We start from the raw sequence: 57,671 nt of genomic DNA, 5'->3' as shown, positions 1-57,671 counted from the left end.
GCCTTTCTGATCTGGGCGGTCGCCTCAAAGCAGTTCCGCGTCGACCAGTCGGATGCCGAGGTCATTTTCTCGGGCGCTGAAGGCGAGGATCACGCGCCCGACGATCCCACCAGCTTTGGCTTTCAGGAAGACGCCGAGCCCGGCGAGGGCACGGATACCCGCCATCGCAAGTTGATCTTTGCCCTGATCGGCTTCGGGACCTTCTGGTTGGTGCTTGGCTCGATCTTCGGGGTGATCGCCTCGCTCAAGCTCCATCTGCCGGACTGGCTGACCGGGTCGGCGCCGCTCAGCTTCGGGCGGATGCGCACGATGCACCTGAACTCGGTGATCTACGGCTGGCTGTCACTGGCAGGCATCGGGGTCGCCATGTTCCTTGTGCCGCGGCTGTTCAAGACGCCACTTCGCGGCGTCAATCTGGCCTGGGGCGGGCTTGTGCTATGGAATATCGGCGTTGCGGTCGGTGTCTATGCCATCGCCACCGGCTGGACCGACGGGATGGAGTGGCTCGAGATCCCCTGGCAGGTCGATATCCTGCTGGCGGCCGGCGGTGCCTGTTTTGCCGCGCCGCTGGTTCTGACCGCGGTCAACCGCAACGTTCACCACATTTACGTGACCGCCTGGTATTACCTGGGCGCACTGGTGTGGTTTCCGGTGCTCTTCGTGATCGGCAATCTCCCCATTCACACCGGCGTGCAGGGGGCCACGGTCAACTGGTGGTTCGCGCACAATGTGCTGGGCCTGTGGCTGACGCCGATTGGCGTCGGCGCCGCTTACTATGTCCTGCCCAAGATCATCGGCAAGCCGATCTACTCCTACCGCCTCTCGCTGCTGGGGTTCTGGGCCCTCGCGCTGTTCTACAGTCAGGTGGGCATGCATCACCTGATCGGCGGGCCGGTGCCCACCTGGGTGGTCACGCTTTCGGTGGTGCAGTCGGTGATGATGTTCATTCCCGTGATTGCCGTGGCGGTCAACCAGCATGTGCTCTGGGCCACGAATCTCTGGGCGTTCAAACAGTCACTGCCGCTGCGCTTTGTGGCCTTCGGTGCGGTGATGTACACGCTGGCCTCGTTCCAGGGCTCCATGGAGGCGGTCCGCGCGGTCAATACGGTGACGCATTTCACCCATTACACGGTCGCGCATGCCCACCTGGGGGCCTATGCCTTCGTCTCGCTGGTGCTGTTCGGCACGGTCTACTACCTGATGCCGATCCTCACCGGGCGACTCTGGCCGGCGCCGCGCCTGATCGCCCTGCATTTCTGGCTGGTGGCCATCGGCTTCGGTGTCTACTTTTTCTCGCTCAGCATCGGGGGCTGGCTGCAGGGGCTTGCGATGCTCGATGCCAGCCGTGACTGGCTGGAGTCGATGCAGCTGATGCAGCCCTATCTGGAGGGGCGCTCTGTGGGCGGCACGCTGATGACGCTGGGCCACCTCCTGTTTGCGATCAATCTGCTGTCGCTGGTGTTCGCGCCGCGTCGGTCCACCGATCCCGTGGGCACGGCGACGCCGGCCACAAGCGCCAGCTGAGGAGCCACTCATGAACAAAGTCTTTCCGCTGGCCGTTCTCGCTTTCGCGATTCTCGCGTTCGCGACGCTCATGCTGGTGATCTTTCCGGCGGCACAGATCCGCACGGTCGAGCCCGCCGAGGGGCTTGAGCCCTACACCGCAGTCGAGGAGCGCGGTCGGCAGCAGTACGTGGACCTGGGCTGCTACTACTGCCACTCGCAGCAGCCGCGCAGCCCTGAGCAGGCGCCCGATCTGCAGCGTGGCTGGGGGCGTCCGACCACGCCCGCCGACTATGTCTACGACGACCCGCACGTCCTCGGCACCATGCGCACCGGGCCGGACCTGATGAATGTCGGCGCGCGGATGCCCAGCCAGGGCTGGCACCTGACCCATCTGTATCAGCCTCGAGCCATCGAGGAGAGCAGCATCATGCCGGCCTATCCGTTCCTTTTCGAGGTCAAGCAGAACCCCGACGAGGACGATGTGGTCGTGCCGGTGCCGGCTGAATATGCACCGGCGGACGGTGCCAAGGTGGTGGCCCGCCAGAGCGCACTGGACCTGACCGCGTACCTGCTCTCCCTTGACCGGACCTATCCGGCCAAGGATGAGGAGCTGCGTGACCTGGGTTTTGATGGCGGAGACGCACGCTGATGAGTGATCACAACGACCAGCGCCCGGAGCCGCAGCGCACCCCGCTCAAGGAAAGCCGGTTCGAGCCTTACGAGGTCAACCGACCGATCCCCATTTTTGTACTGGCAGTTGCCGTGGCCCTGATGGCCTGGGGCGTCTACACGCTCTGGTCCAATTCCGGGCCGGCCACTGAGTCAGCCGCTCTCGAAGAAGCGCCCACGGTAGGAATGACCGGCGACAGGGATGTCGCGGATGGGCAGGGATCGCTCATAACGGTTGGCGCCTCGCTGTTCGAGTCGAACTGCGTGACCTGTCATCAGGCGAACGGGTCGGGCATCAGTGGCGCCGTGCCGCCGCTGGCAGGCTCGCGTTACGTCACCGGGCCCGCCGAGGCGCCGGTCCAGATCCTGCTGCACGGTATCAGCGGCGTGATCGCGGTGGCCGGCAATGAATACGATGGTCGTATGCCGCGATTCGGCGAGACGCTGAGTGATCGTGAAATTGCGGCAGTGGTGAGCTACATCCGCCAGCAGTGGGGTCATGACGCCGGAGCGGTGACTCCGGCGTTCGTCAGCGAACAGCGCGGCCGCTTCGAGGTCGGGCGGAGTCCGCTGGGCGGTGGCGCCGAGATTGAGGCGGTCACCGGGATATCCGCCCGGCTGACCCGCACGGCCGCAACGGAGGCATCACAGTGAATATGAAACGTCTGAGTGCGTGGCTCTCATCAGCCCTGCTGCTCATGCTGGCCCTGCCGGTGGGCGCGCAGGAGGTCGACGAGGATCTGCCCGACGAAAGTTACGCCGCCGAGATCTACGCCGCTGAGGCGGCGGAGGTGGATCCGGCCGAATACGCGACGCTGGCCCGCGAGGGTCAGGGCGACGTCTGGTCGTGTGCCAGTTGCCACGGCGCCAAGGGCGAGGGCAATGGCAATATCCCCCGGCTGGCGGGGCTGTCGAGCGGCTACATCGCCAAGCAGCTCAATGCCTATGCCGAGGGCGTGCGCATCAATCACAACATGCAGTATGTGGCCGATAAGCTCACCCAGAAGGAAATGCTCGGCCTTGCCCGCTACTACGCCGAAATGGAAGCGCCCAGCGCCGCCGAGGCCGAACTGGGTGGCGATCTGGAGCGTGGCCGCGAGCTGGCCAACCACGGCGACTGGGATATCGAAGTGCCGGCCTGCTACAGCTGTCACGGCTCGTCGGCCTGGGGTGTTGAACAGGCCTTTCCCAGCCTGGCGGCGCAGCAGCCCACCTACACCTATGCTCAGCTGGCGGCATGGACCGATGGCCGTCGCAAAAACTCGCCGCTGATGTTGATGCAGGGCATCGCCCATGCCCTGTCCGATGCGGACAAGCGGGCGGTGGCCGACTATCTCGCGACACTGCCGGCGCCGCCGGCGGAGGACTCCATCAATGAGTAACCATGACAACAATGATCGGCCCCGTAAGGACCCGGGGCGGACCACGCTTCGCCGGGCGCTGATCGCCGTCGCCATCGCGGCGGGGCTGGTGGCCATTGGCGCCGGCCTCTACGCCAGCGGCATTTACGCGCCCATCGCCCAGTCGCCCGACCGCGAGCCGGACGAAGGCCGCGAGCTCGCCGAAGAGGCTGCCGAGCGGCGCGAGGAGTGGCTTGCCGAGCGCCAGGAATATACCAATGATCCCGCCGCCAACCCGCCCGCGCTGCCGGTCAGTGAGGAGGGGTATTTCATTCCCAATGACGTGGCGGACGCCCCGGACAACGAGTTCGGCGATTCGGTACGCCGTGGCTACGAGGTGTTCACCAACACCCAGACCAATGCCTCCGAGCACGTCGGCAATGGCATGAACTGCGCCAACTGCCACCTCGGCGGTGGGACCGTGCCCGGGTCGGCGCCGATGTCGGCGGCGGCCGTGGAGTACCCGGCATTCCGTGGCAAGAACAAGATCATCAACACCATGGAAGACCGGATTCACGGCTGCTTTACCTATTCGATGAATGCCCAGGGCTCGCCGAGTGGCAGCCCGCCGCCGCGCGACGGCGATATCTACAAGGATCTGCAGAGCTTTTTCTACTACATGGCCGAGGGCGCACCGCTGGAGGGCAACCTACCGGGCCGTGGCTACTCCACCCCGCCGGAGCCTGAGCAGGGCTACAGCATCAGTCGGGGTGAGACCGTGTTCGAGAACAACTGCGCGGTCTGCCATGGCACCGATGGCGGTGGCCGGCAGGACCCCAACGGCCGCTGGATCTTTCCGGCGCTCTGGGGGGATGACGCCTTCAACTGGGGGGCGGGGATGCACCGCATCAACACCGCCGCCGGCTTCATCAAGCACAATATGCCGCTGGGTCAGGGCGGATCGCTCACCGATCAGCAGGCCTGGGATGTGGCGGCATACATCAATAGCTGGGAGCGGCCGGCGGATCCGCGGCAGTTCCGCGACAACCTGAGTGTTGCCGAGACCGACGAGCGGTTCCACGAGCACACCCCCAACTGGTACGGCGACGTCATCCGCGGGAATCTTCTGGGCGACGGCGTCCCCGGTGAGCCCACTGAGCAACCGCCGTCGGCGGGCGCGCCGCGGCACCGCGATCAGGCAAGCCGCTAGCGCCCGGGCATGAGTACCGCGGCGGCGACGCTGTCCCGGACGGAAATGGCCGCGCTGGCACCCGCCGGGCGTGGCCTTTTCTCGATCGAGGGGATGTGGTGCCCCAGTTGTGCGGCCGCCACCGAGCGGGTGATCGCCCGAGTGCCGGGCGTGACGCGCGCACGGGTCAGCTTTGCCACGGGCTCGGCGCTGGTTGACTGGGACCCGGAGCGGATCGATCTGCCGGGTCTGCTGCGGGCGGTGGAACGGCTGGGCTATGTGATCGGTCCGCCGCGTGCCCCCGAGGAAACCGTTGCCGCCATTGATGGTGAGATCAATCGCCTCGGCCTGCGACTGGCGGTGGCCGCTTTCTTTGGCATGTGGGTGATGGTGCTCGCCATCATGCGCTATCTCGAGCCGGCGGCGCTGGGGAATACCCCCGTCGGACACACCCTGTCGATCATTGCCATGGGCCTGGTCACACCGGTGGTCGGGTTTTCGGCCGCACCGTTTTTTGTCGCCGGCTGGCGGACACTGCGGGCGGGTATCCCGGGGATGGATGCGCTGGTCAGCATCGGCGTGATCGGCGCCGGCGTGCTGTCAGTAATCGAGCTGGCTCAAGGAGGGGCGCACGTCTATGCCGACACCATGGTGATGCTCATCGTGCTGCTGTCCATCGGGCGACTGGTGGAGATGCGCACCGTCCGGCGGGCGGCCACGGCCATCGGTGCGCTCGAGCGCGAGGTCCCTGAACGGGCCTTTCCCGTGGAGGGGGACGGGCCGGTGGATGCGGCCGAAGTGGCGGTGGGCACCCACATCCAGGTGGCCGCCGGTGCCCGCGTGCCGCTGGACGGCGATCTGCTCGAGGGCGCGACGCGGGTCGACGCCAGTCTGCTGACCGGCGAGTCGACGCCGGTCAGTGTTGCCCCGGGTGGGACCCTGCAGGCCGGCACCATCAACCTGGATGCCCCGGTCACGATGCGCGTGACGGGCGCCGTGGGTGAGCGTCAGATCGACCGCATCCTCGGCCGGATGGTCGAGATGCAGGGCAACCGCAGCGAGATCACGCGCCTTGCCGATGGGCTGGCACGGGTCCTGGTGCCCGGCGCACTCGGGCTGGCGGCGCTGGTGGCGGTGGCGGGAACGGCGCTTGGCCTGCCCGCTGAGGAGTCCCTGCTGCGGGCCCTGTCCGTCGTGGTGATCGCCTGTCCCTGCGCGCTCAGTGTCGCCGTCCCGGTGACGTTTCTCAGCTTTGCCGAACGTGCCATGGGCCGTGGGGTTCTGTTCCGCAGCCCGGCGACCATGGAGCAGGCCGGACAGCTGCGGAATCTGCTGATTGACAAGACCGGCACCCTGACCCGCGGGGAGCCGGCGATCATCGAGGCGGTCACCGCCGACGGTGTCGCGGAATCTGAGCTGCGCGCCCTTGCCGCTGAGGCCGAGGCGGGCATTGACCATCCAGTGGCCCGGGCGCTGCAGGATCCGGCGCAGGGGCCGGAGCATGGCATCCATCGGCGCCGGGAGGGGCGTGGCGTCATCATGACCCGTCCCGATGGCAGCGAGGTCCGGGTGGGATCACGGCGCTGGCTGCATGAGGCCAGCGTCCAGGTGCCCGTGCTGGCAACGCCGTCGAGCCAGGCGGCCAGTGGCGCCACGCAGATCCATGTCACCCGCGATGGCGACTGGCTGGGCTGTTTCGCGCTGGGTGACCCGCTTCGCCCGGCGGCGGCTGCGACGGTCGAGTCGTTGCAGGCCCGGGGTTTCAGCCTGCGGATGGTGACCGGCGATAGCGTGGATCCCGCCCGGCGGGTGGCCGCTGAGGTGGGACTGGCAGAGGACGCCGTGGAAGCGGGCTGTCGGCCCGAGGAAAAGGCCGATCATGTGCTCGCCGCGCAGTCCCGGGCGCCGACCGCCTTCATCGGGGATGGCATCAATGACAGCGTCGCCATGGCGGCCGCCGATGTGGGGGTGGCCATCGATGGCGCCAGCCATGCGGCGACCAGCAGCGCTGGGCTGGTGGTGGCCCGGGGCGGGCTGCCGGCCCTGGCCGATGCGCTCGGTCTGGCCCGCTCGGCAAGGCGACGCATGCGCCAGAACCTGACCCTGGCGGTGGTCTACAACGGGGCGGCGATCCCGTTGGCGGTGGCCGGGGTCATCCCGCCGTCGGCGGCGGCGCTGGCCATGCTCGCCAGCTCCCTGAGTGTCATGGCGAATGCGGCGCGGCGGGGGCAGGGGTGATAGCATCTACGCTGCAACGCAAGGGGTGCACGCAGCCGGGTCTATGCGAGTCCTTCACACATTCAAGGTCTACGACCTCGAGCGCGAGGGCGGCGTCCAGCGCGCTATCACGGCGCTCGCCGCGGGCGAGGCTGGCGGCGCCGTTGAGCATGATTTCTTTACGCTGGCCGATAACGGCCCGTGGACACTTCAGCCAAACGCCGATCCGCTGACCGTTCACGCCGCACGGCGGACGGGGCGCTGCTGTGCCACGGATTTCTCGGTCAGTGCCCGGCGCCGGTTTCGGGCGCTCGCCCGCGAGGCGGACATCGTCCACTATCATCTGCCGTGGCCGTTCGTGCACTGGCTTGACAGAGCGGTTCCTTCCGAGACGCCCAGAGTGGCGACTTACCACGCCGATATCTGCCGCAATCCGCTGCTCAAGCGCCTCTACGAGCCGATGATGGAGCGCTTCCTGCATCGGCTTGATGCCGTCATCGCGACCTCGCCGGTCTATGCAAAGACCAGCCCCGTGCTCCAGCGCGTCGCGCCGGAGCGGCTGTATGTCGCCACTCTTGGCGTGGCGGTCCGGGATGATCAGGGGGTCGCCGTCGATCAGGCGCAGGCGGATCTGCGGGCGCGGCTGGGCGAGGCATTCATGCTGTTCCTTGGGGCGACCCGCCGCTACAAGGGCGCGGCGGTGGCGATCGAGGCATTGCGATACACCGATGCCCGACTGGTGATCGCTGGCGAATGTGTCGACCGGGCGGCCTTCACCGCTCACGCCGGTCACTGCGGTGTGGCGGATCGGGTGGTCTTCCTTGGGCGTGTGAGCGAGGCGCAAAAATGGGCATTGTTACGGCTCTGCCGGGCACTGGTCATGCCCTCAACGCTGCGCTCCGAGGCTTTCGGGCTCGCCCTCGTCGAGGCGGGCGCGGCTGAGCGGCCGGCGATCACCTGCGAGATCGGGACGGGGACGAGCTACGTCGTCCGTCACGGTGAGACCGGCTGGGTGGTGCCGCCGCATGATGCGCCGGCGCTTGGCGCAGCCATGGCGCAAGCACAGGCTGATCCGGCGCAGGCTGCAGCGCTCGGCCGGGCCGGTTTTGCGCGTTACCGTAACTGCTTTACGGCGACGGCCTATGCCCAGCGAATGCACGGCGTCTATGACGATCTGATTGGACAGGGTCGGACTGCGCCGGCATCATGCACGGCTATTCAGCCGCCAGAGACTAACGGCCGCGGGCCGCGCAACGGGGTCAACTCATGAAGGACGCCTCCCGGCAGGATCAGCCGGAGATTAAACGGATCCTCCAGGGCGCGAAATCCGGTTTCGTGGCGGTGGGGGTATTCAGCATGTTCATCAACCTGCTCATGCTCGTGCAGCCTTTCTATATGCTGCAGGTCTTCGACCGGGTCCTGCGCTCGCGCAGCACCGAAACGCTGCTGTTCCTGAGTCTGGTGGTGCTGGGGCTTTTCATCCTCATGGGCATCCTGCAGTTCATCCGCTCGCGGATTCTCGTCCGGGTCGGCGTGTCGCTGGACGAGCGCCTCGGTGAGCGGCTGTTTGATGCCATGTTCCGCAACTCGCTGCGCCAGCGCGGCGGCGGCAGCCCGCAGGCCATCGACGATCTGTCCAACGTCCGCCAGTTCCTGACGGGTCCGGGCATCCTGGCGCTCTTCGATGCGCCCTGGATGCCGGTCTATCTGGGGGTAATGTTCCTGTTCAATACCTGGCTTGGGATCTATGGCGTCGCCTGTACGCTGATCATCGGCGGGCTCACCTGGGCCAATGAAGTGTTCACCCGCGCGCCGCTCGCCAAGGCGAACGAGGCCAACCGCAACTCGCGGCGCTTTGCCGGGGACAACCTGCGCAATGCTGAGGTCATTCACGCAATGGGCATGGAGCCGGCGGTCCGCGAGCGCTGGCTGAGCCGCCAGGCGCGCACCATCAACGGGCAGGCCTTTGCCAGTGATCGCGCCGGCGTCTTCAGCAACGCCAGTCGGGTATTCCGCTTCATGGCCCAGGCCTTCGCCTATGGCATCGGCGCCCTGCTGGTGCTGCAGGGGCAGATGAGTGGCGGCATGATCATCGCCTGCGCGATCCTCATCGGCCGGGCACTGGCGCCGCTGGATCAGATCACCGGCGCCTGGCGCCAGATCCAGCAGGCGCAGGAGAGCTATGGTCGGCTCAGCCAGTTGTTTGACGGCTTCCCCGAGCAGCCCCGCCATACCAGTCTGCCGGCTCCTCAGGGTAGTCTGCGCCTCGCCAATGTCCTGGCGGCACCGCCGGGCACGCGCACCCCGGTGCTGCGCGGGGTGGGGCTGAACGTCGAGCCGGGTGAGGGGCTCGGCGTCATCGGGCCCAGCGCCGCCGGCAAGTCGTCGCTGGTGCGGGTCATTCTGGGGGTATGGCCGCTGCTGAACGGATCGGTCCGGCTCGACGGGGCGGATATCGATCAGTACAACCGCGATGAAATCGGACCCTACATCGGCTATCTGCCCCAGGACATCGAACTCTTTGAAGGCACGGTGTCCCAGAACATCGCCCGCTTTGGCGAGGCCACCGATGAGGCCGTGGTGGCGGCGGCCAAGCTGGCCGGCGCGCATGAAATGATACTCCAGCTGCCGGACGGCTATGACACCGCGGTGGGCGTGGGCGGCAACACCCTCTCCGCTGGTCAGCGTCAGCGTATCGGTCTAGCGCGAGCCTTGTTCGGCACGCCGCGCCTGGTCATCCTAGATGAGCCCAACTCCAATCTGGACGATGCGGGCGAGCAGGCATTGACCGGTGCGGTCGAGCGGCTCAAGGCTCAGGGCGTGACCGTGCTGGTGGTCACCCATCGGCGCAGCATCCTCGCCCAGATGGATAAGCTGTTGGTGCTCCAGCAGGGCCAGGTCGCCGCATTCGGTGCTCGCGAAGAGGTGCTCTCGCGCCTGCAGTCCAACACCGCCCAACCGCTGCGCGTCGCCGGTAACCAGCAGAACAAGGGAGCGTCGTAATGAAGTCGCTCATGCAACGCTTTCGTCGCAACGACAGCGCCGGCGAGTTCATTCCAGCCGCGGGCAGTGCCCGCGAACAGGCGGCCCAGTCGGATGGCATTCCCGTTGCCTCCGGCAACTATCGGCGTTTTACCCTGATCGGGACCCTGGTGCTGGTGATTGGCCTGGGCGGCTTCCTGATCTGGTCCGCGCTCGCACCGCTGGCCAGCGCGGTGATCTCCAACGGTCAGGTGGTGGTCGAGGGCTATCGCACGACCCTGCAGCATCTCGAAGGGGGAATCATCGAGGACCTCCACGTCGAGGAAGGCGAGCAGGTGGAACAGGGCGAGGTGCTGGTGGAGTTTGATGGGGCGCAGGCGCGCTCCGATCTGGCCGTGGTCGAAAGCCGTCTGCTCACGGCACTCGGTCAGCGGGCCCGGCTGCGGGCCGAGCGCGACGGCGACTCGGCCATCGAGTTTCCTGCCGCGCTGACCGAGGCGGATGAGCGCGAAAAGGCCGCTGAGATCATGGCCAACCAGCGCGCCATCTTCAGCGCCCGGCGTCAGGCCCTGAAAACGGATCTCAGCCTGCGCGCCCAGCGCATCGAGGAGTTTGAGGAACAGATCCGCGGCCTGCAGTCGCGGCTCACCGCAGTCGATTCGCAGATCGCCTCGTTTACCGAGGAAGTCGAGGAGTGGTCGGGCCTGGTCGAGGAGCAGCTCTCCGACAAGCAGTCCCTGCGTGATGCCCGGCGGCGGCTCGACGAGTATCGCGGCCAGCGGGGGCAGTTGATCTCCGATATCGCGGGGATCCGCGCTCAAATCGCCAGCACGCGCATGGAGCGCAGCCTGCGGCAGGAGGAATACGACCAGGAGGTCGCCTCACGCCTTGGCGAGGTGCAGGGTCGGCTGCTGGATGCCCGGGCACGCGTCAGCGCCCTGCGCGACAAGCTCTCGCGCACCGTGGTGAGTGCGCCCACCGATGGCTCGGTGGTGGGGCTGAAGGTTCATAGCCAGGGCAGCGTGGTCAGTCCGGGCGAGGCGCTGATGGACATTGTCCCACGGCAGCGCCGGCTACTGGTGGATGCCCGGGTGCCACCGGATAAGATCGATGATGTGCGCGTTGGTCAGGCGACGGATCTGAGCTTTCCGGCACTCAATACGATCTTCATCAACAATATCCAGGGCGATGTCGTGTCGATCTCGGCGGATGCGCTCACCGATGAGCAGAACAACGAGAGCTATTACCTGGCGCGGATTCGGGTGAGTGAGGCCGGTGTGGCCGCGCTGCGCGCGGAGAACTTTCAGCTCGAGCCGGGGATGCCCGTGCAGGCATTCATCAAGACGGGGTCGCGCAGTTTCCTTGGCTATCTTGTCAAGCCCTTCAGTGAAATGGCCTCGAGGGCGTTCCGTGAGAGCTGACGTGATGGCACCGCGCAGCACGGCAATCATGCTCAGCCTGCTTTGCGCGGTGGGTTTTGCAACATCGGCGACCGCGCAGACACCGAATGGTGATGATGATGGCCCGCTGGGGCTCTTCCAGGCGTACCAGTCGGCGCTCGACTATGCCCCGGTGATCGACGAGCGCCAGTCGCTGGTGGATGCTGGGGAAGGCGTGGTCGACCAGGCCAAAGCCCGGCGTCTACCGAATATCTCGCTCGACGCCCGTTATACCGATGCGCGTTACGAGACCGGCGATGTCCGCATCGACCGGGAGACGGGGACACGTGAGCAGTTTCTCAACACCACGACCAAGACCAGCTACAACTACGGCATCAACCTGACCCAGCCGATCTACGATCGCGGCGTGTCCACCAACCTGGCGGAGGCCCGAGCCCGACGTGAGGTGGCGGATGCAGAGCTGGGCGCCACCCGCCAGGCCCTGGCCGCGCAGGTGGCGGAGGCCTATCTGCGGGTGCTGCGGGCACGCGCCAACCGCTCGCTGGCCCAGGCCGAGGCCAACGCCTACCGCGCCCGATGGGATCAGATGGAGCGCCGTCTGACGCGCGGCCTGGCCAGTCAGGTGGACGTGCTGGACGCGCGGGTCCGTTTTGAGACCGCACTCAGCGATATCGCTCAGGCCAGCAACGAGCTGGATGCCGCGCGTCTTGGGCTTGAGCGGCTTACCGGCCGTAACCCGGACCAGTTGCTGTCGGCTACGCCACAGTCCATGCCGCTATCAGACGCCCCGACTGATGGGCGGGTCGCGCAGTGGCTGGAGCAGGCGGGCCGCTCCAACCCGACGGTCGCGGTTGAGCGCGAGCGCCTGACCCGCGCCAGCGAAACCGTTTCGGTCCGCCGGGCAGAGCGCTTTCCGCGCGTCTCGCTCGAGGCGCGGTACAGCGATACCAATGCCACCGATCAGCTGATTCAGGGCACAGACGCCCGGGTACTGTTGCGGTTGCAGGTGCCGCTTTTCAGCGGTGGTGGCCTGACCGCCGGGGTGGACGAGGCCCGGGCCCGGCGCATGGCCCAGTCGGCGGCGCTGGAGGATGCCCGCCGTCAGGCGGTGATCGACACCCGGGCGGCAGTCAACGAGCTGCGCAATGCCCAGCGCCGCATCCAGGTCTCGCGTCAGGCGCTTGACACCGCCAAGGCGCAGGTCGAGGCCAGTGAGGAGGGCCTTGAAGTGGGGGTTCGCGACCTGGTCGAGGTGCTTGATGCCCGCGCGCAGTTATTCAGCATCCGCCGCGATCTGGCCGAAGCGGGGTATGACTACCTCATCGCCCAGGTGCGGCTGAAGACCACCACCGGCGAGTTCCAGCCGACCGACCTGCGGGAACTCGATCAGCGGTATCTGGATGAGGTGGTGGCGCTCCAGATCGGCGATGAATAACGGCGATAGAACGGCGCCCCATTCCAGATCCGTGCCGAGCGGTGTCAGGCTCCTTAGAACCCATCCCGAGTTGGATTATGACGCGCTTGAGCGCGAGATCGACCGCCGCTTAAACCGGTCGGTCGGCGTCGGGCAACCGGATGCCGGCCCACCCAGCATCACGCAGTCAGCCGCAAAACCGTCACTCCTGCGCGGGGTCGTCTCGCGCCTGGTGGCCACTCGCTTCATGCGAGAGGAGCTCGCGGCTTATCCGCGGCTCTACCGAGGGGTTCGACGGCTCTATCACGCGGTGCGAAAGTCCCAGTGAAAAGCATCACCGCCATCCACCAGTTCTCGGTCTCCTGTTCGCCGGGCGATGGCATCAGCAACAGTATGTTATTCATCCAGCGACTGCTGCGCGGGTGGGGCCTGGCATCCGAGATCTATGTCATGGACCGCCCTGAGTCGATGCGTGATGCGGCCAAGCTCTATGAAACCCTCGAGCCGACCCAGACCGATCTGCTGCTCATCCACCATGGTGGCGGCAACCCCGCGGCGCGCTGGCTGCACCGGCTCTCCTGCGCCAGGGTGTTGGTTTACCACAACATTACGCCAGAGCGGTTTTTCCCGGCCGATGACCCCCTGCGGCAGACCCTCGCCTACGGCCGTGAGCAGCTGATCGATTGGAAGCACTCGGTCAACGGGGCGATTGCCGTATCTCCCCGGAACCACGCCGAACTCATGGAGGCCGGTTATCCACCGGACAAAACTGCCACCATACCCCTCCTGGTCGACCTCGAGCGGTTTAGGAGAACACCCTCAACGCAGAGGCTGCAGCCGCAAAACAACGCTCGGCAATTACTGTTTGTCGGCCGTTTGGTGCCGCATAAAAACCCACAGGGCCTTGTCGCCATGCTGGCGGAGCTGACGCATATAACGGCTCAGTCGGTCCGCCTCACGCTCGTGGGAGAGGGGAGTCGTACCGCGTTCGCGGCGCTGCATGATCTGGCAGCACGGCTCGGCGTATCAAATCGGGTCGAGATCACCGGCAAGGTGAGTGATGAACGCCTCTCAACGCTCTACGCCGAGGCCGATCTCTATGTGAGCATGAGCGAGCATGAGGGATTCGGCATGCCGCTTGTCGAGGCGATGATCCATGAAGTCCCGATCGTCGCCTATGCCGCGCCCGAGAGCAGCATTGTCGATACCGTCGACGGCGGAGGCTTGCTTCTTGATCGCGCCGATCCCGCCATCGTCGCGGCTACGGCGGCGGTCTTGCTGGACGACGCCGAGCTACAGGGGCAGTTGATCGAGGCCCAGAAACCTAGACTCGAGGCGCTCCAGCCCGACCGTCTTGAGCAACAACTGGAAGATTTCCTGCGATCGCTTGGAATGGCGCCGGAGACTGGCAAAGGGGTCAGCGCTGCGTACAATTCAGGGGATGAACAACGAAGTGACTGAATCTGATCGCGCCGACGTAGCCAACGCCAATCAGCGGGTGACGGAATGACCGCACTCCATGCCCTAGAACCGCTCATGGCCAGAGTGAGGAATCTCTGGGCTTATCGGTACTTCGTGGCAAGCTCGGTCCGAAACGAACTGGTCTCGTCGCTGACACGTAGCCGCCTGGGTATCTTCTGGCTCTTTGCGCAGCCTCTGAGCCTGGTGATCATCTACACGCTGATCCTCTCCAACGTCCTCTCGGCCAAGCTGCCGGGTGTCGAAGGGCAGTACGCCTATGCCATTTACCTTACATCGGGGATTTTTGCCTGGACGCTGTTCAGCGACGGCGTCAGTCGGGGGACAGCGCTATTCATAGACAGCGCTGATCTCATGAAGAAGCTGAGTTTCCCGCGGGTGGCGCTGCCGGCCGTCATGTTGGGGACCATGATCGTTCAGAACTTCCTGTTCCTGCTGGTGGCCCTTGGGGTGTTCTTGCTGCTCGGGCATTCCTTCAGCTTTGCCATGCTCTGGGTGCCGGTGCTGATGATTCTGTTCGGAGGGTTCGGAGCCGGGATCGGGCTGGTCTGTGGGGCACTCAACGTCTTCATCCGTGATGTCGGCCAGTTGATTCCGATCCTGCTTCAGTTCGCCTTCTGGTTCACGCCCATTGTCTATCCAATCAAAATCATCCCGGAGTCCTATCAGGGGTTATATGACCTGAATATCATGTACTGGTTCGTCTCGGCCTATCACGACACTATCGTCTACGGCAGAGTCCCGGATATAACTCATTTTCTGGTGATGGCCGTGGCCTGTCTGGTAGCCGTGCTGGTGGCGGGCTTTCTCTTCCGTCGCGCCTCCCCCGAGATGGTCGATATGCTATGAGCGAGATCCGGGTTAGAAACCTCAGCAAAGGCTTCCGGCAGTACAAGTCCGAGTGGCACCGGATCGCCAACTGGCTCTATATTAACCGCGCACCGGCAAAGACATTCTGGGCCGTACAGGATATTTTCATCGATGTGTCGCCAGGCGAGGCGGTCGGCATTATTGGCCGTAATGGCGCGGGTAAAAGCACGCTTCTGAAACTCCTTACCGGCACCATGACCCCTAGCACAGGCGAGATCCAGATCGGTGGTCGCGTCAGCGCTCTGCTGGAGCTCGGTATGGGGTTTGATCCGGAGCTCACCGGCCGGGAGAATGTCTATCATGCCTCCAGCCTGCAGGGCTTCGATCGCGGCCAGATCGATGAGCGCATCGATGCCATCGAGGCGTTCGCCGAGATCGGCACCTACTTTGATGCCCCGGTTCGCACCTATTCGAGCGGTATGCAGGTCCGCGTCGCGTTTGCCGTGGCCACGGCCTGGCGGCCGGATGTGCTGATCGTTGACGAAGCCCTGTCGGTTGGCGATACCTACTTCCAGGCGAAAAGCTTTGACCGTATCCGCGCGTTTCTCGCCGAAGGAACCACGTTGCTGCTGGTCTCCCATGACCGGGCCGCCGTGCAGGCGCTATGCAGTGTCGCTTATCTGCTGGAGGACGGACAGATTCGCACTCACGGCGACCCCAAGGCCGTTTTCGAGTACTACAACGCCACACTGAGCGAGCGCGATGGGGTAGCCACCGTCATCGAGCAGCAACCCGACGAATCCGGCGATTTGGTGACCCGCTCCGGCGATGCATCGGCGCGGATCGAGTCTGTGCGCCTGGTCAACGATAACGACGTGGAAGTGGATCTGCTCGAGGTCGAACAGCGAGCGAGGCTGTGCATCACCGCCCGAGTGGTCCAGGACATCCCCGAGATGGTGATCGGGTTCGAGATCCGCGACCGGCTTGGGCAGCCGGTCTTCGGAACGAACAGCGCCTACAATGAAAAGGTGATCGAGGGGCTCCGCGCGGGGGCGACGGTGGCGGCGGATTTCGCATTCTCGGCTAATCTGGGCGAGGGCGGGTATGTGGTCAGTATTGCGCTGCATGCTGGTTTCGACCACACGCAGCGCTGCTATGACTGGTGGGATGGCGCGGTCAGTTTTGAGGTGGTGAATTCGGCCTTGCCGAAGTTCTCTGGCTCGGCCTGGCTCCCGACAGACATCACGGTGATGGTCGATGACTGATGCATCGCTTTTCTATCGCCGGTTCGAGGACCGATACCGCGGGTCGCGGGAACTGATCCTTGAGCGGCTTCGCGGTTATACCCCTTACCTGAAGGTCCTCAAGCGCCGACATGGGAAGGCCGCTCAGGCCCTGGATCTGGGGTGTGGCCGTGGCGAGTGGCTGGAAGTGCTTGGCGAGGTTGGGTTAGAGGGGCGCGGCGTCGATCTTGATGCCGGTATGCTCTCCGCCTGCGAGGAAAGGGGCTTCAACGCCGAATACGGCGACGCGATCGCCGCACTGCGGTCCTGTGAAGAGGGGTCGCTCGCGCTGGTTTCGGGGTTTCATATTGCCGAGCACCTTGAGTTTGATGTCCTTCGGGAGCTGATCGCCGAGGCCTACCGGGCGCTCGCGAAGGGCGGCATGCTGATCCTGGAGACGCCGAACCCCGAGAACCTTCGGGTAACGGCGGTTGATTTCTACATGGACCCCACCCACCAAAATCCACTGCCTCCGCGACTGCTTGCGTTCGCTGTAGAATTCTACGGATTCGATCCATGCCATATCCTGCGACTGCAGGAGCCCGTTGTCGCTCACGATGCGCATTTTCCGTCCACTTCGGAAATCTACAACTGCGCTAGCCCCGATTTTGCCGTGATAGCTGGTAAAGGTTGGTCTGCGACGATGCGCAAGCGGATCGGGGCGGCTGCTGACAAGCATGCAGGTGTAACCGCTGAAGCGCTAATGGATCGGCATGATGTAGCTCAACATCACCAGCAGGAGCGTATTGATGGTCTGTTGGAAGAGGCCCATTCGGATCGGGAGAGACTGGATCAGCAGCTTGCGGCCCTCCATAGCGACCGTGAGCGTATTGATTGGCGTATTGATGGTCTGTTGGAAGAGGCCCATTCGGATCGGGAGCGAGTGGATCAGCAGCTTGCGGCCCTCCATAGCGACCGTGAGCGTATTGATTGGCGTATTGATGGTCTGTTGGAAGAGGCCCATTCGGATCGGGAGCGAGTGGATCAGCAGCTTGCGACCTTTAGAGACGCAGTGCGCCAAGAGGCCGAAAATGATCGTCATCAACTCCTAGCGCTTGTTGAGGACACAGCCGAGCTGTCAGAGCGGTTCGCCGTGCTTGATGAGCGATTGAATGAACTGTATGACAGCCGTTCATGGAAGATTACAGCGCCGTTGCGAGCGGTCTTCGGTTTTGCGCGGGAAGTCAGGGCCGGGCTAGCGATCCTCCCTCGCCGCACTGCCAGGCGTCTTCTGTATTCGCACCGACTTCGCAGCTTTTTGGTTAAGCACCCACGAACTTATCGGGTGCTGAGTCGACTGGTTCGAGCATTGGGCATTCACCGATGTATATGGGCACTCGCTGCTGAGCCGTCAGACAAGGGGGCGGCGCATTCGAGTGAGGCTTCGGTGTCCTTCAGTCAGGCTCCCGATTCACCTGCACATGACACTCCGGGGTTGCCGCGACACGCGCAGCACGTGCACCGGCGCTTGAAAAGGAAATTCGAGTAGAAGACCAATGCGCATTCTGATTGACATGCAAGGAGATCAGACGGATAGCCACTACCGTGGCATTGGGCGGTTTGTCAGAGAGCTCGTGAGGGCGCTGCCCCCCCAATATCCAGAGCATCGCTTCATTCTCCATTTCGACACTTCGATGCCGGCTGCGGTATGTCGATGGCAAGAGAGTGCGCTGGCCGCCTTACCGAATGTCGAAATCTCCCGTTGGTCCATGCCGCGCGGCGTTGACCGCCACATCTTCCACCATGATCGATGGCGGGAGATCGGGCAGGGCTTGTATGCGGCCGCGATTGAGCGAGCGGCGCCGGATATCATCCTTATCCCATCTTTCTTCGAGTCGGAGGCGGTGGTCAATCTCTCGCACCTGGATCCCGCCATCCCGCGTGTGGTGTTAATGCACGACCTCATTCCGTTAGTCAATCAGCGCGAATATCTCGACCCGGATCCCGAGACCAAGGCCGACTATTTCCGTCGCGTTGAAGAGGTGAAAAAGGGGGATCATTTCATCTGCAACTCGGCGTTCACCGCGCGGGAGGCTGTGGAATGGCTGGGTATCGAGGCATCCCGTACCACGCCGATCTGGGCGGATGCGGACGCGCGCTTTCGGCCCGATGAAGATAGCGAGACGCGATCCAAAGCGCTGCTGAGGGCGCACGGCGTTGAGGGGCCTTTCGTGCTCCATGCCGGCGCGGTGGACCCGCGCAAGAACGTGGATCTGCTCATCCAGGCCTTCGGGCGTCTGCCCGCTGCGGTCCAGGCTACCCAGCGGCTGGTGCTCGCCGGTCCCATCTCGGGCGCTGAGCGTGATGCCCTTGCCGCCTCCGCAAGGCGACACGGAGTGCCCGCCGATGCGCTCGTCGTCTTGGGCCATGTCAGCGATGAGTTACTCGTTGCTCTTTACAACGGTTGTTCGGCGTTTGTTTTCCCCTCCCGTCATGAAGGCTTCGGGCTGCCGGCGTTGGAAGCCATGCGCTGCGGTGCGCCCGTCCTCGCGGCCAACGCCACGAGCCTGGTCGAAGTGGTGGGTGACGAAGCGGCGCTGTTCGATCCGGATGACCCTCAGGCACTTGCCGAGAAGCTTGAGCGTGTCCTGACGGATGCGGCGTGGCGGGCAGAACGGCTGGCCGCGGCGCAGGAGCAGGCCAGGCGCTTTTCTTGGGATCGTACGGCCGCCCTGACCATGAGTGTGTTCGAGCATCTCGTATCGGCCGAGGACAATCCACGGCGTGCGGACCCTGCCATGGTGTCCAACACCGGCGGTAAGCCACGGCTTGCATTCGTTTCGCCTCTGCCGCCCGCTCATACCGGGATCGCAAACTACAGCGAGGAGCTCCTCCCGGCGCTTGCTGAGCACTACGACATAACCCTGGTCACGGATGAGCCGCTGGTGAGTGACGCGCTGATCGAAGCATTCGGTCAACCGCTGGACCCGGATGGCCTGCGCGAGGCGGCATCAGCATTCGACCGTGTTCTCTACCAGGTTGGGAATTCTCCGTTTCATAGCTTCATGGCCGATCTGATGGACGCGGTGCCCGGTATGGTCGTGATGCATGATGCTTACATCGGGGGGCTCTGGTTTGGTGAGCCGGCGCAGTTCCAGGCCCCGATTGATGGCGCAGGGAAGGGTCCGCCTTGGGCGCAGGCGGTGCGTGTGTCGCACGGCATAGGCGCGGTGGCGGAGGTCCTCGGGATGCCCCGATCCGCGTTCATCGATCAATATCCTGCCAGCTGGCCGATCATCGAGCGGGCTCGTGGCGTGATCGTCCATTCCCGCCACGCCCGTGAACTCGTCGAGCGTCATTACACATCAGACGCTACAAAGCACTGGGCGGTGATTCCGCATTTGCGGGCCCTGCCACAGGAGGCCGACTGCGATGCAGCCAGAGAGCGGCTCGGACTAGCGCCGGATGCGTTCATCATTGCAAGCTTTGGAATGGTTGCGCCGACCAAACGCTGCAAGACCCTCCTTGAGGCTTGGATGGACAGCAGGCTCGCCGGAGATCACCGTTGCCAGCTTATTTTCGCCGGGCCCCTGGATCTGGGCGAATACGGCGCCGCACTGACGGAGATGGCGTCATCGCCTGGGGCCGGCAACATACGCTTCACCGATCGCCTCACCGACGAGGCCTTCGCCGACTGGTTGGCGGCGGCGGATGTCGCGGTGCAGCTGCGCGGCGAGTCTCGGGGCGAGACCTCCGGTGCCGTTACCCACGCTATGGCTCATGGACTCCCCGTGCTGGTGAATACGCACGGGTCGATGGCGGAACTGCCTGACGACGCGGTCTATAAGATCGATGATCCGATTGAGTCGGATGCGCTGATACGGGCGCTGGAGTCGCTACGCGACGACGCTGAGCTTCGCGAGCGCTTGGGTGCAGCGGCGAGGGTCCTGATCGCGACAGCCCATGCCCCAATCGCCTGCGCGGCGGAGTATGCCGAGGCGCTTGAGCGGGCCTATGCCCGAAACCGGGTCTCGGCGAATGGTCTGGTCGATGCGCTGGATGCCCAGGCCATCCAGCGCCTTGGCGCGCCAGATCAAGAGCACCTCGCCACCGCTATTGCGACGACCCTGCCAATGGGGAACCCGAGGCAGCGTCTGTTCATTGATGTAACGGCCACGGCGGCAAGCGATCGAGTGACCGGCGTCGAGCGGGTGGCCCAGCGCCTCGTTGAGTCCTGGCTTATCGACTCACCGGAGGGCTTTCGCATCGAGCCGGTGCGACTGGTGGAAAGCGAGGGCGACTGGTGCTATATCACTGCGCTGGATTGGATGCGGCGCATTACCGGCGGTGATCTTGCCGGGCTGAGCGACGAGGTAGTGGACCCTGGGCCGGGCGATGTCCTCGGCATTGTCGATATCAGTGGCCAGCAACTGGTGGCGGCGGTGGATAGCGGACTTCATCAGCAGCTGCGGGCCAATGGCTGTCTGGTGTTTGCTGTCGTCCACGACATACTCCCGGTCACGCATCCCCATTGCTTCCCGCCGGGTGCCGATAAGACCCATCAGCGTTGGATGGAAGCGGTTTCCACCTTTGATGCGATCTTCGGCACCTCAAAAGCGGTCCGCGATACTGTCCGCGGATGGCTGGTGGAAAACCAGCCGGAGCGCGTTGAGGTCATCAAGACCGGCCACTTTGCGCTGGGCACGGATCATATCGTGACGAGTGAGATGGGGGATGAACCGCCACCCAACCTTGATCTGCCCACCGACCGCCGTCTATTTATCACCGTTGGCACCATCGAGCCGCGCAAACGCCATCAACAGGTGCTGGACGCCTTCGAACATCGCTGGGCGGCCGGTTCGACGGATTGCCTGGTGATTGTGGGCAAAGAGGGCTGGCAGGAACTGCCGGATCTCCACCGACGGGATATTCCGGAGACGGTCAAGCGGCTGAGCGGCCACCGTGAACGCGGCCAGCGCCTGTTCTGGCTGGATGGACTGAACGATTCCGAGCTGGACGCGCTATACCATCAGGCCAATGGCCTGATCGCCGCCTCGGAGGACGAGGGCTACGGCCTGCCCCTGGTCGAGGCGGGGGCGCGGGGTGTTCCTATTCTTGCGCGCGATATTCCGGTCTTCCGCGAAGTGGCTCCTGCCCAGACCTGCTTTTTCCAGGGCCTCACCGGCGACGCGCTCGCGACGGCGCTTGATGACTGGGTCCCGCAGCGCGAGTGTGACGAGTGTCCGGGTCAGAGTGAAGCTTCTGTGTCCTGGCGCGAGAGTGCGAAGCAGCTCTGGGCGCAGATCCATCCATGATCGGCTGGCTGGCCAATCGTCTCGCCGCGATGCATCGTCGTCGGGTATTCGAGGGAATCTACCGGCGGGGCCAGTGGGGACAAGCGCCCAACGGCGAGCGTGAGTCAGGGCGTGGCTCGCACGAGCCCGTCTTCGTGGACCAATACGTCGCTGCCGTGAACGAATTTCTGGCGAGCCATCCGGGCGTTGATCGCCTTGTCGATCTTGGCTGTGGCGATTTCAACGTCGGTCGGCACTTCACCGACCCGGCGCGTGAGTTCCTCGCCTGCGATGTCTCTGGCCTGATCATTCGCCAAAATCGTAGTCGCTACCGTGCTTTACCCGTTCGCTTCGAGCAGCGGGACATCGCCGCGTGCTCCTTACCCGCTGGGGATGTCGGTTTCCTGCGGCAAGTGCTCCAACATCTGCCGAACGATGACATCGCGAGTATCGTGAGGCGCATCAACGCGGCGCGGCCCTATCGCTGGCTGATCGTGACAGAGCATGTGCCTACTGGCGAGTGCTGGTCACCAAACGAGGATATGCCGGCGGGTGGTTCGACTCGGTTACGGGTGAATAGCGGGGTGGAATTAGACGCGCCGCCATTTGGCTTAGCGTACCGTGACAGTCAGATGCTATGTGAGGTGCACGCTCCCGATGACGGTCGGGACGCAGCCGTTCGGACAGTGGCCTACCAGCTGTAACCGGTGATGATATGGCTGTGGGTAATACCGTGACACTGCGGTGACACTGCTGCTGGGGGTGTTGAACCGATCAGATTCATGAGGCATGCTTGACCCAGATTCGCTGTAATCAGTGAAGAACACGGTTGCCAGAGCGGAAGTGAGTAGGAAGCTTTGGGGCCCAATTTGAATTTTGGTTTTGTCGGAGGACAACCGAGATGGCGATCACCGAACAGATGCGTGAGCAAATTTCAGAGCTCTATGTGGGCTTGATTGGACGGGCCCCGGATAGCGATGGCCTCGGGTTTTGGGTGCAGGGCCTGGAAGCGCGACAGGAGGAGCTCGGAAACGAAGCGGCGCTCAAATCAATCGCGCAGGACATGTTCGAGAGCGCGAGTTCGAACGGGTACTACCCCGAGTCCCTGACGAACGAAGAGATTGTTCGCAGCTTTTACGAGAACGTCCTCGGACGTGGAGAGGGCGAGCAGGATCAGGACGGTATCGACTTCTGGACGAGCGCCATGGACAGTCGCGAGCCGGGTGATGTCATTGTCGACATGATTAGCAGCTTGCTCGACTCAGAGGGCGGCAGCGAGCTGACGCAGCAGAGTCGCGACCTCCTGCAGAACAAAGTTGCCGTGGCGAACTATTATGGCACCGATGTCAGTGAGCCGGGCGCGCCGAGCCAAGAAGACGTTGATCTGTCTGAGGCGCTTCTTGACGCGGTGAAGGTCGATACTGATACGTCAACCCCACAGGCCGTGGAGTCATTCGTTGATACGGAAGTTGCGGCCCTTGGCGGGGAGACTTTCACGCTCACTACAAGTGGCGCAGTGATCACAGGTGGTGCCAACTCAAACGTCTCTCCTTCTGATGACAACCCATCCGAGCTTGACGATATCTTCCGCACCGATTCCTCGAACCTGGTCGACTCAGTCATCGATGGCGTCGGCGGCGACGACGTCCTGAAAATCTACCGGATGAACTCCGACACCAACCCTGCCAGCGTCGAGAATGTCCCGGTTGTGAATATCACTGGACGCGATGACAATAATGATACGACGCTCGACGCTGATGCCATGAGCGGCGTTGAGCAGTTCTGGTCTGTCAAGACCGAGGACGGCAACGATAACGAATCCCTGATTGTGGATAACGTCAATGAGTTGGCGACGGTGGGTATGCGCGGCGCGCATTCCACAGAGGCTGACTATCAGGTCAATTTCGCCACGAGCGTGACCGAAGAGAATGACGCTGTCTCAATCGTGCTGGATGGCGTGGGACCGATTGTCGATAGTAACGAGGGGCCGGACCTTAGGGTGGACGGCTTCAAGACTTACGACATTAACAGCACGAACATCGAAGAGACCGGCGGCAACTCGATTAACAACATCGAGGGTGCCGATCTCGAGACGATCAATATCACGGGTGATCAAGATCTCTCGATCAAAACGCCTGATGGTGGCAATAGCAACAACGTTACAACGTTCGACGCCGAAGACTTTAGCGGGGACCTAACGCTTACTGCGAGTCAAGACGCGAACCTGTCCATCACCGGTGGCAGCGGCGATGACACGTTCGACTTTGCCGCCAAGCTAGACAAAAACGACACCGTCGAAGGCGGTTCTGGCGATGATCAGATCGATATGACACTTGTTGGGGACAGCGACTCCTTCAGCACTGACAATTTCGCGGGTGTGACTGGCATTGAGACTGTCGCAATCGGGGTCCACGACGAAAATGATAATCAGGTCTACGACCTGAGTGAACTGCCAGCGGATGTCGTGACATTCGACGTCGAGGTTGATGATCTCCAAGCAAGCAACAACATCGAGAAGATCACCAATCACACCGATCAGACTATTGTTCTGCGTAACGACGCCAACGACGGGGATGATGGGAACACCAAAGTTTCGATCGCTAGCGAGACCGACACGAACGATAATCTGTTGGATCTTCAGATTGTGGACGCTTCGGATGTTAACAATACGAATGACATCGACGAACTAACGGCAGACACCTTCGAGACAGTCAATCTGGAGTCCACGCGTTCTGCCGATGCGAACGAAATCACCAACCGAGTGGATTCGTTTGACGCGAACGATATCGAGACGCTCAACATTTCCGGTGACACGAAGCTGAACCTCACGGCCACTAGTTCTTCCACTGAGCTAACGACGCTGGATGCCTCCGACCTCACCGCGGGGCTGGATGCCACGCTGGCTGAAGGCGACGTCGATGTGACGCTCGCACAGGAAGATTCCAAGGTCGACTTTGGGTCCACACTTGATAACAACGACAGCGTAACCGGCGGGGCTGGAGACGACACCGTCATTGCGGATATCGACGGGCTCGATGAAACGACTGGCGCGCTGAGCATCTCGGATGTCGAAGACATCGAGCTTGAGACCAGTAGTAATGCATCCAGCATCGATGCTTCGGCTATCACGGGTGCTGAGACCATCGCGGTATCGGCAGGCCAGGACGTCACGCTGACAGAGCTCGCCAGTGGTGTTGCTCTGCGCCTTGGTAATGACGCAAACGTTAATTACACGGGCACCCTTGATGTAAGCCTTGCTGATGCAACCGGTGAGAACGACTCCATCACCTTTGAGCTTGCCGACCGGACTGGCACCACTGACGCCACGCTCGTCGCAGAAGACATCGAGACGGCGGTGATTGCCGACCTCGATACAAATTCGAATGCGAATGCTGACCTTGACGTGTCTGGCCTCGACGCCACTACTTTAGAGATCACAGACGGCAACGGTGATACGACTCTGAATCTCAACAGCGGCAGCAATAAGCTCTCCGCGTCGACAAGCACTGTCGCCGCCGGCACTTACGCTGGTTCAACCGTCATCGTTGGATCGGATGACGCGAATGCCCTGGCGCTTGATGTCACTGTCAATGGCGACGCCAATGATGCACATGACATCACCGGTACCGGCAACGATGACGTCATCACCATCACTAACTTCACCGGTAAGGCGGAGACAGTTAATGGTGCTGGTGGCAATGACACGCTCAACATTGATGTCAAAAATGGCTTCAATAACACGAGCAATATCAGCAACGTGGAAGTAATCAACTTCACCGTGAAGGCTGGCGATGACATCGAGATCACTACCGACACCGGTCTGAATGACGCAAACGTCAACGACATCACCGTTTCTGGCGGTGAGGCGTCTGATAAGTTTGCTACGGCTAGTGGCGAGTTGGTCGGTGAGGGAAGTATTGAGTCCTTTGATGCTTCCGAGTTTGCCGGTTACGTTGATATCGAAATCGACGAAAACAGCATCGATGACCGGACTTTCGAGATCACCGGCACGTCGAGCTCGGACGATGTTGTGAGTGTTGATGCAACACCAGAGAGCTCCAGCAACAACTACCAATTCAACACAACGGCGATTGACACCATTGGTATCAAGGAAGACGGGAATAGCACCTACGACTTCACGAATGCCACAGATGTGAATGTTGTTGCTGTTGACAGCGACAGCAACCTGACTTTCACAGGTCTTGCTGCTGGTGTCGCTGTGCAAGCTGGATTGACCGCCGCATCCGCGGGTCAGTTAACGAAAGCTCAGGGCGTTGAAAATTCAACACTTACCCTGAGCTACGCTGAAACCTCCGGTTCGAATGACGCGGCTACGATCAACCTCGCAGCTACTGACAACGTCAACACGGCGTCGGAAAAGGCGACATTTGTGGTCGACGACGTCGAAACGCTGACCTTTGACCATGTTAAAGAAGTGGGCGGGTCTTTTGAGAATCACAATATCTCTTTGACTGGCACAACCAACGAAAACGATGTCACGGTCAACCTCACCGGTGGTGAGGCTGGCAAAACGGTCACGTTCGAAGGTAGTGATTCGCTGGTCGACAGCGTTACCACCGTGGATGCCGAGGAGTTTGCGAGTGACCTCGTAGTTGGTTCGAGCGCCCGCGAGAGCACAGCGGCGATGACTATCACCGCCGGTAGCGGTGACGACACAGTCGCGATGGAGAATCCAGACGACGTGCTCGATGGTGGCGACGGCCACGATCTCCTCGAAGTGGTCTTCAGTGGTGCCCTGGGTGGCATGACCGTGGACCTGTCCGCTGAGGGCGATCAGATTGGCGTATTCAACGGCTCCACAAACAGCGCTGTACAGCAGGGCTTTGAGGATGTGGATCTGTCGAGTTACAGCAACGGTTCGGGAGCTGAGATCACTGGCTCGGATGAAGACAATGAGGTTACGGGTACGGCTAAGCTCGACACGATTAACCTCGGAGATGGCAACGACATCATCAATATCACCACGTTGGATAGCGTAGACAACGACAGCGTTGACGGTGGAAGCGGTAGCGACACGATCGTGATTGCGGATGGACTTGCGTCCGGTGCGGAAACTCAAAACATTGTCGATTTGGATACCTTCGGTGATTCGAAGCTCGCAAATAGCGGCGCACTCGCTGGTTATTCAAACTTCTCTAACGTAGATGCGAGCGCCGAGGACGGTACTAATGACGATTTTTCGTTGCTCGGCACAAGCGGTGAAAACGAGCTAATTGGCGGCGACGGTGAGGACGTGCTCACGGGCCGAGGTGGTGCTGATACGCTGACTGGCGGTGCTGGGGCGAACATCTTTGTCCAGACCGCGGACGATGGCGTTGACTCCACAGCCGTTGCTGATGGCAATGCCGAGGCTACATATGATAACGGCGTCGATGTTGTCGAGGACTTCAGCGATGCTAACGGCGATGTCTTGCAAATTGCCGGCGGACTGGAAACCAACGCGCTGAAGGGTGCGTCAGATTTCACTGGTCTCGCGGATGCTGATGACGGCGTCTACGCCTTCCAGGGCACCTTCGATGCAAATGCCGGTACGTTTACGGTGCAAGACTCCGGCGATAGTCCTGCCGATGTGCTCGTCGCCGACACGACAGTCGATGGTAACGATGCCGTTACCGATCTCGATGATTCAATCGTCTTGGTTGGTGGTGTAGCAGACTACAACACTGGTACAACGATCATTGACATCCCCTAACCGACGAATCCTCACCTGAGGAACGGTTGATAAGAAAAGCCCTCGTCACTTAGTGGCGGGGGCTTTTTTCTACGTAGCAAGAGCATGAAAAGGGTCGCGCGTGACCCTGCTAGGGTGTTTTTTACATGGAAGAAATCAAACTCTCACAGGCCAGTGCACTGATACCTAGGCTGATTGATGATACGAGCGCGCGGGGTTGGGAGAAGCGACTGCAGATCCATGATCCCTGCATCCGCTCCTATGCGATGACCGAGCTGCTTGGTGCCTCTGAGACGCTCAGCACGAAAACGCTGCGCCTTGCGATGCACATCGCTGAGCGGAGCGGGTATTTGCGCCGCAAACTGATTGATCTTTTTATACGCTCCGGGTTTTTCGACTCTGCGGATCGTTTAGTTGAGCTCGAGGCGGCGCAGGCCGATCAGCCTCAAGGACTGCATAAGGCGTTGATCACTGCCATGCGCGATGGTGATCAGAGAGTGGAGGTAGCTGCATGCCATCGGCTTTTCCTCGCTGAGGGTGATCCGGCCTACCTGCGCCAAGCCGCCGAGGTGGCAGCGGGGAGCCTTGGTTACCAGGTGGCCTGGCCCTACTATCTGCGCTTGTTGTTTATCGAGCAGCCGTCGCACGCCTCACGCGTGCTCGATGTCCTGCGCCTTTTCGAGCGCGAAGACGCTCAGGAGCATTTCTCCCGATTCGGTAAGCTTTGTGAGGGGCTCAAGGGCTGTGAGATACCCAAAGCCTACTGGCAAGCGTATCGGCTTTATTGGTCCAAGGACTGGCAGCGGTGTTTAGACTTTATCGAGCGCTCCGGAGTGCTCGCAGCCACCGGCGGGCTCGGCGCTACGTTCCGTCACCTACACGCCCTTTGCCTGGAGAAAAGCAACCGCCATGCCGAGGCGGTGCAGTCCTTCGAAATACAAAATAAGGCGCTCGCGGAGGAGCGCTATACCCCAGAGGCGTTTATCCGCTCTCTGGAGGCCAGACGTGAGCGGGTGATCCCCTCACTGCCGGAGGATGAGCGGCGGGATTACTTCATCATGACCGGCTTCCCACGCTCAGGCACGACGTTGCTTGAGAATGCGCTAGCCGCCCACCCGGCGGTATCAACGGCTGAGGAGACGGGAGCACTGGTCTCGAGTTACGACGGGGCCTTCGCCACGGTCAAGAGCAAAGGCGAGCAGGCCAGTGAGGCGGATGTCCACAAGGCGGCCCTGGATCACCGCTACCGCTACTACCGGGCGCTGGACCGTCACCTGGACACCGATCGGGCCGTGAAGATCGATAAAACCCCGATCCTTGCAGCGAACATCGCCTATCTGGAGAAGCTCTTCCCCGAAAAGCGCTATGTCTTCTCGATCCGCCACCCCTACGACGTGGTGCTGTCGAACTTCAAGCAGCGCTACAAGCAAAACCAGGCCATGGCGGCGTTTAACGACATACACAGCGCCTGCGAGCTCTACGACTACGTCATGAGCAGCTGGTTTACCGCCTTTCCCGGCCAGACAGAGCGGGTGTGCTACGTGCGCTACGATGAACTGGTGACTGACTTTGAGCCGACAATCCGTCGAGTGATCGACTTCCTCGGTGTGGACTGGCACGAAGATGTGCTTAACTTCACCGAGCACTCGAAAAAGCGAGCCGTGCGCACGCCAAGCTACGCCAACGTCCGCAAGGGCCTGACCCTTGGCGTACAGACCTCGTATGGAAACTACCTATTCTTGTTCGATGAACACTGCCGTAGCAAGCTAGACCCTTGGGTAGAGTTCTTTGGATACAGCGTTCAAGAGCCAAACCATGTTTAAAGCAATCATCTTCACTGTAGTGGCCAGAAACTCAATTGCCCCATTTTTGAGCGAGTCCCGGCAGGTTTCGGACCTGGCTCCGGGCGCCGATGCGCGCACGCCGGGTGGCCGTTGCTTGGTAGGAGCTTTAAATCGGGCATTCGGTGACAATTTGTCCAAGGCGCGCGGAATTCCGGACGCATTGGGATCTCGGCACGCGTCGCCGATGATGGGATCGAGGTCCGCCAAGAGTCCTGAGCCTTTAGGCGGCCCAGCGATAACTCGAGTGCAAGCCACCCAGCCACTTGCGGCGCACAAGGCTCCGGGGTTTTTTGAAAAAATCCGGATCGTTTGCTGCGGGGTTCTGGCTCAAGTCGGGAGCAATCGGAGGAATCCCGCCGTTATGCATGTGGGGCCTCGCGGTGTTGTAATAGCGACGGAATTCGCGTAGCAAACGGTTCAAGTGGCGATCGTGGTGCGGTTGGACGTAACGCAAGAGCTCCTCATCAAGTGTGCGGTGAAATCGCTCCACGACTGCGTTTTGCCACGGGCATTTATAGGCGGTGCGTACGACCTTGATGTTCATCGCCGGTAGTATCCGCCTGGCAATCGGGAGAAAAATCTGGTCACGATCCATCACCATGGCCTCTGGCAAGTCATCCATGTCCATGAATGCGTTCCGCAGTTGCTGGGCGACCCACGCGGCCGACGGCGAGTAGGTCGCACGCGACCAATGCAGGACGCGGCGGCCATGATCGATGATATTGAGGATGTAGAGTTGGTCGCCCTTCAGGTCTAGGACTGTCTTGAAGTCGAACGCCATCACGTGTTGGTTGTAGAGGGTGGTAACCCAGCCAGGCTCCTCCTCACGGGGCGGCAGCTTTCCCTTCTTTGGTCCCGGCTTGAAGCCATTCGCCTTCAAGATGTCACATGCTACCGTTCTGCCGATGCGAAAGCGCAGTTCACCCCCAGAGATAATGTTGGCGATACGTCGGGCGCTGTATCCGGAGTTTTCGCGCTTGATTGTCAAGATGGCCTCGACAATGAATTCTGGCGTCGATGGTCGGCCGCGCCGCTTGCCCTCCGCGATCTTGTCGGCGTGCGATTTGCGGCTTTTGCCTTGAAGCCACTGGATGTACGTCGTCGGCGTAAAGCGCATGAAGCGCGTGACCCATGGGAAAAGCCGGTGTGCGCTGCCAATGAACCAGCGTTGCCAGCCCGTTAGACTCGGTCGCCTTCGTACCAATCGCCGCTTAGCCGGCGGCGTTCGGTTACTCTGCGCCGGGACCACCTTGGCTCGCAGGCTTTTGACCTCCAAGGACAGTGCGACCAACTGAAGCCGGCGCTGAGCCCATGCGATCCGATCGCGCCTGAATCGTCGACCGCTGGCCAAGCCGACCATCAGTCCAGAGGCAAACGCCACGACGGGTAACAGCCAAGCTTCCATTGGACCATCCTTTGGCAAAACGATGCGAGGATACGCTAGAAGTAGCCTAAACCAATTGAGCTGGGTTTGTTTGGAGGCCGTTTCATGTTGGAGATGATCGTGGTGAAAGCCATCCATGACATAGACGCGGGCGTCTGGCTGGTGGAGTCCTCGGATATTCCAGGACTCAGTTTGGAGGGCAATACGCTCGAACACCTTGCCGGGAAGTTCCCCGGCGCGATCCTTGACCTGATCGAAGCCAGTGGCGGTGCCGGAGGCAAGTTTGATATGCCGGTAATGCTGATCGCCCAAGCCAATAGCTTGGCCGGAGAGCTCTCGAAAAAGCCCTTCTGAGCGTCGGGGTCTGGTGACCTACATGCCGTGGCCGGCATGCGCCGAGCGCGATGCGAGGCCTTCCGCCCATTCCAGCTGTCGTGGTAGGCACACCGACCGCAGGTCGTAGTTGGCGATGTCGAACGCCCGGGCCTGTTCAGGAGTATTCCGCAGCTTTCCGGCAAGGACCGAGACGCGAGGTCGCTGATCGCACTCAAGCTTGGCTGAAATATCCCTGTCGCGTACACCCGAACATCGAGTATCACGCGATGATCAGTTACCCTATTCTGCATTCATTCACAAAAGGGAGCTAATACCATGGCCAACACAGTCACCATCGACGGTAACGAATACGACCTTGAGAGCCTGAACGAGGCAGCGAAGTCGCAGCTCACGAACGTCCAAGTCACTGATCAGGAGATCGCCCGACTGCAGCAGCGGCTGGCCATTGCGCAGACGGCGCGGCAGGCCTACGCCCGGGCGCTGCAGGCGGAGTTACCGCAGTCCTGATCGGCGGCTGTCATGCTCAAAAATTAGCTTGAGACGCCGGTCCGGACGAAACTTCTGGCTAGGCAAGCCGTGTATTCCAGTCAAGGGGGAGCCTACAAAGGGACCTTACTTCCAAGTGATGGGCCCCGCTTCTTTGGCCAACAGTTTTGACCCACCCGGCTGATCACGTAGCCATCTCGGCAGGCTTTCTGGGCAAGCGCGCAGGCGAAGTAGGACTTGCCGACGCTGGTGGAGCCGTTGATGAGGACGTTACGCTCCTTGCTTATCCATTGCGGGCTCACGAGCTGGCGGTCCTCCCGGGCCATGACCTCACGATCGAGCAGCAGGGCGAGGCGGTCCATGAAAGGTATCTGGCTGATGGCCTCGCGCTCGATGATCAACACTGCGTTGTCGACGAGGCTCTTATCCCGCGGGCTACGCACCCGTGCCGGGACCACGCGAACGCCGTAGCGCTCGGCAAGCCGCGTGTAGTCGATGTTCAGATCCGGGTCGTAGCGGTGGGCCTTGTTCACACCGCTTCTAAGGTTATCCGGCACCACCGTCTCCGGTACACCGCCGAAGTACTCGAACGCCCGGATATGCGAGCCCTGCCAGTCATGCGCAGTTGCTCGCAGAACCACGCGTAGTTGTACCCGTCGGGATGAACTTCGCGGTACTCCAGCCAGACCTGTCGTCGGGTCATGCCGCGGTGCTTGAGCTCACGCTCAACCGCTGACCAGTTCGGTACCGGGCGCCTCGCCCTTGGTGTGGGCTTGGGTTTAGCGTAGAGCATCGCCTCGAGCTGTGCGTCGTCCAGACCCTCAGGAAGCGGCTAGCTCAGACCGGCGCGCGGACACGCCGCATCGGTAGTCTCCTGGTCGGCATCGTGGCTCTCTCCTCTCTGGTCGGGGAAAGAGCCGGAGTATCTCCCAGCAGCCACACTCGGGTCCCTCATCACGTGGAATCCGGGGTCCGCATGCCGATTCTGTTCGGGTCAACGAAATACCCAGAGGCGGGATGCGGTGTAGATAAGTACGGGTACCGCCAGTGTCGAGATTGTGATGGAAGCGATGCCATTCATGTGTGTCGTCGTCACCACGATACCGAGGAAAAAGTTATTGATTAGAAACCCGCCGAATGCGACCAAGAAAAACTTTTTTGAGTCGCCTTGACGTTGAAAGGTAAAGTTTTGGTGACCGTAAAAAGAAACCGGTACTGCGCTGCAGAATGCCAGAAAGTTCGTGAGAAAGACTGAGAATCCCGGATAAATCAAGAGCAATGCAGATGCCGTTGCCAGATGGACAGCGGTCGCAGCGCCCCCGACAATCCCAAATTTGAAAAGCCGGCCAACCTCAGCAATCAACATGACGACTGCTCCTTAGCTGCCTTGGGTCGTCACGCTTGAGATAGGATGCGATCAATTGGCCGCTCATGGCGTGCAGATCCACACTGATTGTCCATCATCGCATGTGCCATCGCGGTGATTGAATCGTGTGAGCGCGGTCGAACGCTTTGGATAGTCATCTTTGTCGAAAAAGACAACGACGTTATCACCTAGCTGATCGATATTGGACGCGGCGCCCTCGTTGCAGGCTGGGGCGTGTCGGGCGACATAGCCTGTATTAATGGTCATCCCCTCATCGATGGCGAACCGCATGGCGGCTAGCAGATCGGTCGGCGGCCCGTCCTGACAGCCGAAGAGGGGGCTAAAGAAAAGATGCTCAGCATCGGAAGGCACGTGCTCATCCCAAATTTCTATCTCGCCCCTGGCTTCCGCCGGTCGATGGAGATAACTGGAGACATTTTCATGATGATTTTGAAGATCAACCAATTGAATCAACGCTAGGCCGATGAAAACAGGGGTTGCCCAGTGTGCGTTTGGCCTTTTTGCGTAGGCAAGAACCGCAAAAAGAGCGATCGTATATCCTGGTAACCAAAAGAACCGGCCGGATGACCGAAAAATGTCAGTGATAGGTTCAAATGGCTTGAAGATACGATTCGTGAGTATATGAGTCTCACCGAAGTAGATTTGTGACGATAATGCGTAGAGGGTGAGCAAAATACAGAGAATGAAGAGATACCGATGTTGATTGATGATCCGCCATCGGCTGCCGCATGTACGCCAGACGGCCAATAAGAAAAGCAGAATCACTCCAAAACCCAGATAGTTGAAGCCTTCGCCCTGGCCGCCATGGGCGATGGGGTTCCCCGGGATTTCCAACAGATACCCGCCGGTCAATGGCGCGAGCAGGTTCATCGAGTAGTAGCCAAAACCCCAGCTCTCGGCGCCGCTCGAACCGGGTAGCGGAAGGATGGTGACCAATGTCGATGCGGCGACTGGAACAAAAGCGAGGGCGGCCTTTGATGCAAAGCGGAGCTGCCCGCGACAGGGAGTTACAGCCAGAACTGATACGGCATAGAGCGGAATGAGCATCGCCGTTAGGTAGAGGTTGATATAAAAGGCGATCAGTAGCAGCGCGGACCAGCTGATGAGGGGGAGTCGGGTCTCTTGCCAGCCCCTTAGGTAGAGCAGCAGGCCTGCAAGAAGTAGCCAATGGGAGGTGAGGCTGACATGGCCAAGGCGATGTGTGAGGGCGGGAAAGCTGACCAGAAAAAAGGAAAGCGCGATGAGCGCCCCCCACTGACGGACCTGCAGTGTGCGGAGGATCAGCCACCCGAAGACGGCTTGCAGAGTAATGGATGCGGCCAGCCAGGCACCGTAAGGGTTGATGGGTAGCGCAGTGTCCGGAACAAAGAGTTTCAGAATAAGGGCGAGCGCGGGGATTACATCCAGGAAAATCGCATTCGTGCCTTGCGGGTAGACAATTGATTGAACAGATAGGAGGGGAAAGTTCCACGGCTCAGCGAGGAAGGCGTTAAGCCCCGCAAGGTACTGCGAGATGTCTTCTCGCTGAGCGTGCCACCACGGGGCATCGCCGGTCACGAACCCGGCAGGAAAAAGTAGCGTAATGTACGTCCCGGCAATCGCTACAGCAATCAATAGGCCAACGGGACCAGTTGGATCCCTCAGCGATCTCGCCCCTGAAATCATGTATCGTATGGAAGACGTTTCTAGACCACTCATGTGGAATCGGTCTCCATGACGACGTATAGCGGTCGACGTTTGGTCTCAGAAAACATCCTCGCGACGTACTCACCGAGTATGCCGATCGACAGCAATTGCATGCCCCCGAAAAAGAGAACCGCAGACATCAGCGAAGCATATCCGGGCGTATCGATACCCCATATCAGTGTCTTGGTGATAATGATGGCCATATACACGAAGGCTGATAAAGCGATGATACCGCCGATGTAGGTCCAGATTCTTAACGGCCAGGTTGAAAAGCCAATGAAACCGTCGAGCGCAAAGTTCCATAGTTTCCAGTAATTGAATCGGCTCGTTCCCGTCAGACGTCCACGTTGTTGATAGATAACTGCTTCAGATCGGAAACCGGCCCAGGCATAGATGCCTTTCATAAAACGGTTACGCTCGGGCAGCCGATTGATCGTATCCACCACCACACGGTCAAGCAGGCGGAAGTCACCGGCGGAAGCAGGGATATCAACCTCGGATATTTTATTGAACAACCGATAGAACCAGGAGGAAGTGGCGGTCTTGCTAGCCGTCTCTGCTTGTTTGGATGCGGGGATGCCGTACACCACCTCGACGCCTCGGTGACGCCAGACGTCGATGAAATCGATCACCGCTTCCGGGGGGTGCTGCAGATCCGCATCCATGGGGACGACCGCATCCCCCGTCGCATGCTGGAGGCCGGCGCTCAAGGCAGCCTCTTTGCCGAAATTCCTCGAAAAGGACACATATCGTGCGCCTGGATAAGTGCTCGACAGCTCACGCAGGATTTCTAGGGTTCCATCAGTTGAGCCATCGTCGATGAAGATTACCTCCAGGGCGGGCACCACCGGCAGCAGTACCTCGAGCGTTTCATCCAGAAATCGCCTGAGTGAGTGGGCCTCGTTCAGAACCGGCACGATCAGTGACAGCGTCCACTGAGTGGAGGGAGGGTGTGCAGTCATTGGTTGCGTCATTCCGCTCCTGGGTGTTGGGGTATGTCATGCCGAGGGTAATACAGCATCACGATACAGCTTGATGCTCAAGTGCCGCGGCTTCCCGCCGGGGTACCGGTGTCGTCGCATGGAGGCAGCGGCCGACGCTGAAGGCAAAGGAGATCGAACGATGGCCTATGACTACAACACGGACTGGCTTGGATCGGGTACGGACGCATTCAAAGCGCTCATGGCAACGCATGAGGATGCGCTCGCATACGGACAGACATTGAGCAGTAAACCAGTTACGTATTCCTTCTATACCGAGAGTGAGCGGCCTCCGTATTCGGATTACAGCTACGTACCGACTGGAGAGTCTGCGCAATTCGAGGCCTTCAGTCAGAGGGAAAAGGATCTAACCCAGGCGGTTTTTGATCAGGTGGCAGCGTTTACCGGGCTCAGCTTTGAGGAAGTAGCCCCCGGGGAAGGGGATGTTCGCTTCGGGACGCACAACATGACCATGGGAGGGTATGCGAACTACCCGAGTGATTACTACGAATATGGGAATAATTTCGTCAGTACGGATCTCGTAGGGCGTGACTTCGCGGAGACCCTGATCCACGAGATCGGTCACTCGCTGGGGCTTAAGCATCCGCAGCCCTACAATGGTGGATATGAATCGGCAGTGCTTCCCGATGCACTTGATACGCCATTGATGTCGGTCATGACCTACAATGCGATCGATACGTCACCATCATATTACTCACCTGTGAACACGCTATCGTTTGGGCCCCTCGATATTCATGCGCTCCAGCAGATGTACGGGCGTGCGGATGATGGGTCGGGTATCACCTACCGAGTTGATGAGTCGTCTGCAGCGGGCGATTCGGTCGTCAGCGGCTTTTCGACGGTGAGCTTTGATCTTGATCTCTCTGGCGCCGAGGGCTCGGACTTTATGTGGCTTTTCGGCACCACAGGGCAGGATAAGCTCTACCTCGGAGAAGTTGGCGGCCGTGTCGACGCAGATCTTGAATCCGGTCGAATCTCGATCGGCGAGACCGAGACCCTCGGCAGCGTCTACGATTGGGCATCGGGGACGAAGAACTCGGCGGCGTTCGGCGAGGTCGGGAACATTCGGCTCGCACCGGATACGGACGAGGCCGCCCACGGGGTTGAACATGTCGTGTTCACCGAACACACCGACATTGTAAACCTCGGAGACCTTGCTTCCACGATCGAGTTGCGGGGCGGCGACGACCGCGTCAGCGGCTTCGCGGGCGGTGTCGACCTGGACGCAGGGTTGGGTGAAGACGTCTGGCGCCCAGGCATCAGTTACCAAGACAGTGAGGCACGTCAAAGCGAGAGTGGGTTAACGCTAACATCTAATGGCAGTACGGTGGATTTTTCGGGGTTCAGCGAGGTTGCGTTCTCCGACGATCGACTCGTAATAGGGCCCTCCGGCGACTCTCTCGAAGCTCAGGCGTACAGAATCTATAAGGCTGCATTTGATCGGTTGCCGGATCTGGAAGGGCTTGGCTTTTGGGTCAACGCCCTCGAGTCAGGTGTTGGGGTGGATGAGGTCGCTGCGGAGTTCGTTGCGTCCGATGAGATGGCCGAAAAGTACGGCGCCTCACTGACTGATAGAGCCTATGTTGATGCCCTTTACAACAACGTGCTCGGTCGGTCGCCCGATGATGATGGGTTCGAGTTTTGGCTCAACGCGATCGAGAATAACCCGGCTGTCTCTGAGGAGAGTCTTTTGGTCGAATTCGCCGAATCGACCGAGAATGTTGAGAATGTGGCGGGCATCATTGACGAGGGGGTGATGTATCTCGAGTGGGCGTGAAGGTCGACTCAGATAGCCCACGCCATATGAGTTAAGGCTCAAGCCGGGTCCCTCGGGACGGAGATGAGGCACCCTTGACATCCGCCCCCGCATTCACCAACATTCAGGGCTTGATTCTGGAGGGATACCCAAGCGGTCAACGGGGGCAGACTGTAAATCTGCTGGCACAGCCTTCGGGGGTTCGAATCCTCCTCCCTCCACCAGATTTCTGACCCGCGGCCGACGCGGGCCCGGGCACGCGGGTGTAGTTCAACGGTAGAACCTCAGCCTTCCAAGCTGATGATGTGGGTTCGATTCCCATCACCCGCTCCAGAGCAAAGCCCATGTAGCTCAGGGGTAGAGCACTCCCTTGGTAAGGGAGAGGCCGGCGGTTCAAATCCGCCCATGGGCTCCAGATCCAGTGAACTTTTCAGGGGGTACCACCGTGGCCAAGGCGAAATTTGAGCGCAGCAAGCCGCACGTAAACGTTGGCACGATTGGTCATGTTGACCATGGCAAGACGACGCTGACGGCGGCGATGACGAAGGTACTGGCGGCTGAGTACGGTGGGGTCGCGCAGGACTTCAGCCAGATTGACAATGCGCCGGAAGAGCGTGAGCGGGGTATTACGATTGCCACCGCGCATGTGGAGTACGAGACGCATGACCGGCACTACGCGCACGTGGACTGTCCGGGGCACGCGGACTATGTGAAGAACATGATCACCGGTGCCGCGCAGATGGACGGGGCGATTCTGGTGGTCTCGGCGGCGGATGGTCCGATGCCGCAGACGCGTGAGCACATTCTGCTGGCGCGCCAGGTGGGTGTGCCGTCGATTGTGGTGTTCCTGAACAAGGCGGACATGGTCGACGATGCCGAGCTGCTCGAGCTTGTTGAGATGGAAGTCCGTGAGCTGCTCTCGAGCTACGACTTCCCGGGCGATGATGTGCCGGTGATCACGGGCTCGGCGCTGAAGGCGCTCGAGGGGGATACCTCGGAGATGGGCTCGCAGGCGATCGTCAAGCTGGTGCAGGCGATGGACGAGTACATGCCGGAGCCGGAGCGGGCGGTGGACGGTGCGTTCCTGATGCCCATCGAGGATGTGTTCTCGATCTCGGGCCGTGGCACGGTGGTGACCGGTCGCGTGGAGCGCGGCATCATCAAGACCGGCTCGGATGTGGAGATCGTGGGCATCAACCCGACGACCAAGACGGTGGTCACGGGGGTGGAGATGTTCCGCAAGCTGCTCGACGAGGGGCGTGCCGGGGATAACATCGGCGCGCTGCTGCGCGGGACCAAGCGCGATGATGTCGAGCGCGGCCAGGTGCTGTGCAAGCCCGGGTCGATCACGCCGCACACGAAGTTCGAGTGCGAGGTGTATGTGCTGGGCAAGGACGAGGGCGGCCGTCACACGCCGTTCTTTGACGGCTACCGCCCGCAGTTCTACTTCCGGACCACGGATGTGACCGGTGCCTGCGACCTGCCCTCGGGCACGGAGATGGTGATGCCGGGTGATAACGTGCAGATGACCGTGTCGCTGATCGCGCCGATCGCGATGGAAGAGGGTCTGCGCTTCGCGGTCCGCGAGGGCGGCCGCACCGTCGGTGCCGGCGTCGTCTCCAAGATCCTCGGGTAAACCGATCGCGTGTTGTCAAGGCCCTGGGGTTTCAAAACCCCGGGGCTTTGCGTACACTACCGAGTTCGCCGTTTGATGGCCGGTCAAACGCGAGTATAGGCCAGTAGCTCAATTGGCAGAGCAACGGTCTCCAAAACCGTAGGTTGGGGGTTCGAGTCCCTCCTGGCCTGCCATTTAATCCGGTCACCAACAGCGTCGCGGGTTCCATGAGCGCAAACGATCAGACGACGACCACGGGTACGGACAAGGCCAAACTGACTTTGGCCGCCGCGACCTTCCTTGCAGGTGTGGTCGGTTTCTATGGCCTCGAAGGCCAGTCCGACCTGATTCGCGTGGTGGGCATGGTGGCCGTGGCAGGCATCGCCATCGCCATCGCAATGACCAGCCAGCCCGGGCGGAATGCCTGGAGCTTCGCCCGCGAGGCGCGCCAGGAGCTGCGCCGCGTGGTGTGGCCGACCCGGCAGGAGTCGATTCAGACGACGCTGGTCGTGCTGGTCATGGTTTTCATCGTCGCCATCCTGCTGTGGCTGATGGATATGTTTTTCATGTGGGGCGTTGGCGCCCTCGTACGCCCCGGAGGCTGATCACTCATGGCGAAACGCTGGTACGTCGTTCACGCGTATTCCGGGTTTGAAAACCAGGTGAAAAAGGCGCTCGAGGAGCACATCGCGCGGGCCGGCATGGAAGACGAGTTCGGCGAGGTGCTGGTACCCGCGGAAGAAGTCGTCGAGATGAAGGAAGGCCAGCAGCGTCGCAGCGAGCGCAAGTTCTTCCCGGGCTATGTCCTGGTGCAGATGGAAATGGGCGACGACACCTGGCATCTGGTCAAGAACGTGCCGCGGGTGATGGGGTTCATCGGTCCGTCGCGGGGGCGCCCGGCGCCGATCTCCGACGCCGAGGCCGCCAACATTCTTGATCGCGTCCGGGAGGGCGTCGACAAGCCGCGTCCGAAGGTGCTGTTCGAAGTCGGCGAAGTGGTGCGCGTGACCGACGGCCCGTTCAACGACTTCAATGGCGTGGTCGAGGAAGTCAACTACGAGAAGAGCCGCCTGCGGGTGGCGGTTCTGATCTTCGGTCGCTCCACCCCGGTGGAGCTCGATTTCAGTCAGGTCGAAAAGACCTAGTCAGGCGGTCCGCCGTCAGGGGAGCCGGGGTGAAAGCCCCCGGCGCTACTACCCACATCAGGAGCTCAATCAATGGCGAGAAAAGTCGAAGCCTACATCAAGCTGCAGGTCCCCGCCGGGGCCGCCAAGCCGAGCCCGCCGGTGGGGCCGGCGCTGGGTCAGCATGGTCTGAACATCATGGAGTTCTGCAAGGCGTTCAACGCGCAGACCCAGGACATGGAGCAGGGTCTGCCGACCCCGGTGGTGATCACCGTTTACTCCGACCGCAGCTTTACGTTCATCACCAAGACACCGCCGGCCGCGGTTCTCCTCAAAAAGGCCGCGGGCATCAAGTCGGGCAGCGGCACGCCGCACACCACCAAGGTGGGCACGGTGAATCGTGAGCAGCTCGAGGAGATCGCGCAGACGAAGTGGCCCGATCTCAATGCCGCTGGTATGGAAGCGGCGGTCAAGACGATCGCCGGCTCCGCCCGCAGCATGGGCCTGAACGTGGAGGGGGTGTAACGCCATGGCAAAACTGACCAAGCGCCAGCGCGTATTCGAAGAGAAGATCGACCGCGACCGCCTGTACCCGGCCCAGGAGGCGTTCAACCTGCTCAAGGAGCTCGCCACCGCGAAGTTCACCGAGTCCATCGACGTCGCCGTCAATCTGGGGATTGATCCGCGCAAGGGTGATCAGATGGTGCGCGGCTCAACGGTGCTGCCGAATGGCACCGGCAAGACCGTCCGGGTCGCCGTGTTCGCCCAGGGGGCCAATGCCGAGGCCGCCGAGGCGGCCGGTGCCGATACGGTGGGAATGGACGACCTGGCCGAGCGCATGCAGGGCGGCGAACTGGATTATGACGTGGTCATCGCCAGCCCGGACGCCATGGGCGTCGTGGGTAAGCTGGGCCGTCTGCTGGGCCCGCGGGGGCTGATGCCCAACCCGCGCGTAGGCACAGTCGCCACGGATGTGGCCGAGGCCGTGCGCAACGCCAAGGCCGGGCAGGTGCGCTACCGCGCCGACCGTGGCGGGCTGATTCATTGCAGCCTCGGCAAGGCCGATTTCGAGCCGGAGGCCCTCGCGCAGAACCTCCAGGCCCTGATCAATGATCTGCAGAAGATCAAGCCGGCCTCGTCGAAGGGTGTCTATCTCAAACGGGCCACGGTCTCCACGACGATGGGGCCGGGGGTGCCGGTGGATTTGGGGGCGCTGACCTAGTCAGCGGCTCCGATGTCGCGGCCATTGTGTCAATGGCTGCTGGCTGTCATCGAGACAGCCGTCATAGACCGTTGGGTGCGGTTCGCCGCGTAAGTGTCATACGACCGCCAGCGGTAGACGGTGTGCCGGACAGGACAGGTTTCCTGCACGGGTTCACCGTTACGGGGCAGACGGGCCGAGGGTCCGGATGCCATTACCAACCGCCGTTCCAGGAGGCATTTGAATGGGCGTAAGTCTGGAACAGAAAAAGCGGATGGTGCAGGAAGTCGCTGAGGTGGCTGGTCAGGCCCATTCCGCGGTTGCCGCGGAATACCGGGGTCTGTCCGCCGGTGATATGGATAGCCTGCGTGTGCAGGCCCGGGATGCGGGCGTTTATGTGCGGGTGGTTAAGAACACCCTCGCGAAGCGCGCCGTCGAGGGCACGCAGTTCGAGTGCATGAGCGAAGACCTTGAAGGTCCGCTGGTGCTCGCGTTCTCGCAGGAAGATCCCGGCTCAGCCGCCCGTGTTCTCAAGAGCTTTGCCAAGGAACACGAACAGCTGGTAGTGAAAATGCTGGCGGTCGGCGGGGAGAAATACCCCGGGTCCGAGATCGACCGGCTGGCCACACTGCCCACCTACGACGAGGCGATCAGTCGCCTCATGGCGACCATGCAGGCGCCGGTACAGAAGCTCGCCACCACCCTCAACGAGGTGCCCGGCAAGCTGGTGCGTACCGTCTCCGCGGTCAAGGACGCCAAGCAGTAGGATCGACAGCCCTGTCGCTGCCGTTCGCGCAATTATCAATCGAATCAGCCAGGAGAAAACACAATGGCCGTTTCCAAGGAAGACATCCTCGAGAGCATCTCGAACATGACCGTCATGGAGGTCGTCGAGCTCATCGAGGCGATGGAAGAGAAGTTTGGTGTCACCGCTGCCGCCGCCGTCGCTGCAGCACCCGCCGCCGGTGGCGGTGAGGGTGAAGCCGCCGAAGAGCAGACCGAGTTCGACGTAGTCCTGACGGGCTTCGGCGAGAACAAGGTCGGCGTCATCAAGGCGGTCCGCGGCGCCACGGGTCTGGGTCTCAAGGAGGCCAAGACGCTGGTCGAGGGCGTCCCGGCGCCGGTCAAGGAAGGCGCCACCAAGGAAGAAGCCGACGAGCTGAAGGGTCAGCTCGAAGAGGCGGGCGCCACGGTCGAGCTCAAGTAGGGCTTGACCAGACCAGCGCCACAGAACCGGCGTTGATGGGGGCTGACGGTCGAACCGGCCGTTGGCCCTTTGGTGCTTGTGAAGAATCTGTTGTAGTCGGAATCCGTTGACGGCCGTTGTGTCCAAGTCTGCGAGTGCTTGCATTGGGCGAGTCCTCGAAGCCTTGCACACGGCGGACCCCGACCTCGTTGAGGAACCTCGATGGCCTATACGTTTACTGAAAAAAAGCGCATCCGCAATGACTTTGGCAAACAGCCGAAGGTGCTGGATGTTCCCTATCTGCTGACCTCGCAGATCGAATCCTACCGGGATTTCCTGCAGCTTGAACAGGACCCGGACAAGCGGGACGACAAAGGCCTGCAGGCGGCCCTCGATTCGGTGTTCCCGATCGAGAGCTACTCCGGCAGTGCCCGGCTCGAGTACGTCAACTATCGCATTGGCGAGCCGTCCTTCGACGTCAAGGAGTGCCAGCTCCGCGGCATGACCTACGCGGCGCCGCTGCGCGTGCTCGTGCGCCTCGTCATCAATGACAAGGACACCCGCGCGGTCAAGGACATCCGCGAGCAGGAAGTCTACATGGGCGAAATGCCGCTCATGACCCGCAATGGCACGTTCGTCATCAATGGCACCGAGCGGGTGATCGTCCAGCAGCTGCACCGCTCGCCGGGCGTGTTCTTTGATCATGACAAGGGCAAGACGCACAGCTCGGGCAAGCTGCTGTTCACCGCGCGGGTCATTCCCTATCGCGGCTCCTGGCTCGACTTCGAGTTTGATCCCAAGGACTCGATCTATGTGCGCATCGACCGCCGGCGCAAGCTTCCGGCCACGGTGCTGCTGCGTGCGCTGGGCTATGACAACCAGCAGATCCTGGACCTGTTCTTCGACAAGAACACCTATCACCTGCGCAAGAAGGGCGCCGATCTGGACCTGGTGCCGGAGCGGCTGCGCGGTGAGACCGCGACCTTCGAGATCAAGGACGGCGAGGGCAATGTCATCGTCGAGGCGGGCCGGCGCATCACCGCGCGCCACATCCGCCAGATGGATAAGGCCGGGCTGAAAAAGCTCCAGGTGCCCGACGACTATCTGGTGGGACGGATCCTGGGCGAAGACATCATCGACAAGTCCACCGGCGAAGTGCTGGCCTCGGCCAACACCGAGCTGACCGAAGAGCTGGTGCAGTCGCTGCGCGATAACGGCATCAAGACCTTTCGGGTGCTGTTCATTAACGACGTCGATCAGGGCCCGTACGTCTCCAATACGCTCAACATCGACACGACCACGACGCCGCTTGAGGCGCTCATCGAGATCTACCGGATGATGCGCCCGGGCGAGCCGCCGACCAAGGACGCCGCCGAGAACCTGTTCGCCAACCTGTTCTTCAGCGAGGATCGCTACGACCTCTCCGCCGTGGGGCGCATGAAGTTCAACCTGCGGGTCGGCCGGGACGAGGTCGAAGGCAGTGGCGTGCTCGACAACGAGGACATCCTTGCGGTCCTGCGCGAGCTGATCAACATCCGCAACGGCAAGGGCACCGTCGATGACATCGACCACCTCGGCAACCGCCGGGTGCGCTGTGTCGGCGAGATGGCCGAGAACAACTTCCGCATCGGGCTGGTGCGGGTCGAGCGGGCCGTGCGCGAGCGCCTCAGTCTGGCGGAAAGCGAGGGGCTGATGCCCCAGGAGCTGCTCAACGCCAAGCCCGTGGCCGCGGCGATCAAGGAGTTCTTCGGCTCCTCGCAGCTCTCGCAGTTCATGGATCAGAACAACCCCCTCTCGGAGGTCACCCATAAGCGCCGGGTCTCGGCGCTGGGACCGGGCGGCCTCACCCGCGAGCGGGCCGGGTTCGAGGTGCGTGACGTGCACCCCACCCATTATGGCCGGGTCTGCCCGATCGAGACGCCCGAGGGGCCGAACATCGGTCTGATCAGCTCCCTGGCCTGCTACGCCCGGCTGAACAGCTATGGCTTTCTCGAGACCCCCTATCGGCGGGTCGAGAATGGTCGGGTCACCGACCAGGTGGATTATCTGTCCGCCATCGAGGAGAGCCGCTACATCATCGCCCAGGCCAACGCCCGTATCGACGAGCAGGGCGATCTGGTGGACTCGCTGATCTCGATCCGGCACCAGAACGAGTTCGGCATGTCCTCGCCGGACAAGGTCCAGTACATGGACGTCTCGCCCAAGCAGATCGTCTCGGTGGCGGCGTCCATGGTGCCGTTCCTCGAGCATGATGACGCCAACCGGGCGCTGATGGGCTCGAACATGCAGCGCCAGGCGGTGCCGACCCTGCGGGCCGAAAAGCCCGTGGTGGGCACGGGCATGGAGCGGGCCGTGGCGGTCGACTCGGGCGTCACCGTGGTGGCCGACCGCGGCGGTATCGTCGATCAGGTCGACGCCGCCCGGGTCGTGGTCCGGGTGAACGATGATGAGGCGCAGTCCGGCGAGCCGGGCGTCGACATCTACAACCTGACCAAGTACACGCGCTCCAACCAGAGCACCTGCCAGAACCAGAAGCCGCTGGTGCGCCCCGGCGACCGGGTGGGTCGCGGCGATGTGCTGGCCGACGGCCCGTCCACCGACATGGGCGAGCTGGCGCTGGGCCAGAACATGCGCGTCGCGTTCATGCCCTGGAACGGCTATAACTTCGAGGACTCGATCCTGATCTCGGAGAACGTCGTCCAGGAGGACCGCTACACCACGATCCATATCGAGGAGCTGACGGCCGTCGCCCGCGACACCAAGCTGGGCTCGGAAGAAATCACCGCCGATATCCCCAACGTGGGTGAGAGCGCGCTGTCCAAGCTGGATGAGTCGGGCATCGTCTACGTGGGTGCCGAGGTCAAGGCCGGCGATATTCTGGTCGGCAAGGTCACGCCCAAGGGCGAGACCCAGCTGACCCCGGAGGAAAAGCTCCTGCGGGCCATCTTTGGCGAGAAGGCCTCGGACGTGAAGGACACCTCGCAGCGGGTCTCCTCGGGCATGGATGGCACGGTCATCGACGTCCAGGTCTTCACCCGTGATGGCGTCGAGAAGGATGCCCGGGCCCTTTCCATCGAGGCCGATGCACTCGCCGACGTGCGCAAGGATCTCGATGATCAGTACCGGATTTTCGAGGATGACGCCTTCGCGCGGCTCGAGCAGTCGCTGATCGGCCAGGTGGCTGACGGTGGGCCCGAGCAGCTCAAGGCCGGCACCGAGATCACCGCCGAGTACCTGCACGGCATCGACCGGCGCCGCTGGTTCGAGATCCGCCTGCGCGACGAAAGCGCGATGGCGCGTCTCGAGGCGGTCCAGGCCCAGCTCAAGGCCCAGCGCGAGGCCTTCGATGCACGGCTTGAGGAGAAAAAGGAAAAGATCGGTGCCGGTGACGACCTGGCACCCGGCGTGCTCAAGATGGTCAAGGTCTACCTGGCCGTGCGCCGGCGCATCCAGGCCGGTGACAAGTTGGCCGGCCGTCACGGCAACAAGGGGGTGATCTCCCGCGTCGTGCCGGTGGAGGACATGCCGTTCTCCGCCGACGGCGAGCCCATCGACGTGGTGCTGTCACCGCTCGGTGTGCCGTCGCGGATGAACATCGGGCAGGTGCTCGAGGTGCATCTGGGCTGGGCCGCCAAGGGACTGGGCCGACGCATCGGCGAGATGCTCGATGCCCGGCGGAAGGTCGACGAACTGCGCGGCTTTCTCGAGAAGGTGTACAACTCCAGCGGCAAGCGCGAGGACCTCGACTCGTTCACCGACGAGGAAATCGTCGAGCTCTGCGAAAATCTCCGTGGTGGCGTGCCGATGGCGACGCCGGTGTTCGATGGCGCCAATGAGGGCGAGATCAAGAACATGCTCCGACTCGCCGGGCTGCCGGAAAGCGGTCAGGCGCAGCTGTACGACGGCCGTAGCGGCGATCCATTCGATCGGCCGGTGACCGTGGGCTACATGCACATCCTCAAGCTGAACCATCTGGTCGACGACAAGATGCACGCGCGCTCCACCGGGCCCTACAGCCTGGTCACCCAGCAGCCGCTGGGCGGCAAGGCGCAGTTCGGTGGCCAGCGCTTCGGCGAGATGGAGGTCTGGGCCCTGCAGGCGTACGGCGCTGCCTACACCCTGCAGGAAATGCTGACGGTCAAGTCCGACGATGTCGCCGGCCGGACCAAAATGTACAAGAACATCGTCGATGGCGAGCACCAGATGGAGGCGGGCATGCCCGAATCCTTCAATGTGCTGGTCAAAGAGATTCGCTCCCTCGGTATTGATATCGAGCTCGAGCAGGACTGAACGGGTAGCCGATATGAAAGACCTACTGAATCTGTTCAAACAGCCGGGCGCCCAGCTCGACGACTTTGATGGCATCCGCATCGGACTGGCATCGCCGGAGAAGATCCGGTCATGGTCGTTTGGCGAGGTGAAAAAGCCCGAGACCATCAACTACCGGACATTCAAGCCGGAGCGGGATGGGCTCTTCTGCGCGAAGATCTTCGGCCCCGTCAAGGACTATGAGTGCCTGTGCGGCAAGTACAAGCGCCTCAAGCATCGCGGCGTGGTCTGCGAGAAGTGCGGCGTCGAGGTCACCCTGGCCAAGGTGCGCCGTGAGCGCATGGGGCATATCGACCTGGCCAGTCCGGCCGCGCACATCTGGTTCCTGAAGTCGCTGCCCTCGCGCATCGGCCTGTTGCTGGACATGACCCTGCGTGACATCGAGCGCATCCTCTACTTCGAGGCGTTCGTGGTCATCGAGCCCAACATGACCCCGCTCAAGAAGGGTCAGCTGCTGAGCGACGAGCAGTATCTGGACGCCATGGAGCAGTACGGTGACGAGTTCGACGCCCGCATGGGCGCCGAGGCCGTCGGCCACCTGCTCAAGAACCTCGATCTGCGCGAGGAGACCGAAACCCTCCGTGAGCAGATGGATGCCACCAACTCCGAGACCAAGATCAAGCGGCTGTCCAAGCGGCTCAAGCTGGTCGAGTCGTTCCTCGAGTCGGGGAATCGGCCGGAGTGGATGATCATGACCGTCCTGCCGGTGCTGCCACCGGACCTGCGGCCGCTGGTGCCGCTGGACGGCGGGCGTTTCGCGACCTCGGATCTCAACGATCTGTATCGCCGGGTGATCAACCGCAACAATCGCCTGCGTCGGCTGCTGGATCTGTCCGCGCCGGACATCATCGTGCGCAACGAAAAGCGCATGCTCCAGGAATCGGTGGATGCACTGCTCGACAACGGCCGCCGTGGACGGGCCATCACCGGCACCAACAAGCGGCCGCTGAAGTCGCTGGCGGACATGATCAAGGGCAAGCAGGGCCGTTTCCGGCAGAACCTGCTGGGCAAGCGCGTGGACTACTCCGGCCGGTCGGTGATCGTGGTCGGCCCCACCCTGCGGCTGCATCAGTGCGGCCTGCCCAAGCGCATGGCGCTGGAGCTGTTCAAGCCGTTCATCTTCTCGCGCCTGCAGCGGCTGGGCCTGGCCACCACCATCAAGGCGGCCAAAAAGATGGTCGAGCGCGAGACCGCCGAAGTCTGGGACATCCTCGAGGAGGTCATCCGCGAGCATCCGGTGATGCTCAACCGGGCGCCGACCCTGCATCGTCTCGGCATCCAGGCCTTTGAGCCGGTGCTGGTCGAGGGCAAGGCGGTGCAGCTGCACCCGCTGGTGTGTCCGGCGTTCAACGCCGACTTTGACGGCGACCAGATGGCGGTCCACGTGCCGCTGGCGCTCGAGGCACAGCTCGAGGCCCGGGCCCTGATGATGGCCACCAACAACGTCCTGGCGCCGGCCTCCGGCGAGCCGATCATCGGCGCCTCGCAGGACATCGTGCTGGGGCTGTATTACATGTCGCTGGTGCTCCAGCGCCAGCAGGGCGAGGGCATGACCTTCGCCGACCTCGACGAGGTCCATCGCGCCTACGAAAGCGGGCGGGTCGGCCTTCAGGCGCGGGTGACGGTGCGCTTCCACGAGGTCGTGGTCGACGACGAGGGCCAGCGCAGCGAGTCCACCCGGCGGGTGGAGACCACCGTTGGCCGGGCGCTGATCTACAACATCGTTCCCGAGGGCCTGCCGTTCGATCTTGTCGACCGCGACATGACCAAGAAGGCCATCTCGGAGATGATCGACCAGTGCTATCGGCGGCTGGGTCTGAAGGCGACGGTCATCTTCGCCGACCAGATCATGTACCTGGGCTTTCGGATGTCCACCCGTGCGGCGGTGTCCATTGGCATGGAAGACATGGTCATCCCGGGCGAGAAGGAGCAGATCCTGACCGATGCCGAGGTCGAGGTGAAGGACATCGAGGATCAGTACGCCTCGGGTCTCGTCACCAATGGCGAGCGCTATAACAAGGTGGTCGACATCTGGTCGCGGACCAACGAGGAGGTGGCCACCGCGATGATGGAAAAACTCGGCAAGGAGACGGTCACCGACAGCGAAGGCAGCGAGCTGGTGCAGAAGTCGACCAACTCGATCTTCATGATGGCCGACTCGGGCGCGCGTGGCTCGCCGGCGCAGATCCGCCAGCTTGCCGGCATGCGCGGCCTGATGGCCAAGCCCGATGGCTCGATCATCGAGACGCCGATCACGGCGAACTTCCGTGAGGGGCTGAACGTTCTGCAGTACTTCATCTCCACCCACGGTGCCCGTAAGGGCCTCGCGGATACGGCGCTGAAGACGGCCAACTCCGGCTATCTCACCCGCCGGCTGGTGGACGTATCGCAGGATCTGGTGGTCACCTCGCAGGATTGTGGCACCCATCGCGGCCTGCGTATGACGCCGCTCATCGAGGGCGGTGACGTGGTCGAGGCCCTGGGTGAGCGCGTGCTGGGCCGGGTCGTGGCCCAGGACGTCGTGCAGCCGGGCACCGGCAAGGTCCTGGTTGAGCAGGGCACCCTGCTGGACGAGCGCCAGATCGAGGCGGTCGAGAGCGAAGGCGTGGACGAGATCTGGGTGCGCTCGCCGATCACCTGCGAGACCCGTCACGGCGTCTGCTCGGCCTGCTACGGCCGGGACCTGGCGCGTGGCCATAAGGTGAACGTGGGTGAGTCGGTGGGCGTCATCGCGGCGCAGTCCATCGGCGAGCCGGGCACCCAGCTGACGATGCGGACCTTCCACATCGGTGGCGCCGCCTCCCGGGCCGCGGCCATCAGCAATGTGCAGGTCAAGTCCGCGGGCACGGTGCGCCTCCACAACCTCAAGACCGTGGCGCATCAGTCCGGCAACCTGGTGGCCGTGTCCCGCTCGGGCGAGATCACGGTCATGGATGAGGCCGGCCGCGAGCGTGAGCGCTACAAGGTGCCGTATGGTGCGACCATCGCCGTCGCCGAGCAGGAGGCGGTCGAGGCCGGCCAGGTCGTGGCCAACTGGGATCCGCATACCCACCCGATCATCACCGAGGTGAAGGGCCGGCTGAAGTTCTACGACTTCGTCGAGGGTGTCACGGTGAACCGCGAGACCGACGAGGTCACCGGCCTCAGCAGTCTGGTGGTGACCGATCCCAAGAGTCGCGGCACTGGCGAGCATGTGCGCAGCAGCACCGGGGACAAGGTGGCTTACAAGGACCTGCGTCCGGTGGTCAAGCTGGTCGACGAGGCGGGCAATGACCTGAACCTGGCCGGCACCGAGATCCCGGCGCATTACGCCCTGCCGGCCGGCGCCATCGTCAGCGTCGAGGACAATGCCGAGGTGGATGTGGGTGACGTGATCGCCCGTATTCCGCAGGAGTCGTCCAAGACGCGTGACATCACCGGCGGTCTGCCGCGGGTGGCGGACCTGTTCGAGGCCCGCAAGCCCAAGGAGCCGGCGATTCTTGCCGAGACCTCGGGCACCGTGAGCTTTGGCAAGGACACCAAGGGCAAGCAGCGCCTGGTGCTGACCACGCCGGATGGCGAAGAGTACGAGGAGCTGATCCCCAAGCATCGTAACGTCACCGTGTTCGAGGGCGAGTTCGTCGAAAAGGGCGAGGTGATCGCCGATGGTGAGCCCAACCCGCACGACATCCTGCGTCTGCTGGGTGTCGCCGAGCTGGCGGCGTACATGGTCAAGGAAATCCAGGACGTCTATCGCCTGCAGGGCGTGAAGATCAACGACAAGCACATCGAGGTGATCAGTCGCCAGATGCTGCGCAAGGTCGAGATCCGCAACCCCGGGGATACGCGTTATCTGCGCGGCGAGCAGGCCGACTGGGGACGCGTCGAGGAAGAAAACGAGCAGCTCGTCGAGCAGGGTCGCGAGCCGGCCATCTGGGAGCCCCAGCTGCTGGGGATCACCAAGGCGTCGCTGGCCACCGATTCGTTCATCTCGGCGGCGTCGTTCCAGGAGACCACCCGGGTGCTCACCGATGCGGCCACCCGCGGGGCGCGGGACGACCTGCGCGGTCTCAAGGAGAACGTGATCGTCGGGCGTCTGATCCCCGCCGGGACGGGCTATGCGTACCATCAGGAACGCCAGCGGCAGCGTCGCGAGACGCCGGCGCCGATGATTCCGATGGCGCCGCAGTTCGGCCTCGGCGGGGGTGCTGCGACCACCGATGCACCGGATCTGTCGGAAAACTAGCGGACCGGGCTTCTGGTTGACACCCATGAAGCCCGATCCTACACTTAACGGCTTTCGCCGGAGTTGGGCCTTCCACTCCGGCGTTCGTTGAAGGACGGGAGTCAGAACTCTATGGCCACGATCAATCAGCTGGTGCGCAAGCCTCGCAAGCGCCGGCACGAGAAGAGCAACGTGCCCGCGCTCGAGGCCTGTCCTCAGCGTCGAGGTGTGTGCGCCCGCGTCTACACCACCACCCCGAAGAAGCCGAACTCGGCGCTGCGGAAAGTCGCGCGCGTGCGGCTGACCAACGGCTACGAGGTCGCCAGCTATATCGGCGGTGAGGGGCACAACCTCCAGGAACATTCGGTCGCGCTGATTCGCGGCGGCCGTGTCAAGGACCTTCCCGGTGTGCGGTATCACGTCGTCCGCGGCTCGCTGGACACCGCCGGTGTCAGCAAGCGCCGCCAAGGACGCTCGAAGTACGGCGCCAAGCGGCCAAAAGGATAAGCGGGTAGACAATCATGCCGAGAAGAAGAGAAGTCCCGAAGCGCAAGGTCCTCGCGGACCCGAAGTATGACAGCGAGATGCTCACGCGTTTCGTGAACATGATCATGCGCGACGGCAAGCGGGCGGTGGCCGAGAAGATCGTCTACACCGCGCTCGACCGGATCGCCGAAAAGCACAGTGGCGAGCCGATGGAAGTGCTGGAGACGGCGCTCGACAAGGTTCGGCCGGTGGTCGAGGTGAAGTCGCGCCGCGTCGGCGGTGCCACCTATCAGGTGCCGGTGGAGGTGCGCCCGCAGCGGCGCAACACGCTCGGCATGCGCTGGGTGATCGAGGCCGCGCGCAAGCGCAGTGAGGCCACGATGGGGCATCGCCTCGGCAACGAGCTGCTGGAAGCGGCCGAGGGTCGTGGCAGTGCGGTGAAAAAGCGGGAAGATACCCATCGTATGGCGGAGGCCAACAAGGCCTTCTCGCATTTCCGCTGGTAATAAGGTTCAGGGGTAATAGGTTTTGGCACGCAAGACACCGATCGAGCGCTATCGCAATATTGGCATCATGGCGCACATCGACGCCGGCAAGACGACAGTCACCGAGCGTATCCTCTTCTACACGGGCATCTCCCATAAGATGGGCGAGGTGCATGACGGCGCCGCGGTCATGGACTGGATGGACCAGGAACAGGAGCGTGGCATCACCATTACTTCTGCGGCCACCACCACGTTCTGGCGGGGCATGGACCAGCAGTACCCCGAGACCCGCATCAACATCATCGACACGCCCGGGCACGTGGACTTCACCATCGAGGTGGAGCGCTCCCTGCGGGTGCTCGATGGCGCCGTCTGTGTGCTCGACGCCAACGCCGGTGTCGAGCCGCAGACCGAGACCGTCTGGCGGCAGGCCAACCGCTACGGCGTCCCGCGCATGGTGTTCGTCAACAAGATGGACAAGATGGGCTCGGACTTTTTCCGCTGCGTCGACATGCTCAAGCAGCGTCTGGGCTGCAACGCGGTACCGGTCCAGCTGCCCATCGGCGCCGAGGATTCCTTCGCCGGCGTGATCGACCTGATCCGCCAGAAGGCGATCTACTGGAATGAGCAGGACATGGGCACGACCTACGAAGAGGTCGACATCCCGGCGGAGTACGCCGAGGACGCCGCCCGCTATCGCGAGGCGCTGGTTGAGGCCGCCGCTGAAGCCAGCGAGGACATGATGGACAAGTACATCGGCGGCGAGGAGCTTACGGTGGACGAAATCAATCACGGCCTTCGCGTGCAGACCATCGCCAACGAGGTGGTGCCGGTGCTCTGTGGCTCGGCGTTCAAGAACAAGGGCGTCCAGGCCATGCTCGATGCCGTGGTCGAGTACATGCCGTCACCGAGCGAGGTCCCGGATATCGAGGGCGAGCTCGAGGATGGCAGCACGGTCATCCGCAAGTCCGACGACGACGAGCCCTTCGCCGCCCTGGCGTTCAAGATCGCGACCGACCCTTACGTCGGCACGCTGACGTTCTTCCGCGTTTACTCGGGTGTGGTCAAGACCGGTGACACGGTCTACAACCCGGTCAAGGGCAAGAAGGAACGGCTCGGGCGCATCGTCCAGATGCACTCCAAGGAGCGTAAAGAGATCAGCGAAGTGCGGGCCGGCGACATCGCCGCGGCCATCGGTCTCAAGGACATCACCACCGGCGAGACGATCTGCGATAACAGCAACCGCGTGACCCTGGAGCGCATGGAGTTCCCGGATCCGGTGATCTCCGTGGCGGTCGAGCCCAAGACCAAGAGTGACCAGGAGAAGATGGGCATTGCCCTGGGTAAGCTCGCCCAGGAGGACCCGTCCTTCCAGGTGCGCACCGACGACGAGTCGGGCCAGACCATCATTTCCGGCATGGGCGAGCTGCATCTCGAGATCATCGTCGATCGGCTCAAGCGCGAGTTCAAGGTCGAGGCCAAGGTCGGTGAACCGCAGGTGGCCTACCGCGAGGCGATCCGCGAGCCGGTGGAAGTCGAGGGCAAGTTCGTCCGGCAGTCGGGCGGGCGCGGTCAGTACGGCCATGTCTGGATCCGGATGCGCCCCCGCGAGCGCGGCGAAGGTTACGACTTTCGCAACAAGATCGTCGGCGGTGTCGTGCCCAAGGAGTACATTCCTTCGGTGGATCGGGGCATTCAGGAGCAGATGGAAAACGGCGTGCTCGCCGGCTTCCCGGTCGTCGACCTCGAGGTCGAACTCTTCGATGGCTCCTACCACGATGTCGACTCCTCGGAGATGGCGTTCAAGATCGCCGGCTCGATGGCGTTCAAGGATGGGTTCATGAAGGGCAACCCGGTGCTGCTCGAGCCCATGATGAAGGTCGAGGTGACGACGCCGGAGGACTTCATGGGCGATGTCATGGGCGATGTGACCCGGCGCCGGGGCACGCTCCAGGGCATGGAAGACGGTCCTGGCGGTAAGATCATCCGCGCGGCGGTGCCGCTCAAGGAGATGTTCGGGTATGCTACCGATCTCCGTTCGGCGACGCAGGGCCGGGCTGCCTACTCCATGGAGTTCGACGGCTATGCCGAGGCGCCCAACAGCATCGCGGAAGAAGTGATTAAAAAGGCCGGCTGAACATCCTGTTCGGTCGGATTCGGTCTTTGATTTTGACGGGTAAGAGGTGAACCGTGGCCAAGGCGAAATTTGAGCGCAGCAAGCCGCACGTAAACGTTGGCACGATTGGTCATGTTGACCATGGCAAGACGACGCTGACGGCGGCGATGACGAAGGTACTGGCGGCTGAGTACGGTGGGGTCGCGCAGGACTTCAGCCAGATTGACAATGCGCCGGAAGAGCGTGAGCGGGGTATTACGATTGCCACCGCGCATGTGGAGTACGAGACGCATGACCGGCACTACGCGCACGTGGACTGTCCGGGGCACGCGGACTATGTGAAGAACATGATCACCGGTGCCGCGCAGATGGACGGGGCGATTCTGGTGGTCTCGGCGGCGGACGGTCCGATGCCGCAGACGCGTGAGCACATTCTGCTGGCGCGCCAGGTGGGTGTGCCGTCGATTGTGGTGTTCCTGAACAAGGCGGACATGGTTGACGATGCCGAGCTGCTCGAGCTTGTTGAGATGGAAGTCCGTGAGCTGCTATCGAGCTACGACTTCCCGGGCGATGATGTGCCGGTGATCACGGGCTCGGCGCTGAAGGCGCTCGAGGGGGATACCTCGGAGATGGGCTCGCAGGCGATCGTCAAGCTGGTGCAGGCGATGGACGAGTACATGCCGGAGCCGGAGCGGGCGGTGGACGGTGCGTTCCTGATGCCCATCGAGGATGTGTTCTCGATCTCGGGCCGTGGCACGGTGGTGACCGGTCGCGTGGAGCGCGGCATCATCAAGACCGGCTCGGATGTGGAGATCGTGGGCATCAACCCGACGACCAAGACGGTGGTCACGGGGGTGGAGATGTTCCGCAAGCTGCTCGACGAGGGGCGTGCCGGGGATAACATCGGCGCGCTGCTGCGCGGGACCAAGCGCGATGATGTCGAGCGCGGCCAGGTGCTGTGCAAGCCCGGGTCGATCACGCCGCACACGAAGTTCGAGTGCGAGGTGTATGTGCTGGGCAAGGACGAGGGCGGCCGTCACACGCCGTTCTTTGACGGCTACCGCCCGCAGTTCTACTTCCGGACCACGGATGTGACCGGTGCCTGCGACCTGCCCTCGGGCACGGAGATGGTGATGCCGGGTGACAACGTGCAGATGACCGTGTCGCTGATCGCGCCGATCGCGATGGAAGAGGGTCTGCGCTTCGCGGTCCGCGAGGGCGGCCGCACCGTGGGTGCCGGCGTCGTCTCCAAGATCCTCGAGTAAACGACTATGGCATCGAATAACCAGAAAATCCGGATTCGTCTCAAGGCATTCGACCATCGGCTGATCGATCAGTCGGCCCGGGAGATCGTCGAGACCGCCAAGCGGACCGGCGCCCATATACAGGGCCCGGTTCCCTTGCCGACGAAGAAGGAAAGGTATACCATTCTGATCTCGCCGCACGTCAACAAAGACGCGCGCGATCAGTATGAGATTCGGACTCACAAGCGGTTGATGGACATCATCGACCCAACGGACAAGACGGTCGACGCGCTGATGAAGCTCGACCTCGCCGCCGGTGTCGATGTGCAGATCAAGCTCTCCTGAGTTTCGGGGAACTACTCCGGCACTGATCCTGGATCAGCCCGCCGGAGCGGGCCTCTTTTAGGCCGGCCCAAGCCGGCATCAATCCGAAAGAAACAATTCGGTTGATGATCACCCAGCAGGTAAGGCATCGGTCTGCCTGCGGGGATACGTTCAGCTGATGGAAGAGGGTAGCGACGATGGCAATCGGAATCGTCGGCCGCAAACGCGGCATGACGCGGATTTTTACGGATACGGGTGAGAGCATCCCCGTGACGGTGGTCGAGGCCACCCCGAACCGCGTCACGCAGATCAAGGCACAGGACCATGATGGTTACAGTGCCGTTCAGGTCACCGCCGGAGAGCGTCGTCCGTCCCGCGTCAACCAGGCCATTGCCGGGCATGTCGCCAAGGCCGGTGTCGAGATGGGCCGCGGCCTCTGGGAGTTCCGGCTCGGCAGCGACGCCGGTGAAGACATCCAGGCCGGTGGCACGTTGACCGTCGAGCAGTTCGAGGCAGGGGCCATCGTCGATGTGACCGGTACCTCCAAGGGCAAGGGATTCGCGGGGACGGTCAAGCGCCACAATTTCCGCACGCAGGACAACTCGCACGGCAACTCGGCATCCCACCGTGTGCCCGGCTCGATCGGCCAGGCGCAGGATCCGGGGCGCGTGTTCCCGGGCAAGAAGATGTCCGGGCAGATGGGTAATGTCCGTGAGACCACACAAAATCTCGAGGTGGTTCGGGTCGACACCGAGCGCAACCTACTGTTGGTCCGCGGCGCGGTTCCCGGGCCGGCGGACGGGGACGTCATTGTGCGCCCGGCGGTCAAACAGCTCGCCGCGGCGGGAGGTAACTGATGCAGCTAACATTGCAGGGTGACGGCTCGACCATCGAGGTCTCCGAGACCGTTCTCGGTGCTGAATTCCGTGAGCCGCTCGTTCACCAAGTCGTGGTTTCGTACCTGGCCGGGGCGCGGGCGGGCACCAAGGCCCAGAAGACCCGCTCGGAAGTCAGTGGCGGCGGCGTCAAGCCGTGGCGGCAGAAGGGCACCGGTCGGGCCCGTGCCGGCACGATCCGCAGTCCGATCTGGCGCAGTGGTGGTCAGACCTTCGCGGCCAAGCCGCGGGATCATTCGGTCAAGGTCAATCGCAAGATGTATCGCGGCGCGCTGCGCTCGATCCTCTCGGAGCTCCTCCGGCAGCAGCGCCTGCAGGTCGTGAGCACGTTCGAGGTCGACGGGCCCCGCACGCGTGACGCCCGTGCCCAGATCAAGGGGGTGACCGGCAGCGAGGACGTGCTGATCGTGACGACTGAAGTCAGTGAGGCGCTTTACCTGGCGGTCCGCAACCTGCCGCGCGTGGATGTCCGCGATACGGTCGGCCTCGACCCGGTGACGCTGCTGGCCCATGAGAACGTCGTCATGACAACGGATGCGCTGCGGCGTATTGAGGAGTGGCTCGCATGAATCAGGAGCGGATGTACCAGGTGCTTCGCGGACCGCATATCTCCGAGAAAAGCACGGTGATTGCGGACGAGGCCAACCAGGTGGCGTTCAAGGTCGCGCGCAACGCGACCAAGCGCGAAATCAAGGCGGCTGTCGAGCAGCTGTTCGAGGTCGAGGTCCGGGATGTGCGCGTGGCCAATGTTAACGGCAAGCGCAAGAACTTCGGGCGGATCCAGGGTCGTCGTCCCGATTGGAAGAAAGCCTATGTGGCGCTCGAGCAGGGCCATGAGCTGGATTTCATCGGCGGCGTGGAATAAGCGGACAGGACTGAACGATCATGGCAGTGCGTAAAGCAAAACCCACCTCGCCGGGGCGTCGGTTCGTCGCCCAGCCGGTGAAAAGCGATCTCTACCGGGGCGAGCCCTATGCGCCCCTGGTCCGCAAGCTCAACAAGAGTGGCGGGCGGAACAATCAGGGCCGCATCACCACGCGCCATATCGGCGGCGGGCACAAGCGGCGCTATCGCGACATCGACTTCCGTCGCAACAAGGAAGACATTCCGGCGCGCGTCGAGCGGCTGGAGTACGACCCCAATCGCAGTGCGAACATCGCGCTGCTGTTGTACCGGGACGGCGAGCGTCGCTACATCATTGCACCCAAGAACCTGAAGGTGGGCCAGGAAGTCCGCTCGGGTCAGGGTTCGCCCATCAAGCCGGGCAACACGATGCCACTGCGCAACATCCCGCTGGGTACGCAGGTGCATTGCATCGAAATGCGGCCGGGCAAGGGCGCGCAGATGGCGCGCTCCGCCGGCGCCG

At 62.3% G+C, this 57,671-nt stretch carries 44 protein-coding genes and 4 tRNA genes (2 of these 48 cut by a window edge); 43 read left to right on the top strand and 5 right to left on the bottom strand.

What is annotated here, in order from left to right; translation table 11 throughout:
- The 18 genes from BBH56_RS07750 to BBH56_RS07660 form a co-directional block, all read left to right on the top strand.
- Positions 1-1,524: the 3' portion of a cbb3-type cytochrome c oxidase subunit I gene (locus BBH56_RS07750; protein ID WP_148122461.1), read on the top strand. The gene continues 60 nt to the left of window position 1, outside the view; only the last 1,524 of its 1,584 coding nucleotides appear in the window; its start codon lies beyond the left edge, outside the window; its stop codon occupies positions 1,522-1,524.
- Between the two features lie 10 nt (positions 1,525-1,534).
- Entirely contained in the window at positions 1,535-2,155 is a 621-nt protein-coding gene (locus tag BBH56_RS07745; RefSeq protein ID WP_148122460.1) for a cbb3-type cytochrome c oxidase subunit II, read from the top strand.
- The gene (locus BBH56_RS07740; RefSeq protein WP_198515207.1) at positions 2,155-2,829 is read left to right on the top strand and encodes a c-type cytochrome; all 675 of its coding nucleotides are present in this window, start codon (positions 2,155-2,157) and stop codon (positions 2,827-2,829) included. Before BBH56_RS07745 ends, BBH56_RS07740 begins: the two co-directional genes overlap by 1 nt.
- Before the next feature lie 2 nt (positions 2,830-2,831).
- Positions 2,832-3,557 (top strand): c-type cytochrome, encoded by a 726-nt coding sequence (locus BBH56_RS07735; RefSeq protein WP_148122459.1) that lies wholly within the window; start codon positions 2,832-2,834, stop codon positions 3,555-3,557.
- Positions 3,550-4,725 (top strand): c-type cytochrome, encoded by a 1,176-nt coding sequence (locus BBH56_RS07730; protein ID WP_157809124.1) that lies wholly within the window; start codon positions 3,550-3,552, stop codon positions 4,723-4,725. Before BBH56_RS07735 ends, BBH56_RS07730 begins: the two co-directional genes overlap by 8 nt.
- A gap of 9 nt (positions 4,726-4,734) precedes the next feature.
- Positions 4,735-6,942: a heavy metal translocating P-type ATPase gene (locus BBH56_RS07725; protein ID WP_148122457.1), complete on the top strand. Its 2,208-nt coding sequence runs from the start codon at positions 4,735-4,737 to the stop codon at positions 6,940-6,942.
- Between the two features lie 43 nt (positions 6,943-6,985).
- Complete coding sequence (locus BBH56_RS07720) at positions 6,986-8,191, top strand: glycosyltransferase (RefSeq protein WP_198515206.1); 1,206 nt, start codon at positions 6,986-6,988, stop codon at positions 8,189-8,191.
- Complete coding sequence (locus BBH56_RS07715) at positions 8,188-9,924, top strand: type I secretion system permease/ATPase (RefSeq protein ID WP_148122455.1); 1,737 nt, start codon at positions 8,188-8,190, stop codon at positions 9,922-9,924. The genes BBH56_RS07720 and BBH56_RS07715 overlap by 4 nt, the downstream gene beginning before the upstream one ends.
- Positions 9,924-11,324, top strand: coding sequence for an HlyD family type I secretion periplasmic adaptor subunit (locus BBH56_RS07710; protein WP_148122454.1), 1,401 nt, complete (start codon positions 9,924-9,926; stop codon positions 11,322-11,324). The genes BBH56_RS07715 and BBH56_RS07710 overlap by 1 nt, the downstream gene beginning before the upstream one ends.
- Before the next feature lie 4 nt (positions 11,325-11,328).
- Positions 11,329-12,738, top strand: a complete 1,410-nt coding sequence (locus BBH56_RS07705; protein ID WP_198515205.1) for a TolC family outer membrane protein — start codon at positions 11,329-11,331, stop codon at positions 12,736-12,738.
- A 303-nt stretch (positions 12,739-13,041) separates the two neighbouring features.
- Positions 13,042-14,178: a glycosyltransferase family 4 protein gene (locus tag BBH56_RS07695; RefSeq protein WP_148122451.1), complete on the top strand. Its 1,137-nt coding sequence runs from the start codon at positions 13,042-13,044 to the stop codon at positions 14,176-14,178.
- A gap of 45 nt (positions 14,179-14,223) precedes the next feature.
- Positions 14,224-15,045, top strand: coding sequence for an ABC transporter permease (locus BBH56_RS07690; protein WP_148122450.1), 822 nt, complete (start codon positions 14,224-14,226; stop codon positions 15,043-15,045).
- Positions 15,042-16,271, top strand: coding sequence for an ABC transporter ATP-binding protein (locus tag BBH56_RS07685; RefSeq protein WP_148122449.1), 1,230 nt, complete (start codon positions 15,042-15,044; stop codon positions 16,269-16,271). The genes BBH56_RS07690 and BBH56_RS07685 overlap by 4 nt, the downstream gene beginning before the upstream one ends.
- Positions 16,264-17,778: a class I SAM-dependent methyltransferase gene (locus BBH56_RS07680; RefSeq protein WP_148122448.1), complete on the top strand. Its 1,515-nt coding sequence runs from the start codon at positions 16,264-16,266 to the stop codon at positions 17,776-17,778. The genes BBH56_RS07685 and BBH56_RS07680 overlap by 8 nt, the downstream gene beginning before the upstream one ends.
- Positions 17,779-17,785: 7 nt before the next feature.
- Complete coding sequence (locus BBH56_RS07675) at positions 17,786-21,544, top strand: glycosyltransferase (protein ID WP_148122447.1); 3,759 nt, start codon at positions 17,786-17,788, stop codon at positions 21,542-21,544.
- The gene (locus BBH56_RS07670; protein ID WP_148122446.1) at positions 21,541-22,227 is read left to right on the top strand and encodes a class I SAM-dependent methyltransferase; all 687 of its coding nucleotides are present in this window, start codon (positions 21,541-21,543) and stop codon (positions 22,225-22,227) included. The genes BBH56_RS07675 and BBH56_RS07670 overlap by 4 nt, the downstream gene beginning before the upstream one ends.
- A 197-nt stretch (positions 22,228-22,424) precedes the next feature.
- Complete coding sequence (locus BBH56_RS07665) at positions 22,425-27,236, top strand: DUF4214 domain-containing protein (protein WP_148122445.1); 4,812 nt, start codon at positions 22,425-22,427, stop codon at positions 27,234-27,236.
- Between the two features lie 125 nt (positions 27,237-27,361).
- Positions 27,362-29,038 (top strand): sulfotransferase family protein, encoded by a 1,677-nt coding sequence (locus BBH56_RS07660; protein WP_148122444.1) that lies wholly within the window; start codon positions 27,362-27,364, stop codon positions 29,036-29,038.
- A gap of 241 nt (positions 29,039-29,279) precedes the next feature.
- On the opposite strand, the gene BBH56_RS07655 is transcribed toward BBH56_RS07660, so the two are convergent.
- Positions 29,280-30,464: an integrase core domain-containing protein gene (locus BBH56_RS07655; protein ID WP_148122443.1), complete on the bottom strand. Its 1,185-nt coding sequence runs from the start codon at positions 30,462-30,464 to the stop codon at positions 29,280-29,282.
- Between the two features lie 84 nt (positions 30,465-30,548).
- On the opposite strand from BBH56_RS07655, the gene BBH56_RS07650 reads away from it, so the two are divergent.
- Both BBH56_RS07650 and BBH56_RS07645 read left to right on the top strand, forming a co-directional pair.
- Complete coding sequence (locus tag BBH56_RS07650; protein ID WP_148122442.1) at positions 30,549-30,797, top strand: DUF1902 domain-containing protein; 249 nt, start codon at positions 30,549-30,551, stop codon at positions 30,795-30,797.
- A gap of 297 nt (positions 30,798-31,094) precedes the next feature.
- On the top strand, positions 31,095-31,286 hold the full coding sequence (locus tag BBH56_RS07645) for a DUF6447 family protein (protein WP_144347931.1): 192 nt from the start codon (positions 31,095-31,097) through the stop codon (positions 31,284-31,286).
- Between the two features lie 92 nt (positions 31,287-31,378).
- On the opposite strand, the gene BBH56_RS07640 is transcribed toward BBH56_RS07645, so the two are convergent.
- The 4 genes from BBH56_RS07640 to BBH56_RS07625 form a co-directional block, all read right to left on the bottom strand.
- Positions 31,379-31,906, bottom strand: a complete 528-nt coding sequence (locus BBH56_RS07640) for an ATP-binding protein (protein WP_148122441.1) — start codon at positions 31,904-31,906, stop codon at positions 31,379-31,381.
- A 353-nt stretch (positions 31,907-32,259) separates the two neighbouring features.
- Entirely contained in the window at positions 32,260-32,631 is a 372-nt protein-coding gene (locus BBH56_RS07635) for a GtrA family protein (RefSeq protein WP_148122440.1), read from the bottom strand.
- A gap of 63 nt (positions 32,632-32,694) precedes the next feature.
- Positions 32,695-34,209, bottom strand: a complete 1,515-nt coding sequence (locus BBH56_RS07630; RefSeq protein WP_157809123.1) for a DUF6311 domain-containing protein — start codon at positions 34,207-34,209, stop codon at positions 32,695-32,697.
- 137 nt (positions 34,210-34,346) lie between these two features.
- Positions 34,347-35,312, bottom strand: a complete 966-nt coding sequence (locus BBH56_RS07625) for a glycosyltransferase family 2 protein (RefSeq protein WP_198515204.1) — start codon at positions 35,310-35,312, stop codon at positions 34,347-34,349.
- Positions 35,313-35,460: 148 nt separating this feature from the next.
- On the opposite strand from BBH56_RS07625, the gene BBH56_RS07620 reads away from it, so the two are divergent.
- From BBH56_RS07620 to rplB, 23 genes are all read left to right on the top strand, one after another.
- The gene (locus tag BBH56_RS07620; protein WP_157809122.1) at positions 35,461-37,116 is read left to right on the top strand and encodes a DUF4214 domain-containing protein; all 1,656 of its coding nucleotides are present in this window, start codon (positions 35,461-35,463) and stop codon (positions 37,114-37,116) included.
- Positions 37,117-37,234: 118 nt separating this feature from the next.
- Positions 37,235-37,319: transfer RNA gene (locus BBH56_RS07615), tRNA-Tyr, on the top strand.
- 35 nt (positions 37,320-37,354) lie between these two features.
- Positions 37,355-37,428, top strand: a tRNA-Gly gene (locus BBH56_RS07610).
- A gap of 7 nt (positions 37,429-37,435) precedes the next feature.
- A tRNA-Thr gene (locus BBH56_RS07605) sits at positions 37,436-37,510 on the top strand.
- Between the two features lie 30 nt (positions 37,511-37,540).
- Positions 37,541-38,731: an elongation factor Tu gene (tuf, locus tag BBH56_RS07600; RefSeq protein ID WP_148122436.1), complete on the top strand. Its 1,191-nt coding sequence runs from the start codon at positions 37,541-37,543 to the stop codon at positions 38,729-38,731.
- A gap of 97 nt (positions 38,732-38,828) precedes the next feature.
- Positions 38,829-38,904: transfer RNA gene (locus BBH56_RS07595), tRNA-Trp, on the top strand.
- A 33-nt stretch (positions 38,905-38,937) separates the two neighbouring features.
- Entirely contained in the window at positions 38,938-39,315 is a 378-nt protein-coding gene (secE, locus tag BBH56_RS07590; RefSeq protein WP_148122435.1) for a preprotein translocase subunit SecE, read from the top strand.
- Positions 39,316-39,321: 6 nt separating this feature from the next.
- Positions 39,322-39,855 carry a transcription termination/antitermination protein NusG gene (gene nusG / locus BBH56_RS07585; RefSeq protein ID WP_069134440.1) on the top strand — a complete coding sequence of 178 codons (534 nt, stop codon included), beginning with the start codon at positions 39,322-39,324 and terminating at the stop codon, positions 39,853-39,855.
- A 72-nt stretch (positions 39,856-39,927) separates the two neighbouring features.
- A complete protein-coding gene (gene rplK / locus BBH56_RS07580) occupies positions 39,928-40,359 on the top strand; it encodes a 50S ribosomal protein L11 (RefSeq protein ID WP_069134441.1) in 432 nt (143 codons plus the stop codon).
- Between the two features lie 4 nt (positions 40,360-40,363).
- Complete coding sequence (gene rplA / locus BBH56_RS07575) at positions 40,364-41,056, top strand: 50S ribosomal protein L1 (RefSeq protein WP_144347954.1); 693 nt, start codon at positions 40,364-40,366, stop codon at positions 41,054-41,056.
- Between the two features lie 223 nt (positions 41,057-41,279).
- Positions 41,280-41,801: a 50S ribosomal protein L10 gene (gene rplJ / locus BBH56_RS07570; RefSeq protein ID WP_144347955.1), complete on the top strand. Its 522-nt coding sequence runs from the start codon at positions 41,280-41,282 to the stop codon at positions 41,799-41,801.
- A 63-nt stretch (positions 41,802-41,864) separates the two neighbouring features.
- Positions 41,865-42,242, top strand: coding sequence for a 50S ribosomal protein L7/L12 (gene rplL, locus BBH56_RS07565; protein ID WP_144347956.1), 378 nt, complete (start codon positions 41,865-41,867; stop codon positions 42,240-42,242).
- A gap of 201 nt (positions 42,243-42,443) precedes the next feature.
- Positions 42,444-46,511 (top strand): DNA-directed RNA polymerase subunit beta, encoded by a 4,068-nt coding sequence (gene rpoB, locus BBH56_RS07560; RefSeq protein WP_148122434.1) that lies wholly within the window; start codon positions 42,444-42,446, stop codon positions 46,509-46,511.
- A 13-nt stretch (positions 46,512-46,524) separates the two neighbouring features.
- Positions 46,525-50,775, top strand: coding sequence for a DNA-directed RNA polymerase subunit beta' (rpoC, locus tag BBH56_RS07555; RefSeq protein WP_148122433.1), 4,251 nt, complete (start codon positions 46,525-46,527; stop codon positions 50,773-50,775).
- A gap of 111 nt (positions 50,776-50,886) precedes the next feature.
- Positions 50,887-51,261: a 30S ribosomal protein S12 gene (gene rpsL / locus BBH56_RS07550; protein WP_023367946.1), complete on the top strand. Its 375-nt coding sequence runs from the start codon at positions 50,887-50,889 to the stop codon at positions 51,259-51,261.
- A 14-nt stretch (positions 51,262-51,275) separates the two neighbouring features.
- Positions 51,276-51,746: a 30S ribosomal protein S7 gene (rpsG, locus tag BBH56_RS07545; protein ID WP_069134447.1), complete on the top strand. Its 471-nt coding sequence runs from the start codon at positions 51,276-51,278 to the stop codon at positions 51,744-51,746.
- 22 nt (positions 51,747-51,768) lie between these two features.
- Positions 51,769-53,862: an elongation factor G gene (gene fusA, locus BBH56_RS07540; protein WP_144347959.1), complete on the top strand. Its 2,094-nt coding sequence runs from the start codon at positions 51,769-51,771 to the stop codon at positions 53,860-53,862.
- Positions 53,863-53,915: 53 nt separating this feature from the next.
- The gene (gene tuf, locus BBH56_RS07535) at positions 53,916-55,106 is read left to right on the top strand and encodes an elongation factor Tu (protein WP_144347953.1); all 1,191 of its coding nucleotides are present in this window, start codon (positions 53,916-53,918) and stop codon (positions 55,104-55,106) included.
- A 6-nt stretch (positions 55,107-55,112) separates the two neighbouring features.
- Complete coding sequence (gene rpsJ, locus BBH56_RS07530) at positions 55,113-55,430, top strand: 30S ribosomal protein S10 (RefSeq protein ID WP_069134039.1); 318 nt, start codon at positions 55,113-55,115, stop codon at positions 55,428-55,430.
- Positions 55,431-55,606: 176 nt separating this feature from the next.
- Entirely contained in the window at positions 55,607-56,266 is a 660-nt protein-coding gene (rplC, locus tag BBH56_RS07525) for a 50S ribosomal protein L3 (RefSeq protein WP_148122432.1), read from the top strand.
- Entirely contained in the window at positions 56,266-56,874 is a 609-nt protein-coding gene (gene rplD, locus BBH56_RS07520) for a 50S ribosomal protein L4 (RefSeq protein ID WP_148122431.1), read from the top strand. The genes rplC and rplD overlap by 1 nt, the downstream gene beginning before the upstream one ends.
- Complete coding sequence (gene rplW / locus BBH56_RS07515; protein ID WP_069134042.1) at positions 56,871-57,170, top strand: 50S ribosomal protein L23; 300 nt, start codon at positions 56,871-56,873, stop codon at positions 57,168-57,170. The genes rplD and rplW overlap by 4 nt, the downstream gene beginning before the upstream one ends.
- A 20-nt stretch (positions 57,171-57,190) precedes the next feature.
- On the top strand, positions 57,191-57,671 hold the 5' portion of the coding sequence (rplB, locus tag BBH56_RS07510) for a 50S ribosomal protein L2 (protein ID WP_069134043.1). 344 nt of this gene lie beyond the right edge of the window; the window shows 481 of its 825 coding nt (coding positions 1-481); the start codon lies at positions 57,191-57,193; the stop codon falls past the right edge of the window.

This window comes from Spiribacter roseus, assembly GCF_002813635.1.
In the GTDB taxonomy this organism is placed as follows: Bacteria; Pseudomonadota; Gammaproteobacteria; order Nitrococcales; family Nitrococcaceae; genus Spiribacter; species Spiribacter roseus.
The sequence above is the reverse complement of the archived record's forward strand: the minus strand, read 5'-3'. Positions and strand labels throughout refer to the sequence as shown.

Bases quoted from the DNA above. Each gene is read 5' to 3' on its own strand.
- BBH56_RS07725 (WP_148122457.1), top strand. From the start codon at position 4,735: ATGAGTACCGCGGCGGCGACGCTGTCCCGGACGGAAATGGCCGCGCTG.
- rplC (WP_148122432.1), top strand. From the start codon at position 55,607: ATGGCAATCGGAATCGTCGGCCGCAAACGCGGCATGACGCGGATTTTT.
- BBH56_RS07675 (WP_148122447.1), top strand. From the start codon at position 17,786: ATGCGCATTCTGATTGACATGCAAGGAGATCAGACGGATAGCCACTAC.
- BBH56_RS07680 (WP_148122448.1), top strand. From the start codon at position 16,264: ATGACTGATGCATCGCTTTTCTATCGCCGGTTCGAGGACCGATACCGC.
- BBH56_RS07735 (WP_148122459.1), top strand. From the start codon at position 2,832: ATGAAACGTCTGAGTGCGTGGCTCTCATCAGCCCTGCTGCTCATGCTG.
- rplD (WP_148122431.1), top strand. From the start codon at position 56,266: ATGCAGCTAACATTGCAGGGTGACGGCTCGACCATCGAGGTCTCCGAG.
- rpoB (WP_148122434.1), top strand. From the start codon at position 42,444: ATGGCCTATACGTTTACTGAAAAAAAGCGCATCCGCAATGACTTTGGC.
- BBH56_RS07655 (WP_148122443.1), bottom strand. From the start codon at position 30,464: ATGGAAGCTTGGCTGTTACCCGTCGTGGCGTTTGCCTCTGGACTGATG.
- BBH56_RS07710 (WP_148122454.1), top strand. From the start codon at position 9,924: ATGAAGTCGCTCATGCAACGCTTTCGTCGCAACGACAGCGCCGGCGAG.
- rplK (WP_069134441.1), top strand. From the start codon at position 39,928: ATGGCGAGAAAAGTCGAAGCCTACATCAAGCTGCAGGTCCCCGCCGGG.
- BBH56_RS07645 (WP_144347931.1), top strand. From the start codon at position 31,095: ATGGCCAACACAGTCACCATCGACGGTAACGAATACGACCTTGAGAGC.
- BBH56_RS07715 (WP_148122455.1), top strand. From the start codon at position 8,188: ATGAAGGACGCCTCCCGGCAGGATCAGCCGGAGATTAAACGGATCCTC.
- rpsL (WP_023367946.1), top strand. From the start codon at position 50,887: ATGGCCACGATCAATCAGCTGGTGCGCAAGCCTCGCAAGCGCCGGCAC.
- BBH56_RS07650 (WP_148122442.1), top strand. From the start codon at position 30,549: ATGTTGGAGATGATCGTGGTGAAAGCCATCCATGACATAGACGCGGGC.
- BBH56_RS07625 (WP_198515204.1), bottom strand. From the start codon at position 35,312: ATGACGCAACCAATGACTGCACACCCTCCCTCCACTCAGTGGACGCTG.
- BBH56_RS07670 (WP_148122446.1), top strand. From the start codon at position 21,541: ATGATCGGCTGGCTGGCCAATCGTCTCGCCGCGATGCATCGTCGTCGG.
- rpsG (WP_069134447.1), top strand. From the start codon at position 51,276: ATGCCGAGAAGAAGAGAAGTCCCGAAGCGCAAGGTCCTCGCGGACCCG.
- BBH56_RS07620 (WP_157809122.1), top strand. From the start codon at position 35,461: ATGGCCTATGACTACAACACGGACTGGCTTGGATCGGGTACGGACGCA.
- rplL (WP_144347956.1), top strand. From the start codon at position 41,865: ATGGCCGTTTCCAAGGAAGACATCCTCGAGAGCATCTCGAACATGACC.
- BBH56_RS07730 (WP_157809124.1), top strand. From the start codon at position 3,550: ATGAGTAACCATGACAACAATGATCGGCCCCGTAAGGACCCGGGGCGG.
- BBH56_RS07740 (WP_198515207.1), top strand. From the start codon at position 2,155: ATGAGTGATCACAACGACCAGCGCCCGGAGCCGCAGCGCACCCCGCTC.
- BBH56_RS07635 (WP_148122440.1), bottom strand. From the start codon at position 32,631: ATGTTGATTGCTGAGGTTGGCCGGCTTTTCAAATTTGGGATTGTCGGG.
- BBH56_RS07705 (WP_198515205.1), top strand. From the start codon at position 11,329: ATGGCACCGCGCAGCACGGCAATCATGCTCAGCCTGCTTTGCGCGGTG.
- rpoC (WP_148122433.1), top strand. From the start codon at position 46,525: ATGAAAGACCTACTGAATCTGTTCAAACAGCCGGGCGCCCAGCTCGAC.
- rplW (WP_069134042.1), top strand. From the start codon at position 56,871: ATGAATCAGGAGCGGATGTACCAGGTGCTTCGCGGACCGCATATCTCC.
- rplA (WP_144347954.1), top strand. From the start codon at position 40,364: ATGGCAAAACTGACCAAGCGCCAGCGCGTATTCGAAGAGAAGATCGAC.
- rplJ (WP_144347955.1), top strand. From the start codon at position 41,280: ATGGGCGTAAGTCTGGAACAGAAAAAGCGGATGGTGCAGGAAGTCGCT.
- BBH56_RS07685 (WP_148122449.1), top strand. From the start codon at position 15,042: ATGAGCGAGATCCGGGTTAGAAACCTCAGCAAAGGCTTCCGGCAGTAC.
- nusG (WP_069134440.1), top strand. From the start codon at position 39,322: ATGGCGAAACGCTGGTACGTCGTTCACGCGTATTCCGGGTTTGAAAAC.
- BBH56_RS07660 (WP_148122444.1), top strand. From the start codon at position 27,362: ATGGAAGAAATCAAACTCTCACAGGCCAGTGCACTGATACCTAGGCTG.
- BBH56_RS07665 (WP_148122445.1), top strand. From the start codon at position 22,425: ATGGCGATCACCGAACAGATGCGTGAGCAAATTTCAGAGCTCTATGTG.
- BBH56_RS07745 (WP_148122460.1), top strand. From the start codon at position 1,535: ATGAACAAAGTCTTTCCGCTGGCCGTTCTCGCTTTCGCGATTCTCGCG.
- rpsJ (WP_069134039.1), top strand. From the start codon at position 55,113: ATGGCATCGAATAACCAGAAAATCCGGATTCGTCTCAAGGCATTCGAC.
- BBH56_RS07720 (WP_198515206.1), top strand. From the start codon at position 6,986: ATGCGAGTCCTTCACACATTCAAGGTCTACGACCTCGAGCGCGAGGGC.
- BBH56_RS07690 (WP_148122450.1), top strand. From the start codon at position 14,224: ATGACCGCACTCCATGCCCTAGAACCGCTCATGGCCAGAGTGAGGAAT.
- secE (WP_148122435.1), top strand. From the start codon at position 38,938: ATGAGCGCAAACGATCAGACGACGACCACGGGTACGGACAAGGCCAAA.